The sequence below is a fragment of the Zetaproteobacteria bacterium genome, from assembly GCA_003696765.1.
GTDB lineage: Bacteria > Pseudomonadota > Zetaproteobacteria > Mariprofundales > J009 > RFFX01.
The window spans coordinates 1-54,274 of sequence record RFFX01000022.1; the positions used below are offsets into that span (position 1 = coordinate 1).

General features: G+C 68.9%; 48 protein-coding genes. 24 read left to right on the forward strand and 24 right to left on the reverse strand.

The genetic code is table 11. From position 1 onward, the window contains the following. Positions 1-24 precede the first annotated feature (24 nt). The 7 genes from D6682_02120 to leuC all read right to left on the reverse strand — a co-directional run bounded on the left by D6682_02120 (position 25) and on the right by leuC (position 5,704). The gene (locus D6682_02120) at positions 25-291 is read right to left on the reverse strand and encodes a cell division protein FtsL (GenBank protein ID RMH52275.1); all 267 of its coding nucleotides are present in this window, start codon (positions 289-291) and stop codon (positions 25-27) included. Further along, positions 278-1,228, reverse strand: coding sequence for a 16S rRNA (cytosine(1402)-N(4))-methyltransferase RsmH (gene rsmH / locus D6682_02125; protein ID RMH52276.1), 951 nt, complete (start codon positions 1,226-1,228; stop codon positions 278-280). The genes D6682_02120 and rsmH overlap by 14 nt, the downstream gene beginning before the upstream one ends. After that, positions 1,221-1,664, reverse strand: coding sequence for a division/cell wall cluster transcriptional repressor MraZ (gene mraZ / locus D6682_02130; protein RMH52277.1), 444 nt, complete (start codon positions 1,662-1,664; stop codon positions 1,221-1,223). Before mraZ ends, rsmH begins: the two co-directional genes overlap by 8 nt. Before the next feature lie 314 nt (positions 1,665-1,978). After that, on the reverse strand, positions 1,979-3,181 hold the full coding sequence (locus D6682_02135; GenBank protein RMH52278.1) for an HD domain-containing protein: 1,203 nt from the start codon (positions 3,179-3,181) through the stop codon (positions 1,979-1,981). Beyond that, positions 3,157-3,909: a diaminopimelate epimerase gene (gene dapF / locus D6682_02140; GenBank protein ID RMH52315.1), complete on the reverse strand. Its 753-nt coding sequence runs from the start codon at positions 3,907-3,909 to the stop codon at positions 3,157-3,159. The genes D6682_02135 and dapF overlap by 25 nt, the downstream gene beginning before the upstream one ends. 14 nt (positions 3,910-3,923) lie before the next feature. After that, positions 3,924-4,295, reverse strand: a complete 372-nt coding sequence (queF, locus tag D6682_02145) for an NADPH-dependent 7-cyano-7-deazaguanine reductase QueF (protein RMH52279.1) — start codon at positions 4,293-4,295, stop codon at positions 3,924-3,926. Then, a complete protein-coding gene (gene leuC / locus D6682_02150) occupies positions 4,295-5,704 on the reverse strand; it encodes a 3-isopropylmalate dehydratase large subunit (protein ID RMH52280.1) in 1,410 nt (469 codons plus the stop codon). Before leuC ends, queF begins: the two co-directional genes overlap by 1 nt. Before the next feature lie 120 nt (positions 5,705-5,824). Between leuC and D6682_02155 the strand changes: the two genes are divergently transcribed. The 3 genes from D6682_02155 (at position 5,825) to D6682_02165 (ending at position 9,142) form a co-directional block, all read left to right on the forward strand. Continuing rightward, a complete protein-coding gene (locus D6682_02155) occupies positions 5,825-6,955 on the forward strand; it encodes a 3-deoxy-7-phosphoheptulonate synthase (GenBank protein RMH52281.1) in 1,131 nt (376 codons plus the stop codon). 83 nt (positions 6,956-7,038) lie between these two features. After that, positions 7,039-7,446, forward strand: coding sequence for a cytochrome C (locus D6682_02160; GenBank protein RMH52282.1), 408 nt, complete (start codon positions 7,039-7,041; stop codon positions 7,444-7,446). Positions 7,447-7,525: 79 nt separating this feature from the next. Next, the gene (locus D6682_02165; protein ID RMH52283.1) at positions 7,526-9,142 is read left to right on the forward strand and encodes a 2,3-bisphosphoglycerate-independent phosphoglycerate mutase; all 1,617 of its coding nucleotides are present in this window, start codon (positions 7,526-7,528) and stop codon (positions 9,140-9,142) included. A gap of 28 nt (positions 9,143-9,170) precedes the next feature. On the opposite strand, the gene D6682_02170 is transcribed toward D6682_02165, so the two are convergent. From D6682_02170 to dksA, 12 genes are all read right to left on the reverse strand, one after another. Next, positions 9,171-9,410, reverse strand: coding sequence for a zf-HC2 domain-containing protein (locus tag D6682_02170; GenBank protein RMH52284.1), 240 nt, complete (start codon positions 9,408-9,410; stop codon positions 9,171-9,173). Between the two features lie 3 nt (positions 9,411-9,413). Continuing rightward, the gene (locus tag D6682_02175; protein RMH52285.1) at positions 9,414-9,965 is read right to left on the reverse strand and encodes a sigma-70 family RNA polymerase sigma factor; all 552 of its coding nucleotides are present in this window, start codon (positions 9,963-9,965) and stop codon (positions 9,414-9,416) included. A gap of 220 nt (positions 9,966-10,185) precedes the next feature. Continuing rightward, entirely contained in the window at positions 10,186-11,856 is a 1,671-nt protein-coding gene (gene ettA / locus D6682_02180; protein RMH52286.1) for an energy-dependent translational throttle protein EttA, read from the reverse strand. 53 nt (positions 11,857-11,909) lie between these two features. After that, the gene (locus D6682_02185; protein RMH52287.1) at positions 11,910-13,130 is read right to left on the reverse strand and encodes a hypothetical protein; all 1,221 of its coding nucleotides are present in this window, start codon (positions 13,128-13,130) and stop codon (positions 11,910-11,912) included. A 20-nt stretch (positions 13,131-13,150) separates the two neighbouring features. Next, entirely contained in the window at positions 13,151-14,695 is a 1,545-nt protein-coding gene (locus D6682_02190) for a hypothetical protein (GenBank protein RMH52288.1), read from the reverse strand. Beyond that, positions 14,692-15,432 (reverse strand): hypothetical protein, encoded by a 741-nt coding sequence (locus tag D6682_02195; protein ID RMH52289.1) that lies wholly within the window; start codon positions 15,430-15,432, stop codon positions 14,692-14,694. The genes D6682_02190 and D6682_02195 overlap by 4 nt, the downstream gene beginning before the upstream one ends. A gap of 9 nt (positions 15,433-15,441) precedes the next feature. Beyond that, entirely contained in the window at positions 15,442-16,077 is a 636-nt protein-coding gene (locus tag D6682_02200) for a hypothetical protein (GenBank protein ID RMH52290.1), read from the reverse strand. Continuing rightward, positions 16,074-17,465 carry a hypothetical protein gene (locus D6682_02205; protein ID RMH52291.1) on the reverse strand — a complete coding sequence of 464 codons (1,392 nt, stop codon included), beginning with the start codon at positions 17,463-17,465 and terminating at the stop codon, positions 16,074-16,076. Before D6682_02205 ends, D6682_02200 begins: the two co-directional genes overlap by 4 nt. Before the next feature lie 58 nt (positions 17,466-17,523). Continuing rightward, positions 17,524-18,738, reverse strand: a complete 1,215-nt coding sequence (locus tag D6682_02210) for a type II secretion system F family protein (GenBank protein RMH52292.1) — start codon at positions 18,736-18,738, stop codon at positions 17,524-17,526. An 89-nt stretch (positions 18,739-18,827) separates the two neighbouring features. Continuing rightward, positions 18,828-20,564 (reverse strand): type II secretion system protein GspE, encoded by a 1,737-nt coding sequence (locus D6682_02215; GenBank protein RMH52293.1) that lies wholly within the window; start codon positions 20,562-20,564, stop codon positions 18,828-18,830. Positions 20,565-20,641: 77 nt separating this feature from the next. Further along, the gene (locus D6682_02220) at positions 20,642-21,229 is read right to left on the reverse strand and encodes a prepilin-type N-terminal cleavage/methylation domain-containing protein (GenBank protein ID RMH52294.1); all 588 of its coding nucleotides are present in this window, start codon (positions 21,227-21,229) and stop codon (positions 20,642-20,644) included. Between the two features lie 191 nt (positions 21,230-21,420). Beyond that, positions 21,421-21,789 carry an RNA polymerase-binding protein DksA gene (dksA, locus tag D6682_02225; protein ID RMH52295.1) on the reverse strand — a complete coding sequence of 123 codons (369 nt, stop codon included), beginning with the start codon at positions 21,787-21,789 and terminating at the stop codon, positions 21,421-21,423. Between the two features lie 135 nt (positions 21,790-21,924). Between dksA and D6682_02230 the strand changes: the two genes are divergently transcribed. The 19 genes from D6682_02230 (at position 21,925) to D6682_02320 (ending at position 42,056) form a co-directional block, all read left to right on the forward strand. Continuing rightward, a complete protein-coding gene (locus D6682_02230) occupies positions 21,925-23,133 on the forward strand; it encodes a type II secretion system protein (protein ID RMH52296.1) in 1,209 nt (402 codons plus the stop codon). A gap of 180 nt (positions 23,134-23,313) precedes the next feature. Then, the gene (locus tag D6682_02235) at positions 23,314-24,120 is read left to right on the forward strand and encodes a transposase (GenBank protein ID RMH52297.1); all 807 of its coding nucleotides are present in this window, start codon (positions 23,314-23,316) and stop codon (positions 24,118-24,120) included. 34 nt (positions 24,121-24,154) lie between these two features. Then, a complete protein-coding gene (gene lipB, locus D6682_02240; protein ID RMH52316.1) occupies positions 24,155-24,817 on the forward strand; it encodes a lipoyl(octanoyl) transferase in 663 nt (220 codons plus the stop codon). A gap of 11 nt (positions 24,818-24,828) precedes the next feature. Further along, positions 24,829-26,115 carry a phosphoribosylamine--glycine ligase gene (purD, locus tag D6682_02245; protein RMH52317.1) on the forward strand — a complete coding sequence of 429 codons (1,287 nt, stop codon included), beginning with the start codon at positions 24,829-24,831 and terminating at the stop codon, positions 26,113-26,115. 163 nt (positions 26,116-26,278) lie between these two features. Continuing rightward, a complete protein-coding gene (gene purE / locus D6682_02250; protein ID RMH52318.1) occupies positions 26,279-26,755 on the forward strand; it encodes a 5-(carboxyamino)imidazole ribonucleotide mutase in 477 nt (158 codons plus the stop codon). Positions 26,756-26,795: 40 nt separating this feature from the next. Further along, a complete protein-coding gene (locus D6682_02255; protein RMH52298.1) occupies positions 26,796-27,341 on the forward strand; it encodes a translation factor in 546 nt (181 codons plus the stop codon). Positions 27,342-27,561: 220 nt separating this feature from the next. Next, the gene (locus D6682_02260) at positions 27,562-28,962 is read left to right on the forward strand and encodes a nitronate monooxygenase (protein RMH52299.1); all 1,401 of its coding nucleotides are present in this window, start codon (positions 27,562-27,564) and stop codon (positions 28,960-28,962) included. Between the two features lie 31 nt (positions 28,963-28,993). After that, positions 28,994-29,560, forward strand: coding sequence for a 1,6-anhydro-N-acetylmuramyl-L-alanine amidase AmpD (gene ampD / locus D6682_02265; protein ID RMH52300.1), 567 nt, complete (start codon positions 28,994-28,996; stop codon positions 29,558-29,560). A 374-nt stretch (positions 29,561-29,934) separates the two neighbouring features. Further along, positions 29,935-30,204 (forward strand): 30S ribosomal protein S15, encoded by a 270-nt coding sequence (locus tag D6682_02270; protein ID RMH52301.1) that lies wholly within the window; start codon positions 29,935-29,937, stop codon positions 30,202-30,204. A 268-nt stretch (positions 30,205-30,472) separates the two neighbouring features. Then, on the forward strand, positions 30,473-32,569 hold the full coding sequence (gene pnp, locus D6682_02275; protein ID RMH52302.1) for a polyribonucleotide nucleotidyltransferase: 2,097 nt from the start codon (positions 30,473-30,475) through the stop codon (positions 32,567-32,569). Then, a complete protein-coding gene (locus D6682_02280; GenBank protein ID RMH52303.1) occupies positions 32,472-33,827 on the forward strand; it encodes an insulinase family protein in 1,356 nt (451 codons plus the stop codon). The genes pnp and D6682_02280 overlap by 98 nt, the downstream gene beginning before the upstream one ends. 20 nt (positions 33,828-33,847) lie before the next feature. Beyond that, positions 33,848-34,582: a serine O-acetyltransferase gene (gene cysE / locus D6682_02285; GenBank protein ID RMH52304.1), complete on the forward strand. Its 735-nt coding sequence runs from the start codon at positions 33,848-33,850 to the stop codon at positions 34,580-34,582. A gap of 43 nt (positions 34,583-34,625) precedes the next feature. Next, positions 34,626-35,996 carry an SPOR domain-containing protein gene (locus D6682_02290; GenBank protein ID RMH52305.1) on the forward strand — a complete coding sequence of 457 codons (1,371 nt, stop codon included), beginning with the start codon at positions 34,626-34,628 and terminating at the stop codon, positions 35,994-35,996. A 207-nt stretch (positions 35,997-36,203) separates the two neighbouring features. Beyond that, entirely contained in the window at positions 36,204-37,502 is a 1,299-nt protein-coding gene (gene hemL, locus D6682_02295) for a glutamate-1-semialdehyde-2,1-aminomutase (GenBank protein RMH52306.1), read from the forward strand. Positions 37,503-37,528: 26 nt separating this feature from the next. Then, complete coding sequence (hisI, locus tag D6682_02300) at positions 37,529-37,879, forward strand: phosphoribosyl-AMP cyclohydrolase (GenBank protein RMH52319.1); 351 nt, start codon at positions 37,529-37,531, stop codon at positions 37,877-37,879. Next, positions 37,879-38,211 (forward strand): phosphoribosyl-ATP diphosphatase, encoded by a 333-nt coding sequence (locus D6682_02305; protein ID RMH52307.1) that lies wholly within the window; start codon positions 37,879-37,881, stop codon positions 38,209-38,211. The genes hisI and D6682_02305 overlap by 1 nt, the downstream gene beginning before the upstream one ends. Before the next feature lie 8 nt (positions 38,212-38,219). After that, the gene (locus D6682_02310; GenBank protein RMH52308.1) at positions 38,220-39,800 is read left to right on the forward strand and encodes a glycosyltransferase family 39 protein; all 1,581 of its coding nucleotides are present in this window, start codon (positions 38,220-38,222) and stop codon (positions 39,798-39,800) included. Beyond that, complete coding sequence (locus D6682_02315; GenBank protein RMH52309.1) at positions 39,797-40,525, forward strand: glycosyltransferase family 2 protein; 729 nt, start codon at positions 39,797-39,799, stop codon at positions 40,523-40,525. Before D6682_02310 ends, D6682_02315 begins: the two co-directional genes overlap by 4 nt. Before the next feature lie 130 nt (positions 40,526-40,655). Further along, positions 40,656-42,056 carry a ribulose-bisphosphate carboxylase gene (locus tag D6682_02320; protein ID RMH52320.1) on the forward strand — a complete coding sequence of 467 codons (1,401 nt, stop codon included), beginning with the start codon at positions 40,656-40,658 and terminating at the stop codon, positions 42,054-42,056. 90 nt (positions 42,057-42,146) lie between these two features. Here D6682_02320 and D6682_02325 read toward each other — a convergent pair whose 3' ends face one another. Next, positions 42,147-43,544 (reverse strand): Si-specific NAD(P)(+) transhydrogenase, encoded by a 1,398-nt coding sequence (locus tag D6682_02325; GenBank protein RMH52310.1) that lies wholly within the window; start codon positions 43,542-43,544, stop codon positions 42,147-42,149. Further along, entirely contained in the window at positions 43,541-45,844 is a 2,304-nt protein-coding gene (locus D6682_02330) for a PAS domain S-box protein (GenBank protein ID RMH52311.1), read from the reverse strand. Before D6682_02330 ends, D6682_02325 begins: the two co-directional genes overlap by 4 nt. A gap of 50 nt (positions 45,845-45,894) precedes the next feature. On the opposite strand from D6682_02330, the gene D6682_02335 reads away from it, so the two are divergent. Then, a complete protein-coding gene (locus tag D6682_02335; GenBank protein ID RMH52321.1) occupies positions 45,895-47,178 on the forward strand; it encodes a thiolase family protein in 1,284 nt (427 codons plus the stop codon). Next, positions 47,175-49,223, forward strand: a complete 2,049-nt coding sequence (locus tag D6682_02340; GenBank protein ID RMH52312.1) for a fatty oxidation complex subunit alpha — start codon at positions 47,175-47,177, stop codon at positions 49,221-49,223. The genes D6682_02335 and D6682_02340 overlap by 4 nt, the downstream gene beginning before the upstream one ends. Positions 49,224-49,248: 25 nt before the next feature. On the opposite strand, the gene D6682_02345 is transcribed toward D6682_02340, so the two are convergent. From D6682_02345 to D6682_02355, 3 genes are all read right to left on the reverse strand, one after another. Continuing rightward, complete coding sequence (locus D6682_02345) at positions 49,249-50,211, reverse strand: acetyl-CoA carboxylase carboxyltransferase subunit alpha (protein ID RMH52322.1); 963 nt, start codon at positions 50,209-50,211, stop codon at positions 49,249-49,251. A gap of 94 nt (positions 50,212-50,305) precedes the next feature. Beyond that, positions 50,306-53,782: a DNA polymerase III subunit alpha gene (locus D6682_02350; GenBank protein RMH52313.1), complete on the reverse strand. Its 3,477-nt coding sequence runs from the start codon at positions 53,780-53,782 to the stop codon at positions 50,306-50,308. A 15-nt stretch (positions 53,783-53,797) separates the two neighbouring features. Next, positions 53,798-54,274 (reverse strand): methionine synthase (locus D6682_02355; GenBank protein ID RMH52314.1); only part of this gene is annotated, 477 nt, incomplete at its 5' end.

Genomic DNA, 54,274 nt, shown 5'->3' on the forward strand with positions numbered 1-54,274 from the left:
CCCCACCCCCACCCGCCCGGCCGCTCATCGGCCGATCACCCGGTCGGGAGCGGGCGGCACCATGCCGAGCCGGTCGCGGGCGATCACCCGCAACCGCTCCGGACGGATCAGCGTCGTCCGCTCCAGCCGGAGCTGGTGCACCCGGTAGCGCAGCTCGGAGAGCTCCCCCATCCGCAGGCGCGACTGGCGGGCGAGGTCGTAGCGGGCGTGCGACACCCAGACCCGAACGCCGGCGAGCAGGGCGACCATCAGGCCGGCGACGACGAGGGCGGCACGCTCACGCCCCATCATCCACCCGGACGGCGATGCGCAGCCGCGCGGAGCGGGCACGCGGGTTGGCCGCCACCTCCTCCGCCGAAGGGCGCAGCGGCTTCTTCCGCCGCCAGCGCATGTCGGGCTGCCGGCCGCAGACGCACCGGGGCAGTTGCGGCGGGCAGATGCAGGGGTGGACGTGGGCCTCGATGCGGTCACGCACGATGCGGTCCTCACCGGAGTGGAAGGCGATCGCCGCCACCACCCCGCCGGGGGCGAGGCGGGCGATCGCCCCCTCCAGCCCCTGCTCCAGCCGGCGGTATTCGTCGTTGACCCAGATGCGCAGCGCCTGAAAGGTGCGGGTGGCGGGATGGCGGCGCGCTCCGTGGCGCGCCCGAGCCGGCAGGGCGGCGACCACCTCCCGGGCCAGCGCCCGGGTGGAGCCCAGCCTTCCTGCGTCGCGCGCCTCGATGATGCGGCGGGCGATCCGCCCGGCGTAGCGCTCCTCGCCGTACCGGCGGATGATTCCGGCCAGCTCGTGCCGCGACACCTTGCCCAGCCGGGCTGCCAGCGAGGCCCCCTCGCCGGGATTCATGCGCATCTCGAGCGGCCCGTCACGCTCGAAGGAGAAGCCCCGTTCGGGGCGGTCGAGCTGGGGCGAGGAGAGGCCGAGATCGAAACCGACGCCATCGACCCGATCGATGCCAAGCCGGTCGAGCACCTGCGGCAGATCGGCGAAGTCGGCGTGGACGATGCAAAAGCGGGGATCTGTGGCCTGCAACGCCCGCCCCGCCTCCACCGCCTCCGGATCGCAATCGAGCGCCACCAGCCGCCCGGCCGGTGCCAGCGCGGCGAGCAGCCGCCGGCTGTGGCCGCCCCGACCGAAGGTGGCGTCCACCACCGTCCCGGCGGGGCGATGGGCGAGGGCGGCGACGAAGGGCTCGGCGAGGACGGGGATGTGGCCGGCATCAGCCAACGGAGAGAGGAGGAGCCGGCGCGCGCAGGATCTCCAGATCGCGCTGCAGCTTCTCGGCGCGGCGCGCCTCGTCCCACAACTGGAAGTGGGTCAGCCCGCCGCTGAAGACCACCTTCTTGCGCAACTGGGCGTAGGCACGCAGCGACTGGGCGATCGGGATCCGCCCCTGCCGGTCGGGGGTGCAGGTGACCGCGGCGCTGATCATGAAGCTCTGCAGGGCGCGCGCCCACGGATCGTTGAAGGGGCGGCGGCGCACCTCGGCCAACACGGTGCGCTCCCACTCACGCGGCGGATAGAGCGAGATGCAGCCGTCGTAGTCGCGGGTGACCACCAGCCGTAGGTCGTCGTAACCACGGCGCAGCGCCTCGCGATAGGGCGCAGGGATGCTCACCCGCCCCTTGTCGTCCAGGGAAACGTTGTACTCACCCTCGAACATCCCGCTGCCGCCACGCTCCAACTTGCCGGTATCGCGGGGAGGCCGCCTCCCCACATTTTCCCACGAACCGCCAAGAGTCGCCAGCAGGAAGGGCGTGTCAACCCCCCGACCCCCACCATATCCCCCGCCAGACGGCGATCCTGCGGGCGGAACGATGGCAGCGCCAGCGTGGCGTCACCAGCGCGGGAGGATGTTTATTCCATATTTTCCTTGATGTTACACCGACAGTGCATACGGGCGTAGCTTGGGCGGAACACGACGGCGACCGCGGTGGGGAATGGTGGGGAGTTTTGCCACAACAGGCGGGTGCCTGCTTACACCCGCGGCGGCTTCCCCTGGTAGTGGCGCTGCACGCGGACGATCTCATCGAGCCGGTTGAGGAAGGCGTCGACCACCGCCGGATCGAAGTGGCTGCCGCTCTCCGCCTTGATCAGCCCGACCGCATCCTCCACCGGCCACGCCTTCTTGTAGGCACGCTCGTTGACCAGCGCGTCGAACACATCGGCCACCGCCACGATGCGCGCCTCCAACGGAATCTCCGCCCCGGCCAGGCCGTTGGGATAGCCGCCGCCGTCCCACCGCTCGTGGTGACAGCCGGCGATGCGGGCGGAGACCCGCAGCAGCTCCGCCTCGCTGCCGTCGAGGATGGCGCTACCCATCGCAGCGTGGCTCTGCATGGTCTTCCACTCCTCGGCGTTGAGCTTGCCCGGCTTGTTGAGGATGGCGTCCGGCACCCCGATCTTCCCCAGGTCGTGCATGGCCGAGGCGTGGAAGATGGCGTGCTGCTCCTCCTCCGAGCAGCCCATCTCCTCGGCGATGATGCGCGAGGTGTGGCGGATGCGCTGCACATGGGCGTAGGTGTCGTCGTCCTTGTACTCGGAGGCGATGCCCAGACGGAAGATGGTCTCGAGATAGGCATCCTCCAGCGCGCGTTCCATCTTCATGTTGACGATGCAGGAGGCGCAGAGCACCGCGAAGTGGCGCACCAGCCCCATCGACCAGTGCTCCGGATCGATCAGGCAGTGGTTGATCAGCTCCATCACCCCGATCACCCCCTCGTTGGGGTGGTGCAGCGGCACCGCCAGGATGTTGTCGGTGCGGAAGCCACTCTTCCGGTCGATGGCGGCATAGAAGCGGTAGGGGCGATCCTCGGGGATGGCGTGGACGTCGGGGATCAGCAGCGGCTCCCCGCGGAGGGCGACGTAGCCGGCGATGCTCTCCTCGGAGCGGGGAATGGTATGCGGATCGTCACGGTCGAGGGTGATGAACTGCGTGATGTCGATCTCGTCGTTCTGGCAGGCGAGAAAGGCGAGCGCATCCCCCTCCACCAGGTAGAGGCTGCCGGCGCGGGCGCCGGTGATCTGCCGGGCGAAGGTGAGCACCCGATCGAGCATGCCGCCGAGATCGCGCTCCAGCTCCAGTCGGGCGGCCGCATCGAGCATGAAGTGGAGCACCCCCGGCGAAGGGGCATCCTGTTCGAACAGGGTATGCATCACTCCATGCTCCGAGCGCCGCACGTCCCGTGCACGGAGCGTGTGGGTGACACCGAGCGATCCAGGCTGTCGACGGAGAGCACGCCATGGAAGACCTCGACGACCGGACCGCGCAGACGCAACGCCTCCGGCGTGCCGGACACCTCGACCGCCCCCCCCGGCATCACCACGCGCAGCGGCGCCGCCCGTCCGGTGCGCGCCCACCAGGCGACCGCCGCCGCACAGGCACCCGTCCCGCAGGCGGGCGTGCGCCCGGCGCCGCGCTCCACCACCTCGATCCAGAGGCTCCCCTCGCCCGAACCGGTGATCATCTCGCAGTTCCACGCTGGATCGAACTGCGCTGCCGCATCGAAACAGACCCGATGCCGATTGCCGAGATCGACATCGCAGTGGTGGGCGTCGCAATCGAGCAGGCGGGCGTCCCCCATCTCCGCCGTCACCGCCTCCCCATCACGCCACGCCTCGATCGTCCGATCGGCCAGGGCGATGCGCACCCGCGCACGCCCATCGACGCGCATCAGCCAGTCGGCGGCGCAGCGGGCGCCGTTGCCGCAGTTCCCCGCCTCGCTGCCGTCGCGGTTGAAGATGCGCATCGCCGCGTCGGCCCGTGGGTGGGCGGCAAGCAGCAGCAGCTGATCGCACCCCACCCCCCAACGGCGGTCGCAGCAGCGGCGGACCTGCTCCGCGCCGAACTCCGGCAGCGACTGCCCGCGCCCGTCGATGATCACGAAATCATTGCCCTGGGCCACCATCTTGCGAAAGGCGATCACGCCCGGTCGTGCTCCACCACCACCGTGGTGCGGATCCCGCCGCGGACGTTGAAGATCGCCTCCACCCGCAGATAGCGCGGCGCCAGCAGCGCGATCAGGTCATCGGCGATGCGGTTGGTCACCTCTTCGTGGAAATGGCCCTCGTCGCGAAAGCTCCAGTAGTAGAGCTTGAGCGACTTCAGCTCGACGCAGCGCGCATCGGGTACGTAGTCGAGCCGGATCTCGGCGAAGTCGGGCTGACCGGTCTTGGGGCAGAGGCAGGTGAACTCCGGCGTATCGATGCGGATGTGGTAGTCGCGCTCCGGCTTGGGGTTGGCAAACCACTCGAGCTCGCGGCGCGGAGCGCTCCCTCCATCCGGCGCGGCCATCACCGCGCCTCCAGCGTGCGCAGGTCGACGAAACGGCCGAAGATCGCCGCGGCCGCAGCCATCGCCGGGCTGACCAGATGGGTGCGGCCGCCCCGCCCCTGCCGTCCCTCGAAGTTGCGGTTGCTGGTCGCCGCACAGTGCTCGCCGGGCAGCAACCGGTCGTCGTTCATCGCCAGACACATCGAGCAGCCCGGCTCGCGCCATTCGAATCCAGCCTCGATCAACACCCGATCGAGCCCCTCGGCCTCGGCCTGCGCCTTGACCAACCCCGAGCCGGGGACGACCAGCGCCTGTTTGATCCCCGGCGCCACACGCCGGCCGCGGGCGACGGCCGCCGCCGCCCGGATATCCTCGATGCGCCCGTTGGTACAGGAGCCGATGAAGACCCGATCCAGCGGGATGTCGGCCACCGCCATCCCCTCGCGCAGCCCCATGTACTCCAACGCACGGCGCCACCCTTCACGCTGGACCGTATCGCGTGCCTCATCGAGCCGGGGCAGACGTCCGTCGACCGGCGCCACCATCTCCGGGCTGGTGCCCCAGGTCACCTGCGGGGCGATCCGGTCGGCCTCAATCTCCACCTCGCGGTCGAAACGGGCGCCGTCGTCGCTCTGCAGCCGCCGCCACCAGTCGCAGGCCTGCTCCCACAACGCCCCACGCGGGGCGTAGGGGCGGCCGGCGACGTAGTCGAGGGTGGTCTCGTCCACCGCCACCATGCCGCAGCGCGCGCCGGCCTCGATGGCCATATTGCACAGCGTCATCCGACCCTCCATGGAGAGGGCGCGCACCGCCGGGCCTGCGAACTCGACGGCGTGGCCGGTGCCGCCGGCGGTGCCGATGCGGCCGATGATGTAGAGGGCCAGATCCTTGGCGCCCACCCCGCGCCCCAGCCGGCCGTGGACGGTGATGCGCATCTGCTTCGGCTTGCGCTGCAGCAGCGTCTGGGTGGCCAGCACATGCTCCACCTCGCTGGTACCGATCCCCATGGCCAGCGCCCCCAGCGCGCCGTGGGTCGAGGTGTGGGAGTCGCCGCAGACCACGGTCATGCCGGGCAGAGAGAGCCCCTGTTCCGGGCCGATCACATGGACGATCCCCTGCCGCCGGTCCTCCAGCGCGAACTCGAGGATGCCGAACTCGGCACAGTTGGCGTCAAGCGCCTCCACCTGGGCGCGGGAGACCGCATCGTGGATCCCCCCGGCGCGGTCGCGCGTCGGCACGTTGTGGTCGGGCGTGGCCACCACCGACTGCGCGCGCCAGGGCCGTCGCCCGGCCAGCCGCAGCCCCTCGAAGGCCTGCGGGCTGGTCACCTCGTGCACCAGATGGCGGTCGATGTAGAGCAGCACCGAGCCGTCGTCGTTCCGCCGCACCACGTGGGCGTTCCACACCTTGTCGAACAGTGTCTCCGTCACGGAACCTCCCGCAAGATCCGCAGTCGGCCCGACACCCTAGCATCCCGCCGCGGCGAGGGAACCACCAAGCACCTCATCCGTTTGGCGCCCACCCCCCGACCCGGTAGCGTTGCGCGCCCCATGGCCGAGGCCCGTTACAAAACCGACGACCTGCGCATCCGCGCCGTACGCGAGCTGATGGCCCCACACACCCTCCACTCCCTGCTGCCGATCAGCGACCGTGCAGCGGAGACGGTCTGGACCACCCGCCGCCAGATCCACGAGATCCTGCACAACCGCGACGACCGGCTGCTGGTGGTCACCGGCCCCTGTTCGATCCACGACCCGGAATCGGCGATCGAGTATGGCCAGCGTCTGCTGCCGCTGCGCAGGCGGTTGGACGATGCGCTGCTCATCGTCATGCGCGTCTACTTCGAGAAGCCGCGCACCACCGTCGGCTGGAAGGGGCTGATCAACGACCCCGGGCTCGACGAGAGCTTCGAGATCAACCGCGGAATCCGGCTGGCGCGCAAGCTGCTGCTCGACCTCAACGAGCTGGGGGTACCCGCCGGCACCGAGTTCCTCGATCTGATCACCCCGCAGTACTTCGCCGATCTGGTCAGCTGGGGGGCGATCGGCGCCCGCACCACCGAGAGCCAGGGCCACCGCGAGCTGGCCAGCGGCCTCTCCTGCCCGGTCGGCTTCAAGAACGGCACCGACGGAGGGCTGAAGGTGGCCATCGACGCCATCGCCGCCGCCGCCCATCCCCACCACTTCCTCTCCCTGACCAAGGCGGGGCAGTCGGCCATCTTCTCCACCAGCGGCAACGAGGACTGCCACATCATCCTGCGCGGCGGCAAGACCCCCAACTTCGACCATGCCAGCGTGCGCGAAGCGTGCAACGCCCTCGACCACGCCGGCATCACCAGCCCGCTGATGATCGACTTCTCCCACGGCAACAGCGGCAAGAAGCCGGAGCGGCAGATCGACGTCTGCCACAACGTCGCCGGCCAGATCGCCGAGGGGAACCGGCGCATCGGCGGGGTGATGATCGAAAGCCACCTCCACTTCGGCCGGCAGGATGTCCTCCCCGGGGTGCCGCTGAAATACGGCGTCAGCATCACCGACGCCTGCCTCGATTGGGCGCGGACCGAGCCGCTGCTCCACCAACTGGCCGAGGCGGTGCGCACCCGCCGTGCCCTGTTGTCGCAAGGCCGCCCGGAGCGCCCCGTGGGAAGGAATTCCCCCGAAGGGGGGAACCATTGCGCGTGACACCCCCCTGCCCGCCCGGTATCCTCCCCCCCTCGGCGGGTATCCTGCCGCAGACCATCGACCAAAGAGGAGGACCATACCGCATGAAGAGAACCTTGATCATCTCCGCCGCGGCCGCGCTCGTGGCCGGCGCCGTGGCCGCCGCCCCGACCGCCGCCGACGCCGCCGCCTGGGCCAAGTGCAAGGCGTGCCACAACTTCGCGCCGAAGAAGAAGGTCGGCCCGGGTCTGGGCAAGGGCGACGGCATCCCCGGCGTCTTCGGACGCAAGGCGGGCACCTTCCCCGGCTTCAAGTACAAGTTCACCAAGTACATCAAGGGTGAGCCCTGGGTGTGGGACGAGGCCCACCTGCGTAAGTGGATGTGCAACTCCAAGAAGGCGATCAAGGAGTTCACCGGCGACCCGAAGGCCAAGACCAAGATGCCTCCACAGAAGGTTTGCGACCCGGCCAAGCAGGACGAGGTCATCGCCAAGCTGAAGTCCGTCTCCTGATCTTGCGTCCATCGGGGATGCGTCGAGGGGTGCCCGCCCGGGCACCCCTTTTCGTTGCTCCTCCTCCCTTCCGCTGCAGATGACCGAAGTGCGAACCTCCCATCCCCGCATCGTCCTGCTCGTGGTGCTCGACGGCTGGGGCATCGGTGACGGCGGCCCCGGCGACGCCATCGCCCGCGCCGACACACCCAACATCGACCGCCTCACCGCCAACTTCCCCCACACCCGGCTCTTCACCCACGGCCGCTTCGTCGGCCTGCCCTCCGACAAGGATCTCGGCGGCTCCGAGGTGGGCCACCTGACCATGGGCGCCGGCCGGGTGCTCGACCAGGGCTCCACCCGCATCGGCCGGGCCATCGCCGACGGCAGCCTCTTCACCACGCCGGTGGCCGAGCGGCTCTGGCGGTGCGGCAGGCAGGGCGGCACCCTCCATCTGATCGGCCTGCTCTCCGACGGCAACATCCACAGCCACATCGACCACTTCATTGCGATGATCGAGGCCGCCGACGCCCGCGGCGTCGGCCGCCTGCGGTTGCACGCGCTCTTCGACGGCCGCGATGTGGCGGTGCAGAGCGCCGAACGCTACGTCGCGCGCATCGAGCGACTGTTTCACCGCATCAACCGGCAACAGGGGCGCGACTACGCCATCGCCTCCGGCGGCGGGCGCGAGCGGGTGGTGATGGACCGCGACCGCCACTGGCCGGTGGTCGAGGCCGGCTGGAACCAGATCGTCCACGGTGCCAGCCCCCACCGCTTCCGCAGTGCGCAGGAGGCGATCGCCCACTTCCGCGCCGCAAACCCCGGCCTGGTCGATCAGGACATGGAGGGGTTCGTCGTCGTCGATGACACCGGCACCCCCCTCGGCCCGGTACGTGACGGCGACGCGGTGGTGATGATGAACTTCCGCGCCGATCGGGCGCTGGAGCTGAGCGAGGCCTTCGTCCTCGACGATTTTGCCGGCTTCGACCGCGGCCGGAGGCCCGACTGCTACTTCGCGGCGATGACGGTCTACGACGAAGACCGCAACCTGCCGCCCAACCAGCTGATGCCGCCGATGCGCGTCGACCACACCTTCGGCCGCATGCTGGTCGAGTGCGGCATCCGCCAGTTCCGCCTCGCCGAGACGCAGAAGTACCCGCATGTCACCTTCTTCTTCAACGGCGGCTACCACGAGCCGCTCGACCCGGCGCTGGAGACCTACCGGCTGATCCCGTCGGACCGCGGCATCAGCTTCGCCGACGCACCGGAGATGCAGGCGCCGAGGGTGGCCGATGCCGCCATCGAGATGATCGCCGGGCGCAGCTACGGCTTCGGCCTGATCAACTTCGCCAACGCCGACATGGTCGGCCACTGCGGCCGCATCGACGCCGCCGTCGCCGCCGCCCAGGCGGTCGACCGCGCCCTCGGCCGCATCCTGCAGGCGCTGGAGCAGGCCGGCGGCTGCGCCCTGATCACCGCCGACCACGGCAATGCCGACGAGATGCTGACCGCCACCGGCGAGCCCTGCACCCGCCACTCGCGCAACCCGGTCCCCTGCATCCTCTTCGACCCGCAGCGCGCCGCGGGAGCCCGGCTGCGTCAGCAGGGGGAAGAGGGGGCCGCCCCGGGGCTGGCCAACCTCGCCGCCACCCTCTGCGCCATGATGGGGATCGCACCGTTGCCGCAGTTCGCGCCGGGGTTGATCGCCCCGGCGTGACGGGGAGCGGGCGACGGGTGCCCTGCTGCTACTCCCTCGGCAGCCCCTCGGCGATGCGCCGCCGCCGCGCTTCGTCCAGCCGCCACCGCTCCTCGTCGGCCGCCGCGCCGGAGACCACCCGATGGATCCGGAGCAGCGCCCGCGCGTTGCGCCGGCAGAGGCCGCACATGGCCAGATGGAGCCCCAGCCGCACCCGCTCGCCCCAGCGCAGCCGCCGGTCGAGCCGGTCGGAGGCCAGGCGGCTCGCCTGCCGACAAAAATGGTTCATCCGCTACACCCCCACGCCACGCGCCTCGAGACATCGGCGCAGAGCAAGACGCGCGCGATGCATCACCACATGGAAGTTGGTCGTGGAGATCCCCATCCGCTTACAGATCTCCTCGCGCTCCTCACCGGAGAACTCGCGGGCGCAGAAGAGCAACCGGCTGCGCTCGGGCAGGCGGGCGACGCACTCCTCGATCGCCGCGCGCAGCCGGTTCCGCTCCAGGAGCGCGGCCGGATCGTCACGCCAGGCCGACGGGGCCTCCAGCCAGGCCCCGTCCGGCGCAAACCATGGATCGGTGGGATCTTCCCGGGCATCCTCGACGAAGGCGCGCTCACGCACCACCCGGCGCAACCTGTCGGCAATTTTGTGGCGCAGGATGCCGGTCAGCCAGGTACGCACCCGCGCGCGGCCGTCAAACCCTTCGCGGTTGCGCCAGCCGGCCAGCAGCGTCTCCTGCACCAGATCGGCGGCCTGATCGCGATCGCCGACCTGCCGCATGGCGTAGGCGAAGAGGGCATCGCCATGCTCCTCCAGCCAGCGGTGGGGGGACTCATCCAACGTCAGGCCGCAACCTCGATGCTCGTGATCACGACGGCGCTTCTTGCGAAGTCGGCATCAAATGATGAGATCGCAAAAAGCCCGTCCATGGGCTTTTTGGCTTCACGGCAATCGAAGAGCTCGGCCTTCGATTGCCTTACAAATCAATCACTTGCTTACGCAAGCTCTTGATTTGCGCGGCCGTCCATGGCCGCGATGATGGTTTCTTGCGAAACCATCATCAAATCAGCTTCTTGTAACGCATCCGATGCGGCCGGACCGCCGCTTCGCCCAGCCGCCGCCGCTTGTCCGCCTCGTACTCGGCGAAGTTGCCCTCGAACCACTCCACCCGCCCCTCGCCCTCGAAGGCGAGGATGTGGGTGGCGATGCGGTCGAGAAACCAGCGATCGTGCGAGATCACCACCGCACAGCCGGCGAAGTCGAGCAGCGCCTCCTCCAGCGCGCGCAGCGTCTCCACGTCGAGGTCGTTGGTCGGCTCGTCGAGCAGCAGCACATTGCCACCCGACTGCAACACCTTGGCCAGATGGACCCGGTTGCGCTCACCGCCGGAGAGATGCTTGATCTTCTTCTGCTGCTCGCTCCCCTTGAAGTTGAATCGCCCACAATAGGCGCGGCTGGAGAGCTCCACCCGCCCCAGCCGGATGCGATCGGCGCCGCCGCTGATCTCCTCCCATACCGTCTTCTCCCCGTCGAGCGCATCGCGCGACTGATCGACATAGGCCAACCGTACCGTCTCGCCGATGAACAGCCGCCCGGCATCCGGCTGCTCCTGGCCGGTGATCATGCGAAACAGCGTCGTCTTGCCGGCGCCATTGGGCCCGATCACCCCGACGATGGCGCCGCGAGGCAGACGGAAGTTCATCTCCTCGATCAGCAGCCGGTCGCCGAACCCCTTGCGCACCCCCTCGGCGACGATCACGGTATCCCCCAGCCGGGGGCCGGCGGGGATGAAGATCTGCTTGGTGGCGTTGCGCTCCTGCACCTCGCGGCTGGCCAGCTCGTCGAACGCCTTCAACCGCGCCTTCGACTTGGCGTGCCGACCCCTGGCACCGCTGCGCACCCACTCCAGCTCGTGCTGCACCGCCTTCAGCCGCGCCCGCTCCTGTCGCTCCTCCTGCTCCAGCCGCCGCTCCTTTGCCTCCAGCCAGGCGGAGTAGTTGCCCTCGAACGGAATCCCCCGCCCGCGATCGAGCTCCAGAATCCAGCCGGCGACGTTGTCGAGGAAGTAGCGGTCGTGGGTCACCGCCACCACCGTCCCCTTGTAGTCGTGCAGATAGCGCTCCAGCCAGGCGACCGACTCGGCGTCCAAGTGGTTGGTCGGCTCATCGAGCAGCAGCATGTCGGGCTCGGACAGCAGCAACCGGCAGAGCGCCACCCGCCGCCGCTCGCCGCCGGAGAGCCTCGTCACGTCCGCCTCCCAGTCGGGCAGGCGCAGCGCATCGGCGGCCACCTCCAGCTTGCGGTCGAGATCCCAGGCGTCGGCGGCGTCGATCCGGTCCTGCAGGCGGGCCTGCTCGGCCATCAGCTTGTCGAAGTCGGCGTCCGGCTCGGCGAAGGCGGCGCTGATCTCGTTGAAGCGATCGAGCAGCGCCCGCGTCTCCGCCACCCCCTGCTCGACGTTGCCGCGCACGTCAAGCGCAGGGTCGAGCCGCGGCTCCTGCGGCAGGTAGCCCACCCGGATGCCGGGGGCGGGACGTGCCTCGCCGAGGTACTCCCGATCCTCGCCGGCCATGATGCGCAACAGCGTCGACTTGCCAGCGCCGTTGAGGCCGAGCACGCCGATCTTGGCCCCGGGAAGGAAGGAGAGGGAGATATCCTTGAGGATCTCCCGCTTGCCGTCGACCACCTTGCCGACGCCCTGCATGGTGTAGATGTATTGGTAGTCCGCCATATCCCGATCGATCCGCAAAACGTCCGTCCGTGGACCTATTGCCCGATGCCCTCTTACTCCTCTCCCGCCCGGACCTTCTCCGCCGGGCCCGCACCCGGACCCGCGCCCAGATGGGCCAGCCGGTCGATCACCGCCTTGCGCGCCCGCCAGCGACGGGCGTCGCCGGCGGCGGCCAGCAGATAGCGGCGGTAGTAGTCGACGGCCGCCTGCCGGCGCCCCATCGCATCGAGGGTGTAGCCGAGGTTGAGCATCACCTGCGGCGACTTCGGCGCCATCGCCTCGGCCACCTTGAGCAGCTGGAAGGCGACGGCGAAACGGCGGCGTTGCTGCGCCACCAGCGCCCGCTGCACCCAGACGGCGGCGATGCGCCCGTCCCGGGCCAGCGCGCCGTCGAGATGATCGGCCGCCGCATCGAGCCGCCCGGCCATCAGCTCCGCCGTGCCGCTCCAGAACCACGGCTTCCAGTCGAGCGACTCCTCCCGCAGCAGCGGACGCAGCACCTGCCACGCCTCGTCGTACCGCCCGTCGGCGACCAGCAGCTCACCGGCCATCAGCCGCGCGCGGGCGTGGTTCGGCGTCCGCTTGAGCACCTGGTAGAGCAGCGCGATCGCCTGTTTGCGCTCCCCGCGCTGCCGCGCGCTGCGCGCCATGCCCATGAGCAGCTGCGCCTCCTGCTCGGGCGTGGCCTGTACCCTCCGGGAGCCGCGATCGGCGCGTACCACGGCACTCGCCACCGGCGCGCTTCTGGCCAGGCCGGTCACCTCCGGCGCGGAGGCCCGCTCGTGCCGACTCCCTCGGGCCGCCGGCCCATCAACCTCCGGTACGCCGCCGGCCAGCGCCAGCGAGCCGCCCGGCTGAAAACGGGCCGCGCTCCAGCCGAAGATGTGGCGCCGTCCGCCGGAGAGCAGCTCTTCGAGATGGCGCCGGACCCCCTCGAGCTCGTCGGGCATGGGGGCGGAGAGCACGAAGTAATGCGGCCGACCGTGGAAGCGGGCGCGCAGCACCAGCCCGCGGAACTCCACCCCCAGCCGCCGCACGCCGCGCAACGCCGCGAGCTGATCGGGGAAGATCCCGATCGGCGAGAGCAGCAGCCGATCGGGCGGCAGGCGGTCCACCCCCCGCTGCCAGACGGCGATGGCCGCATCGAGCCCGCGCTGCTCCAGCGCCTGCCAGCCGGCGGCCAGCCACGGCTCGATCGGGGCATACGACCGTACAGCCGCAGCCGCCGGCCACGCCAGGGCGAGCACGCAGAGCCAAAGCAGCGCGCGCACCACACCCCCCCGCCGATGCGGCACTAGCGGCGCGCCTCCGCCGCCGACGGCGCGGTGTCGATCAGATGCGGGGTGAGGAAGATGACCAGCTCGGAGCGGCGGCTCCCCTTGCTGCTCCCGCGGAAGAGGTGGCCGAGCAACGGCAGGTCACCGAGCAGCGGTATCCTGCGGTCGTTGTCGCTCCTGGTGGTCTGGATCAACCCGCCGATCACCGCCGTCTGGCCGTCGCGCAGCCGAACCACGGAGTGGATGGTCCGCTCGTCGGTGTTGGGGGCGGTGGTCTGCCCGTCGGGTGAGGTCGCCACCGTCACGCGCGACACGCTGGGGGCCACATCCATCACGATCCAGCCCGTCGCGGAGATCTGGGGTGTGATCTGCAGCTCCAGGCCGTCGTGCGCCGTGGAAACCTCGTAGCTCACCTCCTGGGTACTGGTCCCGGTGGTGGTGCCGGGGATCGTCGTCACCTTGCGGGTGAAGAAGGACTGATCGGTCCCCACCTTCACCATCGCCGGCTGGTTGTTGAGGGTACGGATCCGAGGCTGGGAGACGATGCGCACGTTGCCCTGTTCGGCCAGGGCGGCGATCACCGCCTGTACATCCCCCTTGTTCTGCCGCGTGTTGTAGGTCACCGAGCCCTGGAACGAGGGAGTGGGGATCAACTTCTTGCTCGTGTCGCTGTTGAACTGGAACTGCACCGCGAGGTTGCCCATGTTGATCCGGTTCCAGTCGATCCCCAGCGCATGCTGATCGTTGAGCGTCACCTCGACGATCTTCATCTCGATCTCCACCTGGCGGCCGACCGTCTGGCGCAACCGCTGGATGAAGCGGGCCACCTCCGCGACGTTGGGATGGCGGTCGGTAACCTGGATGGTGCCGGTCAGCTTGCTCACCACCAGCGTCCCCTCATCGGTGAGCAACGGCTTGATCTTCTCCTCCAACCCCGCCCAGATGCGGTTCTCCCCCTTGGTGCCGGGGAAGTCGAGCGTGAACTGCCGGGTCTCGGTCGGCTCGACAAAAATCAGCGCCCCGTCGCGATACCAGTGGTAGCCGGTGGTATGCAGGATCGCCTCCATCGCCTGGTCGAAGGGGACGTCGTGGAACTCCACCGTCACCGTGCCGGTGATGGCTTGGGGATCGGCGATGATGTTGAGATGGTAGCTGCGGGCGAACATGGTCAGCGCCTGCATCACCGGCAGGCTGTTGGCCTTGAACGAATAGAGCCGCGCATCGGCCGCCGCCGCCACACCTCCCGGCGCCGGCGTCTCAGGGAGGAAGAGCCGCTCCTTCAAATCGAGCGCCATCGGTGGCACCGGCGCCGCCTGCTCCCGCTTCCGGGGGGCGGCCCGCCTGCGCTTCTCCGCACCGGCGGCAGCCTGCTTCCGCCCGGCCGGCTTCCGCCCGGCCTGTCGATCCCCCTGCGCTCGATGCCCCTGCGCGGCCGGATGATGCGCAGCTGCTCCCGTTGAAGAGGGGGGCGCAAGGTGCGCACAGCCGACCAGCAGCAGTGCCCAGGCGGCCAACGCGACCAGCGACCAGCCCCGCATGGCGCCCGTGCCCACGCTGCTCATTCCCCAACCCCCTGCGCCGCCGCCGGGATCACACCCTGACGCACCGGACGCCGCAACAGATCTTGATCCATATGCAACTCCCCCACATCCTGCGGAATCCGCTGGTGCGCCGCCACCGCACCCTTTTTCGCCAGCCCGGCCGGGGCTGCCGCAGCCGCCGCCACATGCCGGATCGGCCGACCGCCCAGCCGGGCACCGCCATCGATATCCAGCGTCAGCAGCCCGCCCGGGCCGCGCATCTGCACCCGATGCTCCCCGACCGCGACCAGCTTCCACCCTTGCATTCGCTCACCGACGGTCAACACCCGCCCGTTGATCGAAGCGTAATAGCGACCTTGTGTAGAAACAATGGCCTGCAGCCGCAGATCGGGAATCGCCATCTCCGCCGCATCATCCGTTGCCGCCGACCGCGGCACCGGCCGCATGCCGTGCGGCGCCGGCGCAAAGGGGTCGCGCCCGGTCAGCGGCGCCGCCGCCACCCGGGCCCAGTCGGTATGCTCCAGGCGGGGGTGCGCCCGGTTGCCCGCTGCAGGCTTCCCCTTCGACGGTGCAGCAGCGCGGGCCGGTGCCGCGGCGGACTTAGGCGGCGTCAACACCAGCGGCGGCGCCTGTCGCCTCGCCGGCCGGCTCCCGCCGAACAGCGACGAGAAATGGAGCGCGTCGCGCAGCACGAAGGCGAGCGCCAGCAGCACCAGCACGCCGACCACCAGCGGGTTGTTGAGCGCCTTCTTGACCACCGCGCGCCCCTACCGCATCCAGACCCGCGCCGACAGCTCGAGCGCCTCCATGCCGTGGCCCGAGCCTGTCGCCTGCAGCTTGTCGATGTGCAGCGCCACCCCGTGGTGACGCATGCGGGAAACAAAACCGATCAACCGGGAGAAACCGTGCGCTCCCCGCCGGTCGCGCAACTGGAGGTGGAGATCCATCGACCGGTGGGTACCGAGCGCCGGTCGCACCGCCCCGAGCCGATAGCGCAGAGCAATCCCTTGATGCCCGGCGGTGGCGATCTCGGCGTGCAGCCAGTCCACCACCTCCCGCTGGTCGGCGAAGAGCTCCCGTTCGTGCCGGCGCATGCTCTGCGCCACCCCCCGGTCCAGCAGCCGGTTCTGCGCCAGCTTGAGCTGCTCCAGCCGACTGTAGGCCTGGCCGAGCTGACGCAAGGCGGCCGTCGAACGATGGAGCTGCGGCAGCCGCACCGAGAGCGACCACCAGATCGCGGCGATGCAGAGCAGGGTGAAGCCGACCACCACCCCATGGGCGATCAGGTTCCACCTCCGCCGCTTGGCCAGCATCTCCATCACCGCATCCATGCGCGCGGTCAACCCCGGCAGCGGCGCTGGCGGACGGAAGTGCCTGCGCTGTTCGACGAAGTCGCCGCTCACCGTACCTCCCCCCGCAGGGTGAAGGAGAGCGGCCGCGCAAGCGAGCGGGCATCCCCCTGCTGGACCGCCCGCTGCCAGCTCTGCGCGCCGTGCAGGGTGATCGTCGCGGCCATCGGCGGCGCGGTCAGCCCCTGCTCCAACCGCTCGACCAACTCCAGCCCGTGGTCGGGATCCTTCCCGGCCGCCCCCTGGAGCGAGAAGGGCCACCGCTCCCCCCGGCCGGAGACCTCCACCCGGCGCAGCACCAGATCGTCGGGGACAACCGTGGCGAGATGGCGCAGAAAGAGGAGCGGCGCTTGCGGCAGCTCGAGCTGGGCGAAGAGGCGCAGTCGCCGCTCCTCCTCCTCCACCGCTTTCGCCTTCCGCTCCAGCGCGGCCAGCTGTCGCTGCACCACCTCCATGCGCGCGGCGATCTCACGGCCGTCCTCCCGATGGTCGCGCAGCAGCAGCTCCACCGACACCACCGTCCCGACCGTCAACAGCAGCAGCACTCCGAGCACCAGCAGCGTGCCGCGCATGATCATCCGCCGCCGGGGCCGCTGTTGCACATACCACGGCACCAGGTTGCTGGTCAACCGCGAAGGCAGGCGGGTCACCTCCTGTGCCCACGGCGCGGCGGCGTTGCCGATCGGATCGACGCGCACCTCGTCGGCGCTGACCCGATCGCCTATCTGCTCCGCCACCTGCTCCGCCCCCGAGCCGGCCAGCCAGAGGACGGCGATGGTCACGCCGAACTGCTGCTTGGCGTAGAGCGCGGTGCGCTCGGCCTCCTGCTGCACCCGCCCCGCATCGCCCCCCCAGCGGGTGCTGATGTCGCGCAGGAAGAGCAGCGTACCGTCGCCGCGCGCCACCATGATCTCCATCTGGTTGGCGAAGAGCGCCACCAGCATGTGAAAGCGGTCGTCGCCTCCGGTCAACCCGACCAGATGGCGCCCCATCACCTCACTCAGCGGCACCATCCGCACCGGGGTGAGGTAGAACTCCTCGCAGATGCGGATGATGGCGTTGCGCGCCGAACGGGGCATCAGATGGAGCAGGACGCCATCCCCCTCCTTGGAGGGGAGCGTGCGCGTCCACGACCAGCTCGCCTGCCCCTCGAACACCTTCTCCTGATCGGCGCGACGAAACAGCACCTTCTCCAGATCCTCCCGCTTCATCACCGGAACGTGGACGAAGGGATGGGAGATGAGCCGCGATTCGTAACTCATCGCCATCAGCGATCCCTGCCGCACCTTGAGCGCCGAGCAGACGTCGCGGATGGCCAGGTTGAACTCGTGCAGCTCGTGCACCGGGGCGGGCGCATCCCAGGCGCCGAGCAGCTTGTTGCCGTCCATGTAGGCGCAGTGCATCTCGCCTTCGACCCAGTTGATCCCGAGAATCCTGGCCATCAGCGATCCCTACAAATCCGTCGGTTGCAAAGGGAGCAGCGTTCTTGCGAAGGCGTCATCAGTGCTTGATCGCTCCGCTCATCATGCCGACCATCGGCAGGAACATGGCCAGCGCGACGAAACCGACGATCCCCACCAACGTGACGATGATCATCGGCTCGACGACGGAGAAGACCCGCTTGATCCGCACCGGAATCTCCTCGTCGTAGTAGCGGGCCACGTAATCGAGCGCATCATCCAGCGTGCCGCTGGCCTCGCCGACCGAGATCATGCGCAGCAGCAGGTGGGGAAAGATCCGGTGGCGCTCCAGCGACTCGCTCAGGTTGCCACCGCTGGCGATCTCCGCCTCGGCGGCGGCGATCCCACGCTCGATCAACGGGCTGCCGGTCAGGCTGCGGCAGAGCTCCAGCGCCTCGAGCAGCGGCACGCCGGCGCGGAGCAGCACGGCGAGGTTGTGCGACAACCGAGAGAGGGCGATCATGCGGTTGAGCTCACCGAAGACCGGCATGGTCATCTTGACGTGGTCCACCTTCATGGCGAAGGCCGCGCTGCGCCGGCGCGCCTGGCGGAAGCCTGCCACCGCCGCCACCACCACCAGCAACACCGCCCACCACCACCGGCTCATGAACGCACCGGTGGCGATCACCGCTCGGGTGGGCAGCGGCAGTGGAATGCCCAGGCCGAGGAGCAGCGCCGCGAACTTGGGCACGACGAAGGTGAAGAGCAGCGCGACGAAGCCGCACACCGCCAGCAGCACCATGATCGGATAGATGCTGGCCTGCTTGATCTGGGCCATGAGCTGCTCGACCCACTCCATGTAGCGTCTGAGCTCCTCGAAGGTGTCGATCAGGTTGCCGCTGAACTCACCCGCGCGCACCAGATCGACCACCTGCCGCTCGAACACCTCCGGGTGGAGCGCCATCGCCTCATGGACCGACACGCCGGCGTGGATGTTGCGCGCCATGTCGTTGATCACCCAGCTGAAACCCTCGTTCCCTCCTTCGCGCCCCATCTCCTCCAGCGCATCGATCACCGTCACCCCGGCCTTCATCAGCTGCGCCATGCCGGCGAAGAACTGGATCAGATCGCGCCGCCGGACCTTCCGTTTGCGCCGCTGCTCCTGCTGCTCCTCCCGCGCCTTCGGTTTCGCATCGATCAGCCAGTAGCCGGTCTGCTGCAGCTTGGCGTCGAGCGCCGCCTCATCCGGTGCGGTCATGTTGCCGCTCACCTCGACCCCGGCACGGTCCACCGCCCGGTAGCTGTATTCCGGCACGGCTCGATGCCTCCGTTCGGCTTACGAAGAGCAACGCAACGCCATCAACGGCAGGCGGCCGTCGACGGCGGGGTCGCAAGAAAGCGGCGTCAATGGCCGCGCGCCACGCGCAGCACCTCGGTCACCGTGGTCACCCCCTGCAGCGCCTTGCCGATCCCGTCCATGAACATGGTGCGCATGCCGTTCTCCAGCGCCAGCCGGGTCAGCTCCGCCTTGGTCGCGCCGTGGACGATGGCGTCGTGGAAGCGGTCGTCGAGCAGCAGCACCTCGTTGATCGTCGCCCGCCCCTTGTAGCCGCTGTTCATGCAGCTCGCACAGCCGACCGCCCGCCACAGCCTCGGCCGGCTCTCCGGCTTGAGCGGCACACCCGCATCTTCCAGCTCCTTCTTCGGATCCTCCACCGGCGCCTTGCACTCCGGGCAGAGCCGCCGCACCAGCCGCTGCCCCATCACCGCCGCCAGACAGGCGGGCAGGAGATAGGGCTCCACCCCCATGTCGATCAGGCGGGGGATGGCGCCGACGGCGTCGTTGGTGTGCAGGGTGGAGAAGACCAGATGGCCGGTGAGCGAGGCGCGCACGGCCAGCTCCGCCGTTTCGCCGTCGCGGATCTCGCCGATCAGGATGACGTCGGGATCCTGCCGCAGCAGCGCCCGCAGTCCGGAGGCGAAGGTCAGCCCCACCTCGGGGTTGACCTGCGTCTGCCGCACCAGCGGGAGGCGATACTCGATCGGGTCCTCGAGCGTGAAGATCGAGCGGTCCTCGGAGTTGATCTCCCCCAACGCGGCGTAGAGGGTGGTCGTCTTGCCCGACCCGGTGGGACCGGTGACCAGGATGACACCGTGCGGCCGGTCGATCGCGGTGCGGAACCGCTGCAGATTGACCTTGGAGAGGCCGACGGAATCGAGCCGGAGATCCATCTTGCCCTGATCGAGCAGCCGCATCACCACATTCTCGCCGTGGGCCGTCGGCAAGGTGGAGACACGCAGATCGACCACCCGCTTGCCGAAGGGGAAGTGGATGCGGCCGTCCTGCGGGATGCGTTTCTCGGTGATGTTCATCCCGGCCATGATCTTGAGCCGGGCGAGGATGGCCAGCTGCAGCTGCTTGGGGATCAGCACCGAGCGCTGCAGCAGGCCGTCCACCCGCATGCGCACGCGGACGATCTTCTCGTCCGGCTCGATGTGGATGTCGGTGGCGCCGTTCTTGATCCCCTCGGCGATCAGCTGGTCGACCAGCCGCACCATCGGCGCGCTGTCCGAATCCTCCTCCTGCGCGGAGACCCCCTCGCGCAGGATCTTGTCCATCGTCTCCTCGATGCTGACGCCCTGCATGTAGTTGCGGGCGATGGCATCCATCACGTCGCCCTCGGGGGCGCTGGCCACCTCCACCCGCAGCTGACACTGCTTTTCCAGCGTGTCGATGGCCACCACGTCGTAGGGATCGGCCATCACCACCGTGATGGCGTCGCCGTCGACCTCGTAGGGAATCAGCTTGAAACGGCGGGCCATCTCGTGCGGCACCAGCTTGAGCACGTCGGGATCGATCACCGCCGAGGAGATGTCGATCACCTGCGTGTTGGTCTCGCTGGCCAGGGCGTCGGCCAGGGCATCGGCGGTGATGAAACCGAGCCCGATCAGCGCCTCGCCGAGGTAGCCGCCGAGCCGCTTCTGCTCGCGCAGGGCCAGATCGAGCTGACTGCGGGTGATCAGCCCCTGATCGATCAACCGCTCCCCGAGCGGCTTGCGCTGTTGCTGTCTCTGCTGCTCCGCCAATCCCCCCTCCGGCCGTGCCGCTTCCGTCGCCGGATGTTCAACCAAAAACGGCAAGGGAGGTCATCCCTTGCCGTTTCCATCGATCCAAAGTCAAAGGCAGAGGAAGGCTGCCTTACGCCCGGCTACAGCGATCAGAACGCCGCGATAAATGCGTAGAGATCCGTCGCCACAGTTGGAGCGGCGGTCGCCGTATAGGTATCCTGTACGATCCTTCCGTCTGCATACCAGTTGCCGCTCGCATCACCATCAACCACATCGCTGATCGCCTTGCCGTCCGCCGGATCGACACTCGGGATCCCGACCGAGATGATCCAGGTCTTGTTGGCGTAGCTGTTGGTGCCACTGGTCCCCAAGGCATAGCCGTGCGCGGATGTCGGCGCCTCCTTGACCAGCACCGCCGTACCCGAGCTCACCGCGCTGAAGAGCTTGTCCAACCCTTTGTCGAGATACGGGCCCTTCCAGTTCGACACTCCACTCGGAGCGGAAACCAGATCGCTGGCGGAAGAGGGAAGTTGCCCTGTATCCTTGTAGTAGTTCGCCACCGCGGTCTGCACCGCCTGGATGTTGCTGGCGACCGCATTGATCTTCGAATCACGGATGGCATCGAAGATCTTCGGGGCGATGATCGACGCCAGGATGGCGATCACGGCGAGCACGCCGATCATCTCGATCATGGTGAAACCGCCCTGACGGCGATAGATGGGGATGGACGATGTCATGGTATTCAAGGCTCCCTCCGGAAAGGTGTCGTTGGTCTGATTGACGGTTTACGGCGCCGCTCCGCCGCGACGACAGCAGACGCCCCCGTACGGGCGAAGGCTAGCCGCGCGCCCTAACTGTTGCAAACCCCGATACAATATGGCGGCCGTGCGCGCCACCGATTCATCCAACCCGCACCCGCATGCCTTTGTCAGACGTGGGTGCGCTCCCCCTGCTCCTGGGCGCTCTTGCACTCGATGCACAAGGTGGTCACCGGCCGTGCCCGAAGCCTCTGGGGCCGGATGTCGCCTCCACACGCCTCGCAGATGCCGTACTCGCCGTTCCTGATCCGCTCCAACGCCTGGTCGATCTTCCGGATCAACTTGCGCTCCCGATCCTTGATACGCAGCTCGAAACTGCGGTCGGTCTCCATCGTCGCCTGATCGGTCGGATCGGGGAAGGCGGACAACTCCTGCTCGTGCAGCTGATGCATGTTCTCGTACTGGCCGGCGACCAGCTCCTCGCGCCATGCGCGCAGCTGCGCTTCGAACTGGGCCAGCTCCTCTGCCGTCAATGCCATGTTCCTGATCTCCTCTCTTGCGGGGGCCCCTCTTGCGAGGGGCGGCGCATTGTGGAAATCGCGGCCGTTTTTGCAAGCGCCGCAACCGTCCGTCAGCATTGACGCCGACTCCTACCACATGAGGTGCCTATCGCCATGTCTGCCAGCCTCGACCGTCCGCGCGGCTTCAGCATGATCGAGATGGTCGGCGTGCTCGCCGTCATCTCCATCCTCGCGGCCGTGATCGCCCCCAGCGCCATCCAGATGATCTCCTCCAGCAAGCAGACCGCCGAGGATCAGGCGCTGAGCGCGATCGCCGACGCCTTCCGGCTCTATGTGCAGAACAACAAGAAGATCCCCAACGAGGCCACCTGGGCCGGCGATCTGGCCACGCTGATGAACAGCGCCCCCTCCAAGGTGACCACCAACGGCAACAACGGCAGCCGCATCTACCTCTACCCGCAGGACTTCTTCACCCAGGGCAACACCACCGCGCCACTGCCCTACGACCAGTACGCCGCCGCCGTCTCGGATGCCAACGCCGGCGCGATCAGCGCCCTGCCCACCTCCTCGCCCTACAACGCCCGCGTGATGGTGGTCTCCAACCTCAACCCGGCCACCCCGCTCACCCAGACCTCGGGGGCGCTGGCCGCCTCCACCTTCGACAACATCTGGAACCAGAGCGGCGCCTTCCCCGCCGAGCTGACCGAGGGCGACATGCTCAAGATCGCCCGCATCAACCTGGCGGACCTGTTCGACAGCCTGGTGCTCAACAACAACGATCCGGCCGCCAGCGCCAGCTACCGCATCGACGGTGTTGCCATGCCGGCCATCGCCCCCGGCAGCCAGGTGACACTGGCCCTGATCAAGACCACCCAGCTCGACCTGCTCGACTCCTACGGCACCGTCTACAACCGCCATGTTCTCAACGCCGCCACCTCCTTCTCCTACCTGACCACCTGGGGCGGCACGCTGGGCGCCACCGGCGGCAGTGGCAGCGGGGGAAGTAGCGGCAGCAGCGGCTCCACCACCGGCCCCAACGGCGGCTCCACCACCATCACCACCCTCTCAAGCAGCAACGTCACCAACCCGACACCAATGGCCACCCAGCAGCCGAACTGCACCTCACAGGGATCGTTCACCCTGACCCTGACCAACAACTCGAATCAGGACTACCTGATCTTCGAGGGGCAGACCTCCGGCAGCAACTTCGTCCCCTCCACCCCGGACAAGGTGAAAAAAGGCAATACCGCAGCCCCGACCATCGCCGGCTGCTCGGTGGTGCTGCTCTCCACCGGCAAGAAGACCGCGCCGCTCTACCTCTTCTACATGCCCAACAACAACACCAGCTACACCTTCCCGTAAGCACCTGAGAGCGGGCCATGGGCGGCCAGCTCATAGGGCGTAAGAGGGCGGGGTCGGACCAAGCCAACATATTGAAATGATGCGCATATCATTCGATTTCACCCCTGTTTTTCCGCTTAGAACCCACTTTTTGCCGTCAAAAAGAGCACTCTAAGCAATCGCGGCGAGGAGGCGACGCCCGTGGCCAGAGCAAACCGCCACCACATCCCCGGGCAGGTGTGGCACATCACCCACCGCTGCCACAAACAGGAGTTCCTGCTCCGGTTCGCCAAGGACCGGGCGCAGTGGATCCGCTGGCTGTTCGAGGCCAAAAAGCGCTACCATCTCACCATCCTCAACTACATAGCCACCAGCAACCACATCCATCTGCTGGCCGTCGACGATGACTCCAACCCGATTCCCCGCAGCATCCAGTTGGCCGCCGGCCGGACCGCGCAGGCGTTCAATCGCAGGAAGAAGCGCCGCGGCGCCTTCTGGGAGGATCGCTACCACGCCACGGCCATCGAGAGTGGCGCGCACCTGATCCGCTGTTTGACCTACATCGACCTGAACATGGTCCGGGCGGGCGTGGTTTCCCATCCGTCGGAGTGGCCGCACAGCGGATTCCACGAGATCCAGTCGCCCCCCAGCCGCTACCGCCTGATCGACCAGGAGCGGCTGATCGCACTGACCGGAGCGGCGGACGACGCCGATCTGCGGCGGGCGCACCGCGAATGGATCGCGCAGGCGATCGAACGCGGAGCGATGGCGCGGCGGCCGGAGTTCACCTCCGCGCTGGCCGTCGGCAGCGCTCGGTTCGTGGCGCAAATCCAGAAGCAACTGGGCGTGCGGGCGCACGGCCGCAACATCACCCGAACCGACGACGACGCATACACCCTGCGCGAGCCGGAGGGCACTTACAGCGTCGATTTCGACCCCAAAAACGGCCTTCTAAGCGCTGAAAACAGCGTTTTTCTCGACATAAACGGCGAAGATTCAGTAGGTTAGCTTGGTCCGACCCCGATTTCAACGATTTCAATTTCTGCAGGTCATCCGCCACCGGCGGCAGAGCTACCCGCAATCGCTGGCCGAGCAGGAGGCGCGGGTGGAGGCGTTGCTGCGCGACCAGGCGCCGCCAGCGCTGATCCTCACCGAGCACCCCCCGATCTACACCATCGGCACCTCGGGCCGGGAGGAGGACATCCTCGCCCGCGAGATCGACGGCTGCCGCATCGCCGTCTACCACACCGGCCGCGGCGGCGAGGTGACCTACCACGGCCCCGGCCAGCTGCTCTGCTACCTCATCGCCGACCTGCGCGCCGAGCGCGACCTGCACCGCCACATCCACCGGCTGGAGGAGATGATCATCCGCGCCCTGGCCGACTTCGGCCTCTCCGCCGGCCGCAATCCGCGTGGCATCGGCGTCTGGATCGGCGGGCGCAAGATCGCCGCCGTCGGCGTGCGCTGCCGCAGGTGGGTGACCTGGCACGGCATCGCGCTCAACATCGCACCCGAGTTGCGCCACTTCCGCGGCATCGTCCCCTGCGGCATGCGCGATGCGCCGGTCACCTCGATGGCCGAGCTGGGCCGCACCCCCGACCGCCCGGCGGTGGAGGCGTGTCTCATCCACCACGCGCGGCTACTCTTCGCCCCGTCGGGCGATCCCATCCATCAGCCGAGATCCACGCGGGGTGCGCATTCATGAATCCTTCCACAATCAAAGTATTGGTCATCGGCGGCGGCGGCCGCGAACATGCACTCTGCTGGCGCCTTGCCCGCTGTCCCTCGGTCTCCGAGGTGCTCTGCGCGCCGGGCAACGCCGGCATCGCCTCCATCGCCCGCTGCCTGCCGATCGAGGCCGGCGCCATCGACACGCTGGTCGAGGCCGCCCGCGCGGAACAGGTCGACCTGGTGGTGGTCGGCCCCGAGGCGCCGCTGGTCGCCGGCATCGCCGACCGGCTGCGTGAGGCCGGCATCCCGGTCTTCGGGCCAGACGCCGCCGCCGCGCAACTGGAGGGCAGCAAGGCCTTCGCCAAGGCGTTGATGACCGAGGCGGGCGTGCCGACGGCGCGTTTCGTCACCACCACCTCGATGGCCCAGGCCGAGCAGACCATCCGCGAATGGGGCGCGCCGATCGTGGTCAAGGCCTCAGGCCTGGCCGCCGGCAAGGGTGTGGTGGTCGCCGAGAATGAGGCCACCGCGCTGGAGGCGGCGCGCGCCATGCTGACCGAGGCGCGCTTCGGCGACGCCGGCCGGGAGGTGGTGATCGAGGAGTGTCTGCAGGGTGAGGAGGCGTCGCTCTTCTTCATCATCAGCGGCGAAACAGTCATCCCGCTCGCCTCCAGCCAGGACCACAAACGGCTGGGCGATGGCGACACCGGGCCGAACACCGGCGGCATGGGCGCCTATTCACCCGCCCCCTGCATCCCCGACGCACTGCTGGCCGAGGCGGAAGTGACCATCGTCACCCCACTGCTGGCCGCGCTCGCCCGACGCGGCATCGACTTCATCGGCGTGCTCTTCGTCGGCGTCATGGTCACCGATGACGGGCTCAAGGTGCTGGAGTTCAACGTCCGCTTCGGCGATCCGGAGTGCCAGGCGTTGATGTGCCGCATGGAGGGGGATCTGGCCAGGCTGCTGCTCGCCGCGGCCGAAGGGCGGTTGGCCGAGGCCGAACCGCCGCGGTGGCGTGCGGATGCCGCCCTCTGCGTCGTCGTCGCCTCCGACGGCTATCCGGGCAGCTACCGCAAAGGCGAAGAGATCGCCGGGCTCGACGCGGTGGAGCGCACAGGCGCGGTGGTCTTCCACGCCGGCACCGCGCGTGACGCCCAGGGGCGGTTGGTCAATAGCGGCGGCCGGGTGCTGGGGGTCACCACCACCGCCCCGACCATCGCCGCGGCGCAACAGAAGGCCTACGCGGCGCTCAAGGAGCTGCGCTGGCCCGGCGGCATCTACCGGCGCGACATCGGCTGGCGCGCCGTCGCCCGGGAACAGCAGGCATGACGGCTTCTTGCGAAGCCGTCATCCGCGGCCAGGGGGGCCGCGCAAACCCGGAGGTTGCGCATGCAACCGACGGATTTGTAAGGGAATCGAAGACCGCGCCCTTCGATCCCCGTCAAGCAAAAAATCCACGGACGGACTTTTTGCGATGGAATCAGGCATCAACATGAGCAACGCCGCCATCAAGGTATTGATCCTGACCGGCAGCAAAAGCGACCTGCCGGTGGTCGAGCAGGCCCAAGCGGTGTTGCGCGACTTCGGCGTCCCCTGCCGCCTGCTGGTCCGCTCCGCCCACCGCACCCCGGAGGAGACGGTCGCCGCCGTGCGCGCGGCCGAAGAGGAGGGGTGTCAGCTGTTCATCTGCGCCGCCGGCATGGCCGCCCATCTGGCCGGCGTGGTCGCCGCCCACACCATCAAGCCGGTGATCGGCCTGCCGATCGCCTCCGGCAGCCTGCGCGGCGAGGATGCGCTGCTCTCCACGGTGATGATGCCGCCGGGGATGCCGGTGGCCACCGTGGCCATCAACGGCGCGCGCAACGCCGCCCTGCTGGCGCTGCAGATCCTGGCGCTGCACGACGACGAGCTGGCCGAGCGCTATCGGCGGATGCGGCGAAAGGCGGCGGAGGCGATCCTCGCCGACTGACGCCCGAGGCCGGGCCGGCAGCGCCGGCCCCACGCCCCGAATGCGCCTTCTCGCCGCCGCGAACTGGCTGCGCCGGGGCGGCCTGCTCGCCCACCAGACCGCCACCCTGCCGGGGATCGCCGCCCTGCCCGGCCACCCGCGCGCCCTGGCCCGCCTGCGCCGCTTCAAGCAACGCCCGGGGCCGTTCCTGCTGCTCCACGACGGCAGCCTGCGCGCCCGCATCCGCCTGCGCCGATGGATCGCCTGGCGCCGCCGCACGGCCCGCCGCTGGCTCCACCATCCACCGGCCGACGCCACGCTGCTGCTGCCTGCCGGCGGCCGCACCCCGGTCGGCGCGGCATGGCGCGGCGCCATCGCTCTGCGCCGGGCCGACGATCCGCCCACCCTCGCCCTGCTCGGCCGCGCCGGCGGCCTGCTCTTCTCCTCCAGCCTCAACCGCAGAGGGCGCCCTCCCGCCATGATCGACCGGCACCAGGCCCGGCGGCTGCACCGGGCGGCCATCCGCCTCCTGCCCGGCCCCACCGGCAGTGGCCGTCCCTCCCGCATCATCGACCTGCGCGGTCGCCGTCCCAGGCGGCTGCGTTAGTTGCCGCCCGCGTGGACCATTTCTAGCATCGACGCCCGGTTTGCGGCGGGTTCGCGGCCGGTTCGCACCCGCGCCGTATGGCGGATCGCATCGCAGGGTGCCGTTCCATCGCCTGTCACCGCCGCGATGACGGACTCCACAGAGACCGTCATCACCATTACCCCAGTGCATCGGGAGGAGATGTGTATCCGGTCGAGGGTGCCGCCCCGGGAGCGGGCTCATGAGTTTCCACCTGCCGACGATGGAGATCTCCGGCAAGGAGGTACTGCCGCTGATCGAGGGCGGCAAGGGGGTTGGCGCCTCCAGCGGCCGTTCCTCCGGGGCCTGGGCGCGTGCCGGCGGGGTGGGGACCTTCTCCGCGGTCAATGCCGACCGCTACGACGACAACGGCGAGTACATCCCGCTGGTCTACCGCGGTAAGAGCCGTATGGCCCGCCATGAGGAGCTGATCGAATACTCCATCGCCGGCGGCATCAGCCAGGCGAAGATCGCCCACGACATCGCCGGCGGCAACGGCCGCATCCATATGAACGTCCTATGGGAGATGGCCGCATCCGAACGGGTGTTGCGCGGCGTGCTGGAAGGGGCGCGCGGTCTGGTCCATGGCGTCACCTGCGGCGCCGGCATGCCGTTCAAGCTGGCCCCGCTGGCCGCGGAGTACCGCGTCTGGTATTACCCGATCGTCTCCTCGGCACGCGCTTTCCGCGCCCTCTGGCTGCGCTCCTACCGCAAGGTGCCGGAGTGGCTCGGCGGCGTGGTCTATGAGGATCCATGGCTGGCCGGCGGCCACAACGGCCTGTCCAACTCGGAGGATCCCCAGCAGCCGGAGCCGCCCTACGACCGCGTGGCGCTGCTGCGCCGGACGATGAACGAGTTCGGCCTGCAGCGCACCCCGATCATCATGGCCGGCGGCGTCTGGTGCCTGCGCGAATGGGTCGACTGGATCGACAACCCCGAGCTGGGGCCGATCGCCTTCCAGTTCGGCACCCGGCCGCTGCTCACCAAGGAGAGCCCGATCCCCGATCGCTGGAAGGAGAAGCTGCGTACACTCAAGAAGGGCGACATCGTGCTCAACCGCTTCTCACCCACCGGCTTCTACTCCTCGGCGGTGCGCAACAGCTTCCTGCGCGAGCTGGAGGAGCGGCTGGAACATGAGGTCTCCTACGTCGACCACCCCGCGGGCGATCTGCGGACCCCGTTCGTCTTCGGCGTGCGCCATCGCACCGTCTACGTCACCGAACACGATGCGCAGCGCATCGCCATCTGGCAGAAGGAGGGGTTCAGCAAGGCGCTGACCACCCCCGACTCCACGCTGATCTTCGTCACCCCGCAACAGGCGCAGGCCATCCGCAAGGATCAGCTCGACTGCATGGGCTGCCTGTCGCAGTGCAAGTTCAGCAACTGGGCCTGCAACGAACGCGGCACCACCGGTCACAAGGCCGACCCGCGCAGCTTCTGCATCCAACTCACCCTGCAGAACATCATCCACGGCGGGGATCCCGACCGCAACCTGATGTTCTGCGGCCACTCCGGCTATCGCTTCGCGGAAGACCCCCTCTACGCCGACGGCCACATCCCCACCGTGGCCGAGCTGATCGAGGTGATCCGCCGCGGCGACTGACCCCGCCGCCGCCTGCGCGCCGGCCACTACCGTGCGGCTGTTCCTCCACCGCTCGCCCCACGCAGACGCCCGCCCCGACGGCTCGCCGATCTCGCTCATCGTGCTGCACGCCATCTCGCTGCCGCCCGGCTGCTTCGCGCTCGACGGGCCGCGCGCGCTGTTTCTCGGCAGGCTCGACTGCGCACGCGATCCGCGCCTGGCACCACTCCGCGCCGAGCTGGAGGAGCTGCGCGTCTCGGCCCACTGCCTGATCGACCGCGCCGGCGACATCCACCAGTTCGTGCCGCTGGCCGAACGCGCCTGGCACGCCGGCGTCTCCTGCTGGCGGGGGCGGGAGCGGTGCAACGACTTCTCCATCGGCATCGAGCTGATCGGGGACGAGACCACCCCCTTCACCGAAGCGCAATACCACAGCGCCGCCGCCCTCTGCCGCACCATCATCGACCGCTATCCCACCATCGACGAGGAGTCGATCGTCGGCCACCGCGACATCGCCCCCGGGCGCAAATGGGATCCCGGGGCGCAATGGAACCACGCCCGCTTCCTCGCGCTGCTGCGCCGGGCCGCCCCACTGCCGCCGGAACTGCGTTTGCAATAGGCCAGAACAGCGCTACATTTCGCCGCCCCGGCGGCGGGGCCGGCATAGGCTACGGACGGCGCACGTCCGGAGGTTGCATGCGGCAGCCGACGGGACGGCAAGGGGGTCGAAGACCGCGCTCTTCGACCGCCGCCCGGACGTCAGGTCCACGGACGGACGTTTTGCGATCCGATCATTTCCATCAGGAACGGAACAGAGAACAACGGAAGCAATGATGGTTCCGCAAGAAACCATCATCGCGACCATGGAGGGTCGCCCAAATCCGGAGGTTGCAGACGCAACCGACGGATTTGCAAGGGGATCGAAGACCGCGCTCTTCGATTCATCGTAGAGCAAAAAGTCCACGGACGGACTTCTTGCGATCTAAATCGACTATGGCACTGGCAACGGAAGAGAAGAACGAGATCATCGCGAAGTTCGCAACCAAGGAGGGGGACACCGGCTCCCCCGAGGTGCAGGTGGCGCTGCTGACCGCACGCATCAATGGGCTGACCGAGCACTTCAAAACCCACCACAAGGATCACCACTCCCGACGCGGGCTGCTCAAGATGGTCGGCCGGCGCAGAAACCTGCTCAAGTATCTGCGCAACAAAGACTTCGACCGTTACCGCAGACTCATCGAACGTCTGGGGCTGCGCCACTGACCCGCCGTTCCCGCCGCGAGGCGATCCGCTCCGGATCGCCTCGTTGCGTTCCATACCCCGTCGATCCGCCATCCCACGCCGTTCGATCCCGTTCCCACCCGGTGAAGGCCGCTGCAACCATCGACCCGACGCACCAGAGGCGGTGCACGCACAGGGTTCTCCAGGCCAAGAGACGCACCCTCCGGGGGCCGATCGCAGCACGTACGCCCGCGGATTTTGTGACCTGACCGACACAACCAAAAAAGAGAAGAAAGAGAAAGAGAAAGAGATGTTCGATACCAAAACCGTAACCGCCAGCGTCGGCGACCAGACGCTCACCCTGGAGAGCGGGCGCATCGCCCGCCAGGCCGACGGCGCGGTGCTGATCCGGGTCGCCGACGTGGTGGTGTTGGTCGCCGCCACCGCTGCCCGCCAACCGCTGCAGGGGGTCGACTTCACCCCGCTGACCGTCCACTATCAAGAACGCATCTACGCCGCCGGCCGGTTCCTCGGCGGATTCTTCAAGCGCGAAGGGCGCCCGAGCGAGAAGGAGACCCTGACCAGCCGGCTGATCGACCGTCCCCTCCGCCCCCTCTTCCCCAAGGGGTACTTCCACGAAACGCAGGTGATCGCCACGGTCGTCTCGGCCGACGAGTACCACAACCCCGACGTCGTCGCCATCAACGGCGCCTCGGCGGCGCTGGCCGTCTCCGGCATTCCGTTCCAGGGGCCGATCGCCGCCGCGCGCGTCGGCCTGATCGACGGCGAGTTCGTCCTCAACCCCACCTACGGTCAGATGGAGCACTCCAAGCTCGATCTGGTCGTCGCCGGCACCCGCGACGCGGTGTTGATGGTCGAGTCGGAGGCGCACGAGCTCTCCGAGCAGCAGATGCTCGATGCGGTCCTCTTCGGCCAGCAGGGCTACCAGCCGGTGCTCGACGCCATCGAGGCGCTGGCCCGCCAGGTGGGCAAGCCGCCGATGGAGGTCGAGCTGGCCGGCGAGGACGAAGCGGCCGGAGCGGCGGTCGCCGAGGCCGTCGAAGAGGAGATCCGCACCGCCTACACCATCCGCGACAAGCAGCAGCGCGCCGGCCGGCTGGAGGAAATCCGCACCGCCGCCAAAGCGCGCTTCGCCGGCAGCGAGGAGCAGCCCGGCCCGTACCGGGAGAACGACGTGGCGCAGGCGGTCAAGGAGATCGAACGTCGGGTGGTGCGCCGGGCGATCATCGCCGGCCAGCCGCGCATCGACGGCCGCCGGACCGACGAGATCCGCCCGATCGACTGCCAGGTCGGCATCCTGCCGCGCACCCACGGCTCGGCGCTCTTCACCCGTGGCGAAACCCAGGCGCTCGTCACCATCACCCTTGGTACCGAATCGGACAAGCAGCTGATCGAATCGCTCGAGGGGGTGAGCAAACAGCGCTTCATGCTCCACTACAACTTCCCCCCCTACGCGGTGGGCGAAACCCGCCGCATCGGCCCCCCGGGGCGACGCGAAATCGGCCACGGCCGGCTGGCCAGGCGCGGCATCGAGGCGATGCTGCCCTCGGAAGAGGAGTTCCCCTACTCGATCCGCTCGGTCTGTGAGATCACCGAATCCAACGGCTCCTCGTCGATGGCATCGGTCTGCGGCACCTCGCTGGCCCTGATGGACGCCGGCGTGCCGCTGAAAAAGCCGGTCTCCGGCGTGGCCATGGGGCTGATCCTCGAGCCGGACGGACATGCCGTGCTGACCGACATCCTCGGCGACGAGGACCACCTTGGCGACATGGACTTCAAGGTGGCCGGCACCCGCGACGGCATCACCACCTTCCAGCTCGACATCAAGATCGGCGGGCTGACCCGTGAGATCATGGAGCAGGCGCTGGTCCAGGCCAGGGCGGGCCGGTTGCAGATCCTCGACATCATGGAACGCTGCATCGGCAAGCCGCGCGATGGCGTGGCCGACCACGCACCGCGCATGTTCACCATGAAGATCAAGCCGGAGAAGATCCGGGATGTAATCGGCCCCGGCGGGAAGGTGATTAAGGGGCTGGTCGATGAGACCGGTGCCAAGATCGACGTCGAGGACGACGGTACGGTCAAGATCTTCGCCTCCAGCTCCGACGCCGCCGAACTGGCCCGATCGCGGATCGAGGAGATCGTCTCCGAGGTGGAGGAGGGGAAGGTCTACACCGGCAAGGTGGTGCGGATCATGGATTTCGGCGCGTTCGTCCGCATCGCCGGCAACACCGACGGGCTGGTCCACATCTCGCAGATCGCCAACCACCGGGTCACCAGGGTGAGCGATGAACTCACCGAAGGACAGGAGGTGCGGGTCAAGGTACTCGAGGTCGACCGCAACGGCCGCATCCGGCTGTCGATCAAGGCGCTGCTTGACGACTGAGGCCGGACGGCGCCCGGGACGCCGCTACCACGAGACGCAGATCCCCGGCGGCCCGCGGGTGCTGTCGCGGCCGATGGAGCAGACCCAGTCGGTGGCGCTGGGGCTGATGGTCGACACCGGCAGCCGCGACGAGACCCCGGAGCAGAGCGGCATCGCCCACGCGCTGGAACACATGCTGTTCAAGGGGACGGCGAGGCTGTCGGTCGATCAGCTCTCCGAACGGCTCGACCTGCTCGGGGGTACGGCCAACGCCTTCACCTCGCGCGAGCGCACCTGCTTCCACATCCGCGTCCTGCACGAGGACTGGCCGGAAGCCCTGGAAATCCTGATGGACATGCTGCTCGAACCGGCCCTGCCGCAGGAGGAGTGGCAGCGCGAACGCGAGGTGATCTTCTCCGAGATGGCCATGGTCGACGACAACCCCGACGAATGGGCCTTCGAGCGCCACATGGGGGCGATCTTCCCCGACCACGGGCTGGGACGGCCGACGCTGGGCAGCCACGAGACGCTGAACGGCTTCGACCACACCACGCTGCGCGCCTTCCTCGAGGCGCGCTACCGCCCGCCCCGGCTGCAGGTGATGGCCGCCGGCCGCATCGACCACCAGCGGTTGTGCGACGCCGTCGCCGCCCGCCGCTGGCCCGGCGGCGGGGCGCAGGAGGCGCGCAACGACCGCCCCATGGCCGGTGGCCGCTGGAACCTGTTGCCGCGGGAGATCGAGCAGGCCCACATCATCGCCTCCTTTCCCGGCATTCCGGTCGCATCCGAGGAACGGCCGCAGGCATGGCTGGCCAACCAGATGCTGGGCGGCGGGATGAGCTCGCTGCTCTTCCGCGAGGTACGCGAGAAGCGTGGGCTCGCCTACAGCGTCGGCTCCCACCTCTCCACCTACCAGCATCAGGGGATCTGGAGCATCAGCTGCGGCACCGAGCCGGAGTTGATGGACCGCTGCCTGCAGGTGATCCGCGACGCCCTCTCCCGCTTCGCCGAACGGATCGACCCGGAGGCGCTCGCCCGGGCCAAGCGGCAGATGGAGGTGCAGCTGCGCATGGCCATGGACTCGGTTGACGGCCAGATGATGGCCCTCTCCGCCCGCTTCAACGAGGAGGAGGTGGTCGATCCGCTGGAGTGGTCGCGGCGGATCCGTGCCACCGACGCGGGGACGGTACAGGCATGGATTCAGCGCCGCCTCGAGCAGCCGGCCAGCTGGAGCTTCTGCGCCCCGCAGCGTGCGCTGGAGCGTCTTCCCGCCGGCTGAGCCCATCCCGTCGTCGTCCCATGATCGAGGCCATCCGCGAGGACATCGCCACCGCCTTCGACCGCGATCCCGCCGCCCGCACCTGGTGGGAGGTGGTCACCAGCTATCCCGGCCTGCACGCCATCTGGTGCTATCGCGTCGCCCACCGGTTGTGGCGACACGGCTGGCACTGGGCGGCCCGCTTCCTCATGCATCTGGCCCGCTGGGCCACCGGCATCGAGATCCACCCCGGCGCAACCATCGGCCGCCGCTTCTTCATCGACCACGGCATGGGGGTGGTGATCGGCGAGACCACCGAGATCGGAGACGATGTCACCCTCTACCACGGTGTCACCCTGGGGGGAACCACCTGGCGCAAGGAGAAGCGCCACCCCACCCTGGGCAACGGCGTGGTGGTCGGCGCCGGCGCCAAGATCCTCGGCGCCATCACCATCGGGGACGAGTCGCGCATCGGAGCCAACTCGGTGGTGCTGCGCGACGTCCCCCCCCACTCCACCGTGGTCGGCATCCCGGGGACGGTGGTCGGCACCACCGAGTCGATGATCGTCGACGGCAAGATCAACCTCGACCACCATCTGCTGCCCGATCCGGTGGCCGAGGCGCTCAAACATGTGCTGAAGATGATCGACGACCTCAACGCCCGCGTCGACGGGCTCCACCCCGGCGAAGAGGACGAACGGGCACGCAGACTCCACGAGGATATGCGCAAGGAGCACGAGCGGCTGGACCGTTTTCTTGGCGGAGGGGGAATCTGATCGGTAGCCTCGCCCCGCGGCGTCCGCGCCGCCGGGGAGAAGCATGGACGAACGCAAACCGACGGACGAACACGACTTCAGCGACTTCGACGACCTCTTCGACGGAGATCCCGACGCCGATCTGATCGACGACCTGCCGGAGGAGATCGATCCGGCGGAACCGGACCCCGCCGCCGCACCGGCCGCAGAGCCCGGACCCACCGGGGATCGGCCGCCGGAGCAGCCCCCGGGGGATGGGGAGGCGGCGCAGGAGCGCGCCAAGCCCCCACCGGATGGCGGGGGGGCAGCGCCGGCGGAGGCGATGGAGGAAGATGGCGCCGCGCCGGAGGGGATGCCGGAGGAGGAGCCTCCGCCGGCAGTCGAGGCCGAGCCGGATGGAACGGCCCTCTTCGACGACGACGAAGCCCCCGACATCGACATCCCCGACGACGAACCGGCGGAAGAGATCCCGGCCGATGAAGCCGACGACGCCCTGGAAGAGCTGGAGGAGTTCGACGAGCTCCTCCTCGACAATGAAGAGGAGGAGGAGAGCACCGGCCCCGATACGGCGTTCGCCGAAAGCGTCGCACTGGAGCAGATGGAGGCGGCACCCGCGCCGTCGGCGGAACCGCCACCGGTGGAAGAGGCCCCCCCCTCCCCCGGGAATGAGGAGGAAGAAGAGGAACCGCTTCTGCCCGAGGAGACGGGCGGGGAGCAGATCGCCCCCCCGGCCGATGATGAGTCCGAGGAGGAATCGATGAAATCGAACATGATTGCCTTGATCGCCGGGGCGGTCGCGTTGGTCGCCAGCCTCGGAGGGCTGTGGTTGGGCTACAGCGCCAAGGCCGACGTGGCCGCACTGCCCGCCGCGCCGGCGACGGGCGCCCCGGCCCTGGATGCGGCGAAGATCGACGCGCTGGAGAAGCGCACCGGCGCGCTCGATACGAGGCTGACCAAACTGGCCACCCAGCTGGCCGCCTCCGGCGCCATGGGCGGGGAGGATGTGGCCGGACGCATCGAGGCGCTCGACGGCCGCATCGCCCGGATGGAGCGGCTCGTCGCCGATATGAGGGAGCAGATCGGACGGCTGCGCACCCGGCTGACCGCGCAACCCGCCGCCGCCCCGCGCCGCCCCGTGGCGCACCGCAAGCGCGCAGCGCCCCCCGCCAGGAGGAAGGCCCCCGCCCCGCGGGCGCGGAAGGGAGGCTGGTTCGTCAACCTCACCTCACACTCCACCGAGGCGTCGGCGCAGCGTCAGATCCGCCAGATGGCCAGGCTGGACATCCATGCCGAGAGCAAGCAGGTGCTGGTCCGGGGGCGACGCTACTTCCGGGTACGCATCCCCGGCTTCGCCAGCAAGCAGAAGGCGCAGGAGTTCCGCCGCATGCTGGCGCGCAAGCACCACATCACCGACAGTTGGGTATCCAACTACTGAGCCAGTCCACCCCCGAGCACCTTTGACGGCTTCGCAAGAAGCCGGCATCGCGGCCATGGACGACCGCGCAAAACCGGAGCCTGCGCATGCAAGAGACGGTTTTGTAAGGGGATCGAAGACCGCGCTCTTCGATCGCCGTGAAGCCAAAAAGTCCATGGACGGACGTTTTGCGGTGGGAACATCTTTGAACCGGAGCGACACCACCACATGACCGACACCACCCGTTCCCGATCCGACTACGCCCGCGCCAGCCGGCTGCTGCCCGGCGGCGTCAACTCGCCGGTACGCGCCTTCAAATCGGTCGGCGGCACGCCGCGCTTCATCGCCTCGGCCGCCGGCAGCCGCATCCGCGATGTCGACGGCACCGAATACATCGATTATGTCGGCTCGTGGGGGCCGATGATCCTCGGCCACGCCCACCCGGAGGTGGTCGCCGCCGTGCAGCAGAGCGCCGCCGCCGGCATGAGCTTCGGCGCGCCGTGCGAGCTGGAGATCGAGCTGGCCGAGCTGGTGGTGGAGATGGTGCCGTCGATCGAGGTGGTGCGCTTCGTCAACTCGGGCACCGAGGCGACGATGAGCGCGCTCAGGCTGGCCCGCGGCTTCACCGGCCGCGACAAGTTCATCAAGTTCGACGGCGGCTACCACGGCCACGGCGACGGCTTTCTGGTCAAGGCGGGCTCGGGTGCCGCCACCTTCGGCGAGCCCGACTCCGCCGGCGTACCGGCCGACTACGCCCGGCTCACCCTGACCGCGCCGTTCAACGACCTCGATGCGGTCGAGACGCTCTTCCACGACAACCCGGATGAGATCGCCGCGATCATCGTCGAGCCGGTGCCGGGCAACACCGGCGTGCTCGACCTCTACTCCACCGGCTTCCTCGCCGGGCTGCGCGGGCTGTGCGACACCCACGGGGCGCTGCTCATCTTCGACGAGGTGATGAGCGGCTTTCGCGTAGCGCCCGGCGGCGCGCAGCAGCGCTTCGGCATCACCCCCGATCTCACCTGCCTGGGCAAGATCATCGGCGGCGGCCTGCCGGTCGGCGCCTACGGCGGCCGCGAGGAGATCATGCGCCGCGTCGCCCCCGACGGCCCGGTCTATCAGGCCGGCACCCTCTCCGGCAATCCGCTGGCCATGCGCGCCGGCATCGAGACCCTGATCCGCCTGCGCCGGCCCGGCTTCTATGAGGCGCTGGAGGAGAAGAGCGCCCGACTGGTCGCCGGGCTGCTCGATGGCTGCCGCAAGGCCGGGGTGCCGGCGATCGCCAACCGGTGCGGCTCGATGTTCACCCTCTTCTTCACCGAGCGTGACGCCATCGGCTGCGGCAGCGATGTGGGCGACTTCTGCGACCTCGACCGCTTCGGCCGCTATTTCAATGCCATGCTCGACGAAGGCATCTACCTGGCGCCGTCGCAGTACGAGGCGCTCTTCGTCTCCGCCGCCCACAGCGACGACGACATCGACGCCACCATCGCCGCCGCCGCGCGCGCCCTGGCCCGGCTGGCGTGACACCACCGGCTTCCCCCGTGCGCGACCTGCTGGAGGCCGTGCGTTTCAACGAGGCAGGGCTGGTGCCGGCGATCGCCCGGGATGTTGCCACCGGCCGGGTGCTGATGCTGGCCTGGATGAACGCCGAGTCGCTGCAGCAGACCGTGGCCACCGGCTACGCCCACTACTGGTCGCGTTCACGCGGCCGCCTGTGGAAGAAGGGGGAGCGCTCCGGCCACCTGCAGCGGCTGGAACGCATCCTGCTCGACTGCGACGGGGACACGCTGCTGCTCGATGTCCACCAGACGGGCCCTGCCTGCCACACCAACCGCCCGAGCTGCTTCTACCGCGCCTGGCACGACGACGGCTGGCAGACCATCGAGGAGCCGGTGGAGTGATGCCCGACCGTCCCTCCGCCGCCAACATCCTCGCGCAGTTGACCGAGGTGATCGAGGCGCGCAAGCAGGCCGCACCGGAGGCCTCCTATGTCGCCTCGCTCCTCGCCCGGCCGGACAAGATGGTGCAGAAGATCGGCGAAGAGGCGGTGGAGACGGTGATCGCCGCCAAGAACGGCGAGAAGGAGCAGATTATCTACGAAACCGCCGATCTCTGGTTCCACACCCTGGTGATGCTCTCCGCCCACGGCCTGAGCGCGGAGGATGTGTTGCGCGAGCTGGCACGCCGCTTCGGCGTCTCGGGCATCGACGAGAAGGCCGCGCGGCGGAGCTGACCCCCGCGATGGAGGCGGAAACAGCCGCCGACAACCCCCGCCCCTGGCTGCTCGTCTGGCTGGCGATCTCCCTGCTCTCGCTCGGACTGGTGCCGCTGTTCGACCTCGACGAGGCGATCTACGCCCAGACGGCATGGGAGATGCTCCACGGCGGCGACTGGCTGGTGCCGCAGGCCAACGGCATCCCCTTCTTCGAAAAGCCGCCGCTCTTCTACTACCTGATGGACGCCTCCTTCGTTCTGTTCGGCACCGACGCCTTCGCCGCCCGGCTGCCCTCGCTGCTGTTCACCCTGGCCACCGCCGGGCTGTTGCTCCATGCCGGCCGCAGGCTGCGCGGTGCCGACACCGGCTGGCTGGCCGCGCTGATCTTCCTCTCCATGCTCGAGGTGGGGGTGCTGGCCCACGCCGCCATCCTCGATGCCGCGCTCAACTTCTTCCTCGCCGCCACCCTGATCTGCTGGTGGCTGTGGTGCCGCCACGGCAGGCGGCGCGACCTGTGGCTTGCGGCGGCGGCGATGGGTGCCGCGGTCGGTGTCAAGGGACCGGTCGGCGTGGTGGTGCCGCTGGCCGTCATCGGCCTGGAGCTCTTGATCTCCGGTCGGCTGACCGCCACCCTGCGCGCCATCCATTGGCCACCGGTGGTGCTGCTCTTCCTGCTCACCGCCACCCCGTGGTACCTGCTGATCCTGTGGCGCAACGGCCCCGGCTTCCTGTGGGAGTTCCTCATGGTGCACAACCTCGGCCGGGCGCTCCATCCGATGCAGGGCCATGGCGGTCGCTGGTTCTACTACCTGCCGGTCGTGGCCGTCTCCGTGCTCCCATGGATCGCCCTGCTGCCAAAGATGGCACGCGGCCTGGGCGCCGGCGCGGAAGCTGCCCGCAGCCAACGCTTCCTGTTGCTGTGGACGGTGGTCACCGTGGTCATCTTCTCGCTGGCCCGGACCAAGCTGCCGCACTACATCTCCTCCATTTACCCCGCAGTTGCGCTGTCCATCGCCCTGCATATCGGCCCACGGCTGCGCCGGCTGGAGGCCGCAGCCACCCTGCTGCTGCTCCTGCCGCTGGTGCTGTTGATCGGGCTGCTCCCCTGGCTGTGGCCGTGGCTGACCGGGCTGGCCCACCATCCGCGCGCCATCGCCGCGCTGGCCCAGCCGATCGCCCCGAACTGGCACTCCGCGGTGGCCGCGTTGCCGCTGGCCGTCGCGCTCGGCTGGCTGTGGCGCCGTCGCACCCCGGTGGCGCTGGCTGCGGTCGGCATCATGCTGCAGACCGCCGTGGTGTTCGGCCTGCTGCCGACCGCCTCCGCCGTGATGCAGGGGCCGAAGCTGGCCATCGCCGGGATCATCCGGCAGCTGCCGCAGGAGATCCCGGTGTTCAGCTACGACCTCAACGCGCCGTCGATCTCCTTCTACTCCGACAGGCGCTACCACATCCTGCTGGATCGCACCGGCCGGGAGCGGCTCGCCGCCATGCAGCCGCCGTTCGCCCTCGTCCTGCGCAGTGAGGCGCGTTCCGCGCTGCCGAAGCGGTTGCGCCGGCTGGCGCCGGTGATCGATCGCGGCGGCTACCTGCTGTTGCTGGTGCGATGAAGCTCTCGGTGGTGATCCCCGCCTTCGATGAGGAGGCCCGGCTGCCCCGGACGCTGGAGGAGGCGACCGCCTGGCTCGACGACCGGCTGGAGCAGGGCGACCTGTTCGACGACTACGAGATCATCGTCGTCGACGACGGCAGCCGCGATCGAACCGCAGAGGTGGTGGAGCAGCTCGCCGGCGCGCGCTCCCGCCTGCGGTTGCTGCGCCAGCCGGGAAACCGCGGCAAGGGGGCGGCGGTGCGCCGCGGCATGATCGAGGCCAACGGTGACATTCGGCTCTTCATGGATGCCGACCACTCCACCCACATCCGTGAACTGGAGCGCGGCTGGCCGCTGCTGCAACAGGGCGCGGGGGTGGTGATCGGCTCGCGCCAGCACGCCGAATCGGAGATCGCCCGCCACCAATCGTGGCTGCGCGAATCGATGGGCAAGTGTTTCAACGCCATGATGCGGGGGATGACCGGCATCCCCCTGCAGGACACCCAGTGCGGCTTCAAGATGTTCACCGCCGAGGCCGCCGCTCTGCTCTTCCCGCAGCAGCGGATCGACGGCTTCAGCTTCGATGTCGAACTGATCTACCTGGCACAGCGCGCCGGCATCGAGGTGGCGGAGATCCCGGTACGCTGGGTCAACGAACCCCACTCACGGGTGCGCATGCTGATCGACCCGCTGCACATGGCGGCGGATGTGGTCCGCATCCGGCTTATGCATAACAAAAAATAATATAAATAGGTAAAAACTTTCATTAGACTTATCATCTACGCGCCGTAGCATGCGCCCATCGACGGCGGCGCCCCGCTCGGGCCGTGCCGCCGACACATCCCGATACCCGACAAGGAGTTTCCCCATGGCACTGGACCAATCGAATCGCTACTCCGATCTGAGCCTCAAGGAGGAGGATCTGATCGCCGGCGGCCGGCATCTACTGGCGGCCTACCGGCTGCTGCCCAAGCCGGGCAACGGCTTTCTCGCCACGGCCGCGCACGTGGCGGCGGAGTCCTCCACCGGCACCAACGTGGAGGTCTGCACCACCGACGACTTCACCCGCGGCGTCGATGCGCTGGTCTATGAAATCGACGAGAACGCCTTCGGCGAGCAAGGCGGCCTGATCAAGATCGCCTACCCGGTCGAGCTGTTCGACCGCAACCTGCTGGACGGCAAGCATGGCGTGGCGCACATGACCAGCCTGATCATCGGCAACAACCAGGGCATGGGCGACATCATCGGCCTGCGCCTGCTCGATTTCATGGTGCCGGAGTGCATGATCCGGAACTTCGACGGCCCGAACGCGAACATCGTGGACATGTGGCGCGTGCTGGGTCGTCCGGAGAAGGACGGCGGCTACATCGCCGGCACCATCATCAAGCCGAAGCTGGGCCTCAGGCCCGAGCCGTTCGCCAAGGCCTGCTACGACTTTTGGCTGGGCGGCACCTTCATCAAGAACGACGAGCCGCAGGCGAACCAGAGCTTCTGCCCGATGAAGGAAGTGATTCCGCTGGTGGCCGAGGCGATGGACCGCGCCCAGCAGGAGAGCGGCGAGGCGAAGCTCTTCTCGGCCAACATCACCGCCGACGATCCCGAGGAAATGGTGGCCCGCGGCAACTTCATCCTCGAGGCCTTCGGCAAGTACGGCAACGAGAAGCATGTGGCCTTCCTGGTGGACGGTTTCGTGGCGGGTCCCGTGGGCATCACCACCGCACGCCGTCGCTTCCCCGACACCTTCCTGCATTACCACCGCGCCGGCCACGGCATGGCGACCAGCGAGGTCAACCCGCGCGGCTACACGATGCTCTGCCACATGAAGATGGCCCGCCTGATGGGCGCCTCCGGCATCCACACCGGCACGATGGGCTACGGCAAGATGGAAGGCGGCCGCGACGACCGCGTGCTCGCCTACATGCTGGAGCGCGACGAGTGCCAGGGGCCCTACTTCCACCAGAAGTGGCACGGCATGAAGGCGACCACGCCGATCATCTCCGGCGGCATGAACGCGCTGCGTCTGGTCGGCTTCTTCGAGAACCTGGGGCATGCCAACGTGATCAACACCTGCGGCGGCGGCGCCTTCGGGCACATCGACGGCCCGGCCGCGGGTGGCAAGTCGCTGGATCAGGCTTACCAGTGCTGGAAGGAGGGTGCAGACCCGATCGAGTTCGCGAAGGAGCACAAGGAGTTCGCGCGCGCCTTCGAATCCTTCCCGTGGGATGCGGACAAGCTCTTCCCCGGCTGGCGGGAGAAGCTGGGCGTGCACGCCTGATCGCGTCCCATCGCCTCGAAATGGAAGCCCCCGCAACCGCGGGGGCTTCTTTGTTTCGCCGGCATCGCAACCCGCCGGCATCCCTCCCGATCAGAGCCTGGCCAGACAGTCGAGCGCGGCCAGGCGATAGCACTCGGCCAGCGTCGGGTAGTTGAAGACGTTGCGCACCAGATCGTCCACCACGCCGTGATAGCTGCGCACCAGCTGGCCGATGTGGATCAGCTCGCCGGCCGACTCGCCGACGATATGGACACCGAGCAGCCGGCGGTCGGCCCGCGCCACGTTGAGTTTCACCATGCCGCGGTAGTCGCCGATGATCTTGCCCCGCGCGCTCTCGCTGTAGCGACCGTATCCGGTGACGAAATCGACCCCCTCGGCCCTGAGCTCCTCCTCCGTCTCTCCGATCGAGGAGACCTCGGGAATGGTGTAGATGGCCATGGGGAGCTCGGAGAGGGTGCCGGCACGCACATCGCCCAAGGCGTGGCAGGCCGCCACCCGCCCCTGCTCCAGTGCGGCCGAGGCGAGCGCCGGCTTGCCGATCAAATCGCCCACCGCGTAGATGTGGGGCACCGAGGTACGGAAGTGGTCGTCCACCGCGATCCATCCGTGGTCATCCAGCACGATCCCGGCACGCGCCACCTTCAGGCTCTCGATGTTGGGCATCCGCCCCATGGCGTAGAGCAGGCAGTCGCCCTCCTCCTCCGAGCCGTCGTCCAGCAGGGCGGCAACCCGACCGCCGTCGCGCCGGATCTCCACCACCGCCCGCTCCATGCGAAAACCGACCCCCATCGCCGCCATCGCCTCGCTCAGCGCCGCCACCATATCCTCGCTCAACCAGGAGAGCAGCCGCCGGTGGTGGTCGATCATGGTCACCTCCACCCCGAGGGCGGCGTAGATCGAGGCGAACTCGCAGGCGATCACCCCGCCGCCGACCACCAGAAGCCGATGGGGCAGCCGGGTCATGCGCAGGATGGAGGTGGAGTCATGCACCGATACGCGATCGAAAGGCACCTGCCGGGGGCGACGCGGCCGGGAGCCGGTGGCCAGCACCACCGATGCGGCCTGCAGCCGCCGGCGCTCGCCGTTGGGGGCGCACACCTCGAGGGTATGGGGATCGAGGAACGACGCCTCGCCGGGAATCAGCGCCACACCGCTCTTCATCAACCGGTTGAGCAGCACCGACTCCTGCTGGTTGATCACATCCTCCTTCTTGCGGATGGCGTCCAGCAGCATGGCGTGCGGCCGGCGCACCCCCACCTCAAGCGCCTGACGCATCCCCGATCGCCCGGCCACCGCCACGGCGTAGGCCGCCTCGCGCAGCGCCTTGCTCGGGATGGTCCCGGTGTGCAGCCCCACACCACCCAGACGCGGCTTGCGCTCGACCAGCGCCACGGTCCGGCCCGCCTGCGCCGCCGTCATCGCCGCCTGCTGCCCCGCCGGACCGGAGCCGACCACCACCAAATCGAAGGCGGCCTGTTGCCTGCTCACGCCAGCGCCTGCCGCACGGCGGTGCAGAGCCGCTCCTGATCGTAGGGCTTGCGCAACACGCCGGCGATGCCCCGCTCGATGAAGCGATCGCGCACCTCGCTGCCGTCATAGCCGGAGGCGATCACCACCCGCACCGCCGGATCGATCCGCTGCAGGGCGCGCAGCGCGGCATCGCCGTCCATGCGCGGCATGGTGAGATCGAGCAGCACCAAGTCGATCTCCGAGGCGCGCGCGCGGTAGCATTCCACCCCCGCGGCACCGTCCCCGGCGGAGAGGGCCCGGTATCCCGCATCCTCCAGCATGGCCACCGCCGCCTCACGAACCGACTCTTCGTCCTCCACCACCAATACGGTCGCACCACCGCCCGAGAGCGGCATGGGCGCTTCATCCACCCGGGCCTCCACCTCCTTTCCCGGCTGCCCGGCCGCCGGCAGCAGGACGGTGATGCGGGTGCCGCGTCCGGGGGCGGAATCGAGCCGGATGTAGCCGTCGTGGCCCCGCACGATGCCGAGCAGTGCGCTCATCCCCAGCCCGCGACCGGTGAACTTGGTGGTGAAGAAGGGGTCGAAGATGCGCTGCTGCGTCGCCGGATCCATACCACAACCGTCATCCTCCACCTCAAGGTAGAGATAGCGTCCCGGCCGTATCCGCTCCACCGCGACGCAACCGGCCAGCCACGCCGCATCGAAAAGGCCACAGCCGGTACGCAGCACGATGCGCCCCTCCCCCTCGATCGCCTCGTTGGCGTTGGTGATCAGATTCATCACCAACTGCTGCAGCTGCGATTCGTCGGCCTCCAGCGGCGGCAGATCGTCGGCCAGCTCCATCTGCAGCCCCACCTCCTTCTTGAGCGACACCTCGAGCAGCTCGGCCATCGAGCGCACCTCCTCCGACAGATCGAGCCGGCGGGTGACGAAGCGACCGCGGCCGGAGTAGGCCAGCATCTGGCGACAGAGCGTCGCCGCCCGCTCCGCCGACTGGCCGATGCGGACCAGATGGGCCCGCGCGGATACTGGATCCTCCCGCAACTTGGCGTCGGCAAGCGAGACATTGCCCAGGATGGCTGTCAGGATGTTATTGAAATCGTGAGCGATCCCACCGGCAAGCACCCCGAGCGACTCCAGCCGCTGGGTGTGTTCGAGCTGCTTCTGCTGCTCCAGCTGCTCGGTGATGTCGCGATCGACACAGGCATGGTACTGCGTGTTGCCCTCACGATCGGGGATGGGCGAGACCACCCGCTCCAGATTGCGCCGCCGCCCATCCGCTCCTGCGATCTCCACCATCCCCTTCCACTGATCGCCGCCGTTGACCCGGGCGACGATCTCACGGTAGAGCGCATCGTCCCGCCCCCCCCCGCGCAGCTCGGCGGCGTAGCGGCCGATCAGTGCGTTCGGCTCCATACCGAAGAGGGCGCCCGCCCCGCGGTTGGCGTAGCAGATCCGCCCCTCGCGGTCGGTGATGGTGATCGCCTCGGCGACGTACTCCATCGCCTGCATCAACATGCGGATGCGCTCCTGATGGCGCCTGCGCCGGGTGAGATCGCGCAGCACCCCCTGCACGCCGACGATCCGCCCCCCGGCGTCGCGCAGCGCGGCGGAGTTGATCTCCACCGGGTGGAGACCGCCGTCGCGGTCGACCACGGAGACCTCGTAGCTGCTGCGCTCCTTGAGTCCGTCGATCTTGCACGCGAACTCCCCGCGCACGAATGCACGGTGCTCCGGAGCGATGAAGGGATCGAAGCGGCGGCCGGCCAGCTCCTCCCGCGACAGCCCGAGCAGCCGCGCCAACGCCCGGTTGACCAGGGTGAAACGCCCCTCGCGGTCGATGGCATAGATCGGATCCACCGCCTGATCGACCAGACGCTGCACCCGCTCCAGCTCCTGTTCGTGTTGGTGGCGCGCGGTGACGTCGCGCACCGCCACCAACACCCGCGCCCGCGCCCCCGCCATGCGGGATGCCTGCACCTCGCCGAAGACGATGCCGCCATCCTCCCGCACCACCCGGTAGACCACCGGCTCGGCGCGACCGCCCGGCTCGGCCATCAACCGGGCGATCCGCCGCGCCGCCCGCGGCCGGTCGTCGGGATGGAGCAGCTCCAGCGCATTGCGTCCGAGCAGCTCCTCCCCGGATGCGCAGCCGACCATCTCCGCCAGGCGGCGGTTGGCAAAGAGGATGGTCCCCCCCTCGTGGACCAGGATCCCCTCGTAGATCGTCTCCAGCAGCTCGGCGATGAAGCCGCGGGCATCGCCCTCCGGCAACGACGCGGGGTCGAACATCTCCTCGAACGCTTTACTTTGCATCCCGCCGATGCTATAAAGCGGTCGTGGACAGGCAATCGCCAACGGTGCGCATGCAGCAGCGGAGCATCGCCATCGTCGCCGGCATCCGCACCCCCATCGGCAAGGCCGACGGCGCGCTGGCGGAGCTCGACGCCCCCACCCTCGGCACGCTGGCGTTGCGTGAACTGCTCGCCCGCAGCCCGGCGGCACCCGAGGCGGTGATCATCGGCAACGTGATCCAGCCGAGCAACGCCGCCAACATCGCCCGTGTGATCGCGCTGCGCGCCGGAGTCGACCGCGCGGTGCCGGCGCATACCGTGCAGCGCAACTGCGCCTCCGGCATGCAGGCGGTGACCGACGCGGCGATGCTCATCGCCTCCGGTCGCGCCGAGGTGGTGGCCGCCGGCGGCGTGGAGTCGATGACCCACGCGCCGCTGCTGTTCCACGACGAAGTTCGGCGCGCTCTTGCGCGCCGGCGCCGCTCGCGGGGAAGCCCCCCCCTTTCCTCCATTCCCCGCGAGCTGGCGCGCATCTTGCCCCGGCTCAAGCCGCGGGCGGCACTGATCGAGGGGCTGACCGATCCGGTCGCGCGGATGAACATGGGTCAAACCGCCGAGCTGCTGGCCGACGAGTTCGCCATCAGCCGCGAGATGCAGGACGCCTTCGCTCTGGAGAGCCACCAGCGGGCTGTACGCGCACGCGAGGAGGGGTGGCTCGACGCCGAGCAGATGACCCTCTTCCCCCCGCCCGACTACACCCCCTTCCGCCGCGACGAGGGGATCCGACCCCAACAGAACATGGAGGAGCTCGCCCGACTCAAGCCGGTCTTCTCCCGGCCGCTCGGCACGGTCACCGCCGGCAACAGCTCGCAGATCAGCGACGGCGCGGCCATGCTCATGCTGGCCGACCCGAGGCGGGCCAAGGCCGAGGGATGGCCGGTGCTCGGCTACATCCACGACTGGCACTACGCCGGCTGCGATCCGGAGCGCATGGGGCTGGGGCCGCTCTTCGCCTGCCACCGGCTGCTCGGCCGCCACGGCCTGACCATGGCGGAGATGAGCCGGGTGGAGATCAACGAGGCCTTCGCCGCGCAGATCCTGGCGCTACTGGCGGCGATGGAGAGCAAGACGTTCCACCAGCGCCACGGGCTGGGGGCGCCGCTGGGGGCGCCGGAGCGCGACCGCCTCAACATCTGGGGCGGGGCGATCGCCATCGGCCATCCGGTGGGGATGACCGGCGCGCGGCTGATTCTCTCGCTCTGCCACCAGCTGCGCGCAGCCCCCGGGCTGGCCCTGGCCACGCTCTGCATCGGCGGCGGTCAGGGCGGCGCGGTGCTGCTCGGGAGCGAGCCATGACCGTAGCGCTGATCGACGGCGACCCGCCCCGGCTGCGCTTCTCCAGCACCGACGGTCCCAACCTGCTCGATGGCGCCACCATGGAGGCGCTGGAGGGGCTGCTCGACCGGCTGGAGGCCGACCCGCCCGAGCTGCTCTGCATCGACAGCGCCGACCCGCGCTGCTTCCTCGCCGGCGCCGACATCCACGAGATCGAGGCGGTCGGGAGCGCCGACCAGGCCGAGGCGCTGGCCCAGCGCGGTCAGGCGATCTGCCAGCGGCTGCACGCGCTTCCCTCGACCACCATCGCCATCGTCTCCGGCTCCTGCCTCGGCGGCGGGCTGGAGCTGGCCCTGGCCTGCGACTACATCGTCGCGCTGGAGCACCCGGCGACCAGACTGGGCCTGCCGGAGGTGAAGATCGGCATCCACCCCGGCTTCGGCGGCTGCCTGCGGCTGCCACAGCGCGTCGGCTGGCCGCAGGCGGTGGCCATGATCAGCAGCGGGCGAACGCTCGACCCCCGGCAGGCGCGCCGCATCGGGCTGGCCGACTGCACCTGCCGCGCCGGCGCGGTGGAGCGGGCGATCGCGCAGCTCGCCGCCCGGGGCAAACGGAGGCAGCAACCGCCCGCCCCGTGGTGGTTCCGCCTCTGGCCGGCGCGGCGGCTCTTCTTCCTCATCGCCGAACGCAGGCTCGCCGCCCGCTTCCCCCACCTCGACCTGGAGCAGAGCTACCCGGCGCTGCCCGCACTCCTCTCCCTGATGGGCGAGATCTACGGCATGAGCGACGGGCTGGCGCTGGCCCGCGAGGCGGAGTCGCTCGGCCGGCTGGCCTGCAAGAGCCCGTGCAAGCATCTGGTGCGCGCCTTCTTCCTCGGCAACCGGCTGAAGAAGCTGGAGGGCCCCCGCCCCGAGCCGCCGGCGCAGGTCGCCGTCTACGGCGCCGGAGTGATGGGGCACGGCATCGCCTGGGTGGCATCGAAGGCAGGGCGGGTCGATCTGCACGACCTCACCCCCCCGGCGCTGGGGCGCGCCCTCAAGCAACTCGCCCGGCTCGACCGCACCGGCGGCCGCCGGCTGGAGCGGATCCGCCCCGCCTGCGACGACAGCGGGCTGGCCGCCTGCAGCGTGGTGATCGAGGCGGTGGTGGAGGATCTCGAGGCCAAGCAGGCGCTGTGGCGGCGCATCGAGCCGCTGGTCGCCGAGGATGCGCTGCTGCTCTCCAACACCTCCTCGCTGCCGATCAGCGACCAGCAGCAGGCGCTGGCCCACCCCGAGCGGATGGCCGGGCTCCACTTCTTCAACCCGGCGCCGAAGATGCCGCTGGTCGAGGTGATCGCGGGTGCGGCCACCGCGCCGGAGACGATCGAACGGGTGCGGCGGCTGGCCGTCGCCTGGGGCAAATACCCGGTGGTGGTGGCCGACCGCCCCGGCTTCCTGGTCAACCGCTGCCTGCTGCCGATGATCGGCGCCGCCTTCGCCCTGATCGAGGCGGGCGAACAGCCGCAGCACATCGACGGCGCGCTCAAGCGCTACGGCATGCCGATGGGGGCGCTGGAGCTGGCCGACCGCGTCGGGCTGGACATCTGCCTCCATGTCGGCGACGAGCTCGGCGCCGCCTGGGGGGCGCGCATGGCCCCGCCCGACTGGCTGCGCGCCATGGTCGAGGGCGGGCTGCTGGGCAAAAAGCAGGGCGGCGGCTTCTACCGCTTCCCCGCCGGCAGGCCGCCGCAGCCCAACCCGGCGGCGGCCGGCTACTACGGCGGCCGCGCCTCGATCGAACGGGAGTTCGACGCCAACATGGCAGCAAGGCGACCGCCGATGGCCGGCGAGGAGATCGTCGCGCGCTGCCTGCTGCCGCTGGTCATCGAGGCGTTGCGCTGCCTCGATGAGGGGATCGTCGCCGACCGCGACACGCTGGACGGCGCAATGCTCTACGGCATCGGCTATCCCCCCTTCCGCGGCGGGCCGCTGCACGACTTCGCCAACCACCACGACCGCGCCCGCCTGCAGCAGCAGGCCGAGGCGTGGGGGCTCGACGGCGCACCGCTGCTCGAGAGGCTCTGACCCCAACCGCGACCGGACGCGCCGGTCACCCGCCCCCTTCGAACACCCCCACCTGCCGCAGCCGACGGGCACGCTGCGCAAGCAGCTGCTCCAGCGGCATCTCAAGCAGCGGACGCAGATGGTCGAGCAGCGCCTTCCGGAGCAGCGCCGCCGCCTGTTTCGGCGCGCGATGGGCACCGCAGGGGGGCTCCGGCACCACCGCGTCGTTGAGCCCCAGCTCGCGCAGATCGGCGGCGGTCGGCCTGAGCGCCTCCGCCGCCTGCGCGCTGTAGGAGCGGTCGTGCCACAGAATCGCCGCGCACCCCTCAGGCGAGATGACCGAGTAGGTGGAGAAGCGCTGCATCAGCAGCCGGTCGCCGACGCCGACGGCCAACGCCCCGCCGGAGCCCCCCTCACCGATCACCGTACAGACCACCGGCGTGCGCAGCGCGGCCAGCTCCATCAGGTTGCGGGCGATCGCCTCGCTCTGGCCGTGCTCCTCGGCGTCGATCCCCGGCCAGGCGCCGGGGGTGTCGATGAAGGTGAGCACCGGCATGGCGAAGCGCTCGGCCATGTGGAACAGGCGCAGGGCCTTGCGGTATCCCTCCGGCCGCGCCATGCCGAAGTTGCGCTTCAGCTTCTCCCGGGTGGTGCGTCCCTTGCACTGGCCGACCAGCATCACGCTGATGCCGTCGATCCTGGCCGGACCACCGACGATGGCGCCGTCGTCGGCAAAGGCGCGATCCCCCTTGAGCTCCTGGAAATCCTCGAAGATCAGCGGCAGGTAGTCGAGAAATCCGGGGCGGTCGGGATGGCGGGCCAGCTGACAGATCTCGGCGCGTGAGGCGCCGGCATAGGTCTTCTCGACCAGGGCGTCGAGCTTCTCCTGCAGCCGGGCGATCTCCTCGTGCAGATCGACATCGCCCTGTTCGGCGGCGCGGGAGAGCTCCTCGATGCGCATCGACAACTCGGCGATGGGGCGCTCGAACTCAAGGTAGGTAGCCAAGATCCACCTCCCATGGACATCGAATCGGAACGACGGCTCCCCACGAAGCCGGCAACCGATGGATTGGCGGGGGAACGAAGCGCGTTTCGCCCCCGGATCAGCCTTCCCTCCACGGACGGCAGGCGCAGTGTACACCGTCGCCGAAGCGGTCGACGAAGCGGCGGTGCATCTGCGCGCTCCAGTGGAAGGTGCAGCCGCTCTGCAGCCGGGCGATGCTGCCATCGGGAAGAGCGACTTCCAGCAGCAGCCGGGTCGCTCCCGGCGCCTCCCGCGCCCACGAACGCAGGGTGGCGATGGTCTCCTCGTCCCAGCGCATGGTGGTGGTGCGCAACCGCACCTGCGCCACCAGCCGGGGGAGCGCCTCCTCCAGCGGCAGCAAGGACTCGACCAGAATCGAGCGTCGCTCGCCGCCCCCGTCCACCCGGCCGACCAGCAGCAGCGGCCGGTCCGCGGTCAGCAGATCGCGGTAGTGCGCGTAGTTGCGCGCGAACAGGACCGCCTCGGCGCTGCCGTGGAGATCCTCCACCGCGACGAAGGCCATCACCCCCTTGCCGGTACGGTGTTCGCGCACGCTGCTCACCCCGACGGCGTAGACCACCTCGCTCTTCTCCTCCAGCGCCGAAAGCCCGTCGAGCGTACCGCTGCCGATACCGTGGATGTGGGCCAGATACTCCTGCAGAGGGTGGCCGCTGAGAAAGAAGCCGAGCGCCTCCTTCTCCTGCTGGAGCGACTCCCCCCGCCCCCACGGGGGGCACGCAACACCGAAGAGGAGCGACTCATCCACCGCCCCCCCCTTCTCCTCAGCGAAGAGCACCCCCTGCCGTTCCGAATGGAGCTCCTTCTTGTGCCGGAGCCGGGCCAGCGCCGTCTCGATACCGGCGAGCGCCTGCCGCTTGTGCGGCAGCACCCCCTCGGTCGCCCCGGCCTTGATCAGCGCCTCGAGCAGCCGCTTGTTGATCTGCCGCTCGTCGCACCGCATGACGATCGACTCCAGGCCGTCGTAGGGGCCGTGGCGTTCGCGCTGCCGGATCAACTCCTTCGCCGCCGCCTCGCCCACCCCCTTGATGGCGCCCAGCCCGAAGCGGATCGCATCCCCCTCGGGAACGAACTCCCACTCCGAGTGGTTGATGTGCGGCGGCAGCAGCTCGATCCCCATCCGCCGGCAGTCCTGCACCAGCAGCGCCACCTTGTCGCTGTTGCCCATGTCGCAGGAGAGGGTGGCGGCCATGAAGGCCTGCGGGAAGTGGGCCTTGAGCCAGGCGGTCTGGTAGGAGATGAGCGCGTAGGCCGCCGAGTGGGACTTGTTGAAACCGTAGCCGGCGAAATTCTCCATCAGATCGAAGATCTGCTCCGCCTTCTCCGGGGGGATCCTCTTCTGCGCCGCCCCCTTCAGGAAGATCTCGCGCTGGCGGGCCATCTCCTCCGGCTTCTTCTTGCCCATGGCACGCCGCAGCATGTCGGCCTGCCCCAGCGTGTAGCCGGCCAGCTCCCGGGCGATCTGCATCACCTGCTCCTGGTAGAGGATGACGCCGTAGGTCTCCTGCAAGATCGGCTTTAGCTGCGGCAGCGGATAGACCGTCTCCTGCCGGCCGTGCTTGCGCTCGATGAAGTCGTCCACCATCCCCGACTCCAGTGGACCGGGCCGGTAGAGCGCCACCAGCGCGATGATCTCCTCGAAGCAGTCGGGCAGCAGCCGGGTGAGCAGATCGCGCATGCCGTCGGATTCGACCTGAAACACCGCGCTGGTCTCCCCCCGCTGCAGCAGACGGAAGGTGGCGGGATCGTCCAGGGCGATGGAGGCGATGTCGAAGTCGGCGTGTTCGGGATGGCGCCGGACGTTGCGGCAGGCGCGATCGATCACCGTCAGGGTCTTCAACCCGAGGAAGTCGAACTTGATCAACCCCACCCGCTCGGCGTGCTGCATGTCCCACTGCACCACCTGGCTCCCCTGGTGCTCCTCGCCCGGCAGACGGAAGAGCGGCGCCATCTCGACCAAGGGGCGGCGGCCGATCACCACACCGGCGGCGTGGGTGCCGGCGTTGCGGTGGCGCCCCTCCAGCCGCATGGCCAGCGCAAAGAGCTCCGCGGTCTCGCGATCCTCCTCGACCATCCGCTCCAGCCGCGGCTCCTCGATCAGCGCCCGCTCCAGCGTCATCTTGAGATCGTCGGGGATCAGCTTGGCGATGGTATTGACCTTCGCCAGGTCGATGCCCAACGCCCTGCCGACGTCGCGCACCACCGCCTTCGCCTTCATCGAGCCGAAGGTGATGATCTGCGACACCCGCTCCGAACCGTACTTCCTCGTGACGTAGGCGATCACCTCGCCGCGCCGCTCCATGCAGAAATCGATGTCGAAATCGGGCATCGAGACCCGCTCGGGATTGAGAAAGCGCTCGAACAGCAGGCCGTAGCGGATCGGGTCGAGATCGGTGATCTGCATGGCGTAGGCGACCAGCGATCCAGCGCCGGAGCCGCGTCCGGGTCCGACCGGAATCCCCTGCTGCTTGGCCCAGCGGATGAAGTCGGAGACGATGAGGAAGTAGCCGGAGAAGCCCATCCTGACGATGGTGTCGAGCTCGAAGGCGAGGCGCGCTTCGTACTCGGCGCGGTCGGCAGCGGGCCGACCGCGCAGGATGGCGGGCCAGCGGGCCTCCAGCCCCTCCGCCGCCTGCCGCCGGAGGTAGTCGGCCGGCGTCGTCTCCGGATCGGGCAGCGGAAAGTCGGGCAGCTGGTAGTCACCGAAGGTCAACTCCACGTTGCAGCGGTTGGCGATGTGCAGCGTGTTCTCCAGCGCCTCGGGCAGATCGGGGAAGATCTCGCGGATCTCCTCCTCGCTCTTCAACCGGTTCTCCGCACCGACCGACTCCTCGCGGATGTTCTCCATCGTGGTGTTGGCTCCGATGGCCACCATCGCCCGGAACGCCTCGAGATCGGCCGCATCGACGAAATGGCAGTCGCAGGTGGCGACCAGCGGCAGCCCGACCGAACGGGCCAGGGCGACGCGGCTGCGGTTGAGCGCCTCGCTCTCCGCATCGTAGGCGGCGATCAGCTCGATGAAGAAGGTGCCGTCGGGGAAGATGGCGCGATACTCCGCGGCCAGCTCCTCCGCCTGCCTTCTCCGACCTTCGGCCAGCGCACGGTCGATCTCACCGCTGCCGGAGGAGAGCGCGATCAGCCCGTCGGCGTGGTCGGCGAGCAGCCTGCGATCGATCCGCGGCTTGTAGTAGAACCCTTCGAGATAGCCGGTGCTGACGATGCGCAGCAGGTTGTGCCAGCCGGTGTTGTTGGCGGCGAGCAGTACGATGCGCGGATAGTCGGGGCGCCGCCCCTCGATCTTGTGCACCCGCAGGTCGTCGACCACGAAGCAGTCGCAACCGAGGATCGGCTTCACCCCGCGCCGCATCGCCTTGCTGTAGAACTCGATGGCGCCGAACAGGTTGCCGTAGTCGGTCAGCGCCACCGCCGGCTGGCGCAGCTCCACCACTCGATCGAGCAGTTGGTCGATGGTCATCGGGCTGCGCAGCAGCGAATAGTCGGAGTGGGTGTGCAGATGGACGAATCGGGAAAAGCGCACGCCGCTCCCCCCCGCTCAGTCGGTGGTGTAACCGAGGTTGGGGGAGAGCCACCTCCCGGCCTCTGCCACGCTCCACCCCTTGCGGCGGGCGTAGTCCTCGACCTGATCGCGGTTGATCTTGCCGACCGTGAAATAGTGCGCCTCGGGATGGGCGAAATAGAGGCCGGATACGCTCGATGGCGGCTGCATCGCGAAGGATTCGGTCAACCTCATGCCGATGCGCGCCTCCACGTCCAGCAGCCGCCACAGCGTCCCCTTTTCGGTGTGCTCGGGGCAGGCCGGATAACCGGCCGCCGGGCGGATGCCCTGATATTTCTCGCGAATGATCTCCTCGATCGTCAGTTGCTCATCAGCCGCATAGCCCCAGGCCTTGCGACGGACATGGGCATGGAGGTACTCGGCCAGCGCCTCGGCCAGCCGGTCGGCCAGCACCTTGACCATGATGGCGGCGTAGTCGTCGTGCGCCTGCTCCAGGGCGGCGGCCCGTTCCTC

Excerpts from the sequence above, each read along its gene's own strand:
- D6682_02120 (RMH52275.1), bottom strand. The coding sequence starts at position 291 with ATGATGGGGCGTGAGCGTGCCGCCCTCGTCGTCGCCGGCCTGATGGTC.
- mraZ (RMH52277.1), bottom strand. The coding sequence starts at position 1,664 with ATGTTCGAGGGTGAGTACAACGTTTCCCTGGACGACAAGGGGCGGGTG.
- dapF (RMH52315.1), bottom strand. The coding sequence starts at position 3,909 with ATGGTGGCCCAGGGCAATGATTTCGTGATCATCGACGGGCGCGGGCAG.
- queF (RMH52279.1), bottom strand. The coding sequence starts at position 4,295 with ATGGCCGCGCCGGATGGAGGGAGCGCTCCGCGCCGCGAGCTCGAGTGG.
- D6682_02155 (RMH52281.1), top strand. The coding sequence starts at position 5,825 with ATGGCCGAGGCCCGTTACAAAACCGACGACCTGCGCATCCGCGCCGTA.
- D6682_02160 (RMH52282.1), top strand. The coding sequence starts at position 7,039 with ATGAAGAGAACCTTGATCATCTCCGCCGCGGCCGCGCTCGTGGCCGGC.
- D6682_02165 (RMH52283.1), top strand. The coding sequence starts at position 7,526 with ATGACCGAAGTGCGAACCTCCCATCCCCGCATCGTCCTGCTCGTGGTG.
- D6682_02170 (RMH52284.1), bottom strand. The coding sequence starts at position 9,410 with ATGAACCATTTTTGTCGGCAGGCGAGCCGCCTGGCCTCCGACCGGCTC.
- ettA (RMH52286.1), bottom strand. The coding sequence starts at position 11,856 with ATGGCGGACTACCAATACATCTACACCATGCAGGGCGTCGGCAAGGTG.
- D6682_02190 (RMH52288.1), bottom strand. The coding sequence starts at position 14,695 with ATGAGCAGCGTGGGCACGGGCGCCATGCGGGGCTGGTCGCTGGTCGCG.
- D6682_02205 (RMH52291.1), bottom strand. The coding sequence starts at position 17,465 with ATGGCCAGGATTCTCGGGATCAACTGGGTCGAAGGCGAGATGCACTGC.
- D6682_02220 (RMH52294.1), bottom strand. The coding sequence starts at position 21,229 with ATGACATCGTCCATCCCCATCTATCGCCGTCAGGGCGGTTTCACCATG.
- dksA (RMH52295.1), bottom strand. The coding sequence starts at position 21,789 with ATGGCATTGACGGCAGAGGAGCTGGCCCAGTTCGAAGCGCAGCTGCGC.
- D6682_02230 (RMH52296.1), top strand. The coding sequence starts at position 21,925 with ATGTCTGCCAGCCTCGACCGTCCGCGCGGCTTCAGCATGATCGAGATG.
- purE (RMH52318.1), top strand. The coding sequence starts at position 26,279 with ATGAGCAACGCCGCCATCAAGGTATTGATCCTGACCGGCAGCAAAAGC.
- D6682_02255 (RMH52298.1), top strand. The coding sequence starts at position 26,796 with ATGCGCCTTCTCGCCGCCGCGAACTGGCTGCGCCGGGGCGGCCTGCTC.
- D6682_02260 (RMH52299.1), top strand. The coding sequence starts at position 27,562 with ATGAGTTTCCACCTGCCGACGATGGAGATCTCCGGCAAGGAGGTACTG.
- D6682_02270 (RMH52301.1), top strand. The coding sequence starts at position 29,935 with ATGGCACTGGCAACGGAAGAGAAGAACGAGATCATCGCGAAGTTCGCA.
- pnp (RMH52302.1), top strand. The coding sequence starts at position 30,473 with ATGTTCGATACCAAAACCGTAACCGCCAGCGTCGGCGACCAGACGCTC.
- D6682_02280 (RMH52303.1), top strand. The coding sequence starts at position 32,472 with ATGAACTCACCGAAGGACAGGAGGTGCGGGTCAAGGTACTCGAGGTCG.
- cysE (RMH52304.1), top strand. The coding sequence starts at position 33,848 with ATGATCGAGGCCATCCGCGAGGACATCGCCACCGCCTTCGACCGCGAT.
- D6682_02290 (RMH52305.1), top strand. The coding sequence starts at position 34,626 with ATGGACGAACGCAAACCGACGGACGAACACGACTTCAGCGACTTCGAC.
- hemL (RMH52306.1), top strand. The coding sequence starts at position 36,204 with ATGACCGACACCACCCGTTCCCGATCCGACTACGCCCGCGCCAGCCGG.
- D6682_02305 (RMH52307.1), top strand. The coding sequence starts at position 37,879 with ATGCCCGACCGTCCCTCCGCCGCCAACATCCTCGCGCAGTTGACCGAG.
- D6682_02310 (RMH52308.1), top strand. The coding sequence starts at position 38,220 with ATGGAGGCGGAAACAGCCGCCGACAACCCCCGCCCCTGGCTGCTCGTC.
- D6682_02315 (RMH52309.1), top strand. The coding sequence starts at position 39,797 with ATGAAGCTCTCGGTGGTGATCCCCGCCTTCGATGAGGAGGCCCGGCTG.
- D6682_02330 (RMH52311.1), bottom strand. The coding sequence starts at position 45,844 with ATGCAAAGTAAAGCGTTCGAGGAGATGTTCGACCCCGCGTCGTTGCCG.
- D6682_02335 (RMH52321.1), top strand. The coding sequence starts at position 45,895 with ATGCAGCAGCGGAGCATCGCCATCGTCGCCGGCATCCGCACCCCCATC.
- D6682_02340 (RMH52312.1), top strand. The coding sequence starts at position 47,175 with ATGACCGTAGCGCTGATCGACGGCGACCCGCCCCGGCTGCGCTTCTCC.